General features: G+C 59.1%; 58 protein-coding genes and 1 pseudogene (1 of these 59 cut by a window edge). 25 read left to right on the top strand and 34 right to left on the bottom strand.

All coding sequences use genetic code 11. The features are described 5' to 3' along the window. On the bottom strand, positions 1-358 hold the 5' portion of the coding sequence (locus IC37_RS08790) for a reprolysin-like metallopeptidase (RefSeq protein WP_030132477.1). It extends 233 nt beyond the left edge of the window; 358 of the gene's 591 nt are visible here — the first part of the coding sequence; its start codon is at positions 356-358; its stop codon lies beyond the left edge, outside the window. A 379-nt stretch (positions 359-737) separates the two neighbouring features. On the opposite strand from IC37_RS08790, the gene purE reads away from it, so the two are divergent. The 4 genes from purE (at position 738) to IC37_RS08770 (ending at position 3,460) form a co-directional block, all read left to right on the top strand. Next, a complete protein-coding gene (gene purE / locus IC37_RS08785) occupies positions 738-1,229 on the top strand; it encodes a 5-(carboxyamino)imidazole ribonucleotide mutase (RefSeq protein WP_003196369.1) in 492 nt (163 codons plus the stop codon). A gap of 11 nt (positions 1,230-1,240) precedes the next feature. Beyond that, complete coding sequence (locus IC37_RS08780) at positions 1,241-2,323, top strand: 5-(carboxyamino)imidazole ribonucleotide synthase (protein ID WP_008007760.1); 1,083 nt, start codon at positions 1,241-1,243, stop codon at positions 2,321-2,323. Between the two features lie 264 nt (positions 2,324-2,587). Further along, a complete protein-coding gene (locus IC37_RS08775) occupies positions 2,588-2,839 on the top strand; it encodes a GlsB/YeaQ/YmgE family stress response membrane protein (RefSeq protein WP_030132476.1) in 252 nt (83 codons plus the stop codon). A gap of 84 nt (positions 2,840-2,923) precedes the next feature. Continuing rightward, positions 2,924-3,460 (top strand): DUF3299 domain-containing protein, encoded by a 537-nt coding sequence (locus tag IC37_RS08770; RefSeq protein ID WP_030132475.1) that lies wholly within the window; start codon positions 2,924-2,926, stop codon positions 3,458-3,460. Positions 3,461-3,496: 36 nt separating this feature from the next. On the opposite strand, the gene IC37_RS08765 is transcribed toward IC37_RS08770, so the two are convergent. Both IC37_RS08765 and IC37_RS08760 read right to left on the bottom strand, forming a co-directional pair. Further along, complete coding sequence (locus tag IC37_RS08765) at positions 3,497-4,396, bottom strand: D-hexose-6-phosphate mutarotase (protein ID WP_030132474.1); 900 nt, start codon at positions 4,394-4,396, stop codon at positions 3,497-3,499. 86 nt (positions 4,397-4,482) lie between these two features. Then, a complete protein-coding gene (locus IC37_RS08760; RefSeq protein ID WP_007896491.1) occupies positions 4,483-4,887 on the bottom strand; it encodes an acyl-CoA thioesterase in 405 nt (134 codons plus the stop codon). Positions 4,888-5,254: 367 nt separating this feature from the next. On the opposite strand from IC37_RS08760, the gene IC37_RS08755 reads away from it, so the two are divergent. The 8 genes from IC37_RS08755 to IC37_RS08720 all read left to right on the top strand — a co-directional run bounded on the left by IC37_RS08755 (position 5,255) and on the right by IC37_RS08720 (position 16,015). After that, complete coding sequence (locus IC37_RS08755) at positions 5,255-6,553, top strand: MFS transporter (protein WP_030132473.1); 1,299 nt, start codon at positions 5,255-5,257, stop codon at positions 6,551-6,553. A 158-nt stretch (positions 6,554-6,711) separates the two neighbouring features. Next, positions 6,712-7,710, top strand: coding sequence for a phosphate ABC transporter substrate-binding protein PstS (locus tag IC37_RS08750; protein ID WP_030132472.1), 999 nt, complete (start codon positions 6,712-6,714; stop codon positions 7,708-7,710). Between the two features lie 499 nt (positions 7,711-8,209). After that, on the top strand, positions 8,210-10,243 hold the full coding sequence (locus IC37_RS08745; RefSeq protein ID WP_177409385.1) for an ABC transporter permease subunit: 2,034 nt from the start codon (positions 8,210-8,212) through the stop codon (positions 10,241-10,243). 15 nt (positions 10,244-10,258) lie between these two features. After that, on the top strand, positions 10,259-11,929 hold the full coding sequence (gene pstA, locus IC37_RS08740) for a phosphate ABC transporter permease PstA (RefSeq protein WP_030132470.1): 1,671 nt from the start codon (positions 10,259-10,261) through the stop codon (positions 11,927-11,929). A gap of 186 nt (positions 11,930-12,115) precedes the next feature. Beyond that, positions 12,116-12,949 carry a phosphate ABC transporter ATP-binding protein PstB gene (pstB, locus tag IC37_RS08735; RefSeq protein ID WP_007896484.1) on the top strand — a complete coding sequence of 278 codons (834 nt, stop codon included), beginning with the start codon at positions 12,116-12,118 and terminating at the stop codon, positions 12,947-12,949. 72 nt (positions 12,950-13,021) lie between these two features. Continuing rightward, complete coding sequence (gene phoU, locus IC37_RS08730) at positions 13,022-13,783, top strand: phosphate signaling complex protein PhoU (RefSeq protein ID WP_008073516.1); 762 nt, start codon at positions 13,022-13,024, stop codon at positions 13,781-13,783. 175 nt (positions 13,784-13,958) lie between these two features. Next, positions 13,959-14,909: a response regulator gene (locus tag IC37_RS08725; RefSeq protein WP_030132469.1), complete on the top strand. Its 951-nt coding sequence runs from the start codon at positions 13,959-13,961 to the stop codon at positions 14,907-14,909. 209 nt (positions 14,910-15,118) lie between these two features. Then, positions 15,119-16,015: a peptidoglycan DD-metalloendopeptidase family protein gene (locus IC37_RS08720; protein WP_030132468.1), complete on the top strand. Its 897-nt coding sequence runs from the start codon at positions 15,119-15,121 to the stop codon at positions 16,013-16,015. Positions 16,016-16,158: 143 nt separating this feature from the next. Here IC37_RS08720 and IC37_RS08715 read toward each other — a convergent pair whose 3' ends face one another. The 3 genes from IC37_RS08715 to phoB form a co-directional block, all read right to left on the bottom strand. Next, positions 16,159-17,499 carry a hemolysin family protein gene (locus tag IC37_RS08715; protein ID WP_030132467.1) on the bottom strand — a complete coding sequence of 447 codons (1,341 nt, stop codon included), beginning with the start codon at positions 17,497-17,499 and terminating at the stop codon, positions 16,159-16,161. 123 nt (positions 17,500-17,622) lie between these two features. Next, positions 17,623-18,909 (bottom strand): phosphate regulon sensor histidine kinase PhoR, encoded by a 1,287-nt coding sequence (phoR, locus tag IC37_RS08710; protein WP_256580701.1) that lies wholly within the window; start codon positions 18,907-18,909, stop codon positions 17,623-17,625. An 80-nt stretch (positions 18,910-18,989) separates the two neighbouring features. Next, the gene (gene phoB / locus IC37_RS08705; RefSeq protein ID WP_007896474.1) at positions 18,990-19,679 is read right to left on the bottom strand and encodes a phosphate regulon transcriptional regulator PhoB; all 690 of its coding nucleotides are present in this window, start codon (positions 19,677-19,679) and stop codon (positions 18,990-18,992) included. Between the two features lie 152 nt (positions 19,680-19,831). On the opposite strand from phoB, the gene IC37_RS08700 reads away from it, so the two are divergent. Beyond that, positions 19,832-20,224, top strand: a complete 393-nt coding sequence (locus IC37_RS08700) for a hypothetical protein (RefSeq protein ID WP_030132465.1) — start codon at positions 19,832-19,834, stop codon at positions 20,222-20,224. A 65-nt stretch (positions 20,225-20,289) separates the two neighbouring features. On the opposite strand, the gene ubiA is transcribed toward IC37_RS08700, so the two are convergent. Further along, positions 20,290-21,180, bottom strand: coding sequence for a 4-hydroxybenzoate octaprenyltransferase (gene ubiA, locus IC37_RS08695; protein WP_030132464.1), 891 nt, complete (start codon positions 21,178-21,180; stop codon positions 20,290-20,292). Further along, positions 21,180-21,743 carry a chorismate lyase gene (locus tag IC37_RS08690; protein WP_030132463.1) on the bottom strand — a complete coding sequence of 188 codons (564 nt, stop codon included), beginning with the start codon at positions 21,741-21,743 and terminating at the stop codon, positions 21,180-21,182. Before IC37_RS08690 ends, ubiA begins: the two co-directional genes overlap by 1 nt. Before the next feature lie 199 nt (positions 21,744-21,942). Between IC37_RS08690 and IC37_RS08685 the strand changes: the two genes are divergently transcribed. The 3 genes from IC37_RS08685 (at position 21,943) to IC37_RS08675 (ending at position 23,745) form a co-directional block, all read left to right on the top strand. After that, positions 21,943-22,110 (top strand): rubredoxin, encoded by a 168-nt coding sequence (locus IC37_RS08685; protein WP_027926308.1) that lies wholly within the window; start codon positions 21,943-21,945, stop codon positions 22,108-22,110. 18 nt (positions 22,111-22,128) lie between these two features. Continuing rightward, entirely contained in the window at positions 22,129-23,277 is a 1,149-nt protein-coding gene (locus IC37_RS08680) for an NAD(P)/FAD-dependent oxidoreductase (protein ID WP_030132462.1), read from the top strand. Between the two features lie 192 nt (positions 23,278-23,469). Next, the gene (locus tag IC37_RS08675) at positions 23,470-23,745 is read left to right on the top strand and encodes an HU family DNA-binding protein (RefSeq protein ID WP_003213368.1); all 276 of its coding nucleotides are present in this window, start codon (positions 23,470-23,472) and stop codon (positions 23,743-23,745) included. A 206-nt stretch (positions 23,746-23,951) separates the two neighbouring features. Here IC37_RS08675 and IC37_RS30410 read toward each other — a convergent pair whose 3' ends face one another. The 4 genes from IC37_RS30410 to IC37_RS08650 form a co-directional block, all read right to left on the bottom strand. Then, positions 23,952-24,203 (bottom strand): DUF2388 domain-containing protein, encoded by a 252-nt coding sequence (locus IC37_RS30410; protein ID WP_256580687.1) that lies wholly within the window; start codon positions 24,201-24,203, stop codon positions 23,952-23,954. Positions 24,204-24,562: 359 nt separating this feature from the next. Continuing rightward, the gene (locus IC37_RS08665) at positions 24,563-25,234 is read right to left on the bottom strand and encodes a DUF2931 family protein (protein ID WP_371916315.1); all 672 of its coding nucleotides are present in this window, start codon (positions 25,232-25,234) and stop codon (positions 24,563-24,565) included. A 10-nt stretch (positions 25,235-25,244) separates the two neighbouring features. Next, positions 25,245-25,436, bottom strand: coding sequence for a hypothetical protein (locus IC37_RS08660; RefSeq protein ID WP_030132459.1), 192 nt, complete (start codon positions 25,434-25,436; stop codon positions 25,245-25,247). Positions 25,437-26,458: 1,022 nt separating this feature from the next. Then, the gene (locus IC37_RS08650; protein WP_030132458.1) at positions 26,459-26,839 is read right to left on the bottom strand and encodes a DUF6124 family protein; all 381 of its coding nucleotides are present in this window, start codon (positions 26,837-26,839) and stop codon (positions 26,459-26,461) included. Positions 26,840-27,325: 486 nt separating this feature from the next. Here IC37_RS08650 and IC37_RS08645 point away from each other — a divergent pair, with 486 nt between their 5' ends. Beyond that, complete coding sequence (locus tag IC37_RS08645; protein WP_030132457.1) at positions 27,326-27,709, top strand: hypothetical protein; 384 nt, start codon at positions 27,326-27,328, stop codon at positions 27,707-27,709. A 97-nt stretch (positions 27,710-27,806) separates the two neighbouring features. On the opposite strand, the gene IC37_RS08640 is transcribed toward IC37_RS08645, so the two are convergent. The 6 genes from IC37_RS08640 to exbB form a co-directional block, all read right to left on the bottom strand. Then, the gene (locus IC37_RS08640) at positions 27,807-29,207 is read right to left on the bottom strand and encodes an aminoacyl-tRNA deacylase and HDOD domain-containing protein (protein ID WP_030132456.1); all 1,401 of its coding nucleotides are present in this window, start codon (positions 29,205-29,207) and stop codon (positions 27,807-27,809) included. Positions 29,208-29,285: 78 nt separating this feature from the next. After that, positions 29,286-31,361, bottom strand: a complete 2,076-nt coding sequence (recG, locus tag IC37_RS08635) for an ATP-dependent DNA helicase RecG (RefSeq protein ID WP_030132455.1) — start codon at positions 31,359-31,361, stop codon at positions 29,286-29,288. 9 nt (positions 31,362-31,370) lie between these two features. After that, the gene (locus IC37_RS08630) at positions 31,371-32,300 is read right to left on the bottom strand and encodes a hydrogen peroxide-inducible genes activator (RefSeq protein WP_008007618.1); all 930 of its coding nucleotides are present in this window, start codon (positions 32,298-32,300) and stop codon (positions 31,371-31,373) included. 272 nt (positions 32,301-32,572) lie between these two features. Beyond that, positions 32,573-33,319 carry an energy transducer TonB gene (locus IC37_RS08625; RefSeq protein WP_030132454.1) on the bottom strand — a complete coding sequence of 249 codons (747 nt, stop codon included), beginning with the start codon at positions 33,317-33,319 and terminating at the stop codon, positions 32,573-32,575. Continuing rightward, a complete protein-coding gene (gene exbD, locus IC37_RS08620) occupies positions 33,316-33,744 on the bottom strand; it encodes a TonB system transport protein ExbD (protein ID WP_030132453.1) in 429 nt (142 codons plus the stop codon). Before exbD ends, IC37_RS08625 begins: the two co-directional genes overlap by 4 nt. 6 nt (positions 33,745-33,750) lie before the next feature. Continuing rightward, entirely contained in the window at positions 33,751-34,704 is a 954-nt protein-coding gene (gene exbB, locus IC37_RS08615) for a tonB-system energizer ExbB (RefSeq protein ID WP_030132452.1), read from the bottom strand. Between the two features lie 190 nt (positions 34,705-34,894). Between exbB and IC37_RS08610 the strand changes: the two genes are divergently transcribed. Beyond that, a complete protein-coding gene (locus tag IC37_RS08610) occupies positions 34,895-35,752 on the top strand; it encodes an SDR family oxidoreductase (protein ID WP_030132451.1) in 858 nt (285 codons plus the stop codon). A 141-nt stretch (positions 35,753-35,893) separates the two neighbouring features. Here IC37_RS08610 and IC37_RS08605 read toward each other — a convergent pair whose 3' ends face one another. The 6 genes from IC37_RS08605 to IC37_RS08580 all read right to left on the bottom strand — a co-directional run bounded on the left by IC37_RS08605 (position 35,894) and on the right by IC37_RS08580 (position 41,202). After that, complete coding sequence (locus IC37_RS08605) at positions 35,894-36,634, bottom strand: hypothetical protein (protein ID WP_030132450.1); 741 nt, start codon at positions 36,632-36,634, stop codon at positions 35,894-35,896. 72 nt (positions 36,635-36,706) lie between these two features. Beyond that, positions 36,707-37,087 (bottom strand): RidA family protein, encoded by a 381-nt coding sequence (locus IC37_RS08600; protein WP_003177257.1) that lies wholly within the window; start codon positions 37,085-37,087, stop codon positions 36,707-36,709. Between the two features lie 24 nt (positions 37,088-37,111). Next, positions 37,112-39,217: a bifunctional GTP diphosphokinase/guanosine-3',5'-bis pyrophosphate 3'-pyrophosphohydrolase gene (gene spoT, locus IC37_RS08595; RefSeq protein WP_030132449.1), complete on the bottom strand. Its 2,106-nt coding sequence runs from the start codon at positions 39,215-39,217 to the stop codon at positions 37,112-37,114. A gap of 57 nt (positions 39,218-39,274) precedes the next feature. Beyond that, a complete protein-coding gene (rpoZ, locus tag IC37_RS08590) occupies positions 39,275-39,538 on the bottom strand; it encodes a DNA-directed RNA polymerase subunit omega (protein ID WP_007894670.1) in 264 nt (87 codons plus the stop codon). Between the two features lie 167 nt (positions 39,539-39,705). Next, positions 39,706-40,326 (bottom strand): guanylate kinase, encoded by a 621-nt coding sequence (gene gmk, locus IC37_RS08585; RefSeq protein ID WP_007894672.1) that lies wholly within the window; start codon positions 40,324-40,326, stop codon positions 39,706-39,708. 12 nt (positions 40,327-40,338) lie between these two features. Next, complete coding sequence (locus tag IC37_RS08580; protein WP_030132448.1) at positions 40,339-41,202, bottom strand: YicC/YloC family endoribonuclease; 864 nt, start codon at positions 41,200-41,202, stop codon at positions 40,339-40,341. A 269-nt stretch (positions 41,203-41,471) separates the two neighbouring features. Between IC37_RS08580 and rph the strand changes: the two genes are divergently transcribed. The 3 genes from rph to gltS all read left to right on the top strand — a co-directional run bounded on the left by rph (position 41,472) and on the right by gltS (position 44,153). Beyond that, positions 41,472-42,194, top strand: coding sequence for a ribonuclease PH (gene rph / locus IC37_RS08575; protein ID WP_030132447.1), 723 nt, complete (start codon positions 41,472-41,474; stop codon positions 42,192-42,194). A 29-nt stretch (positions 42,195-42,223) separates the two neighbouring features. Next, on the top strand, positions 42,224-42,592 hold the full coding sequence (locus IC37_RS08570; protein ID WP_030132446.1) for a DUF4870 domain-containing protein: 369 nt from the start codon (positions 42,224-42,226) through the stop codon (positions 42,590-42,592). Between the two features lie 355 nt (positions 42,593-42,947). Further along, positions 42,948-44,153: a sodium/glutamate symporter gene (gene gltS / locus IC37_RS08560; RefSeq protein ID WP_030132444.1), complete on the top strand. Its 1,206-nt coding sequence runs from the start codon at positions 42,948-42,950 to the stop codon at positions 44,151-44,153. Between the two features lie 83 nt (positions 44,154-44,236). On the opposite strand, the gene IC37_RS08555 is transcribed toward gltS, so the two are convergent. Then, on the bottom strand, positions 44,237-45,016 hold the full coding sequence (locus IC37_RS08555; protein ID WP_008030595.1) for an exodeoxyribonuclease III: 780 nt from the start codon (positions 45,014-45,016) through the stop codon (positions 44,237-44,239). An 82-nt stretch (positions 45,017-45,098) separates the two neighbouring features. On the opposite strand from IC37_RS08555, the gene pyrE reads away from it, so the two are divergent. Beyond that, positions 45,099-45,743 (top strand): orotate phosphoribosyltransferase, encoded by a 645-nt coding sequence (pyrE, locus tag IC37_RS08550; protein WP_007894680.1) that lies wholly within the window; start codon positions 45,099-45,101, stop codon positions 45,741-45,743. Positions 45,744-45,938: 195 nt separating this feature from the next. On the opposite strand, the gene IC37_RS08545 is transcribed toward pyrE, so the two are convergent. The 8 genes and pseudogenes from IC37_RS08545 to coaBC all read right to left on the bottom strand — a co-directional run bounded on the left by IC37_RS08545 (position 45,939) and on the right by coaBC (position 51,620). Further along, positions 45,939-46,322, bottom strand: a complete 384-nt coding sequence (locus IC37_RS08545; RefSeq protein ID WP_030132443.1) for a hypothetical protein — start codon at positions 46,320-46,322, stop codon at positions 45,939-45,941. Next, the gene (locus tag IC37_RS08540; RefSeq protein WP_030132442.1) at positions 46,309-46,881 is read right to left on the bottom strand and encodes a hypothetical protein; all 573 of its coding nucleotides are present in this window, start codon (positions 46,879-46,881) and stop codon (positions 46,309-46,311) included. The genes IC37_RS08545 and IC37_RS08540 overlap by 14 nt, the downstream gene beginning before the upstream one ends. A 17-nt stretch (positions 46,882-46,898) precedes the next feature. Continuing rightward, positions 46,899-47,159, bottom strand: coding sequence for a hypothetical protein (locus IC37_RS08535; RefSeq protein WP_030132441.1), 261 nt, complete (start codon positions 47,157-47,159; stop codon positions 46,899-46,901). Between the two features lie 203 nt (positions 47,160-47,362). Beyond that, positions 47,363-48,268 carry an acetylglutamate kinase gene (gene argB / locus IC37_RS08530; RefSeq protein ID WP_008007602.1) on the bottom strand — a complete coding sequence of 302 codons (906 nt, stop codon included), beginning with the start codon at positions 48,266-48,268 and terminating at the stop codon, positions 47,363-47,365. A gap of 22 nt (positions 48,269-48,290) precedes the next feature. Further along, positions 48,291-49,694 (bottom strand): annotated as a pseudogene (locus tag IC37_RS08525) (phosphomannomutase/phosphoglucomutase); the annotation flags it as partial. Next, a complete protein-coding gene (locus tag IC37_RS08520; RefSeq protein ID WP_030132439.1) occupies positions 49,685-49,885 on the bottom strand; it encodes a hypothetical protein in 201 nt (66 codons plus the stop codon). The gene IC37_RS08520 and the pseudogene IC37_RS08525, both read right to left, overlap by 10 nt. A gap of 65 nt (positions 49,886-49,950) precedes the next feature. Continuing rightward, a complete protein-coding gene (gene dut / locus IC37_RS08515) occupies positions 49,951-50,406 on the bottom strand; it encodes a dUTP diphosphatase (RefSeq protein WP_007894692.1) in 456 nt (151 codons plus the stop codon). Between the two features lie 5 nt (positions 50,407-50,411). After that, a complete protein-coding gene (gene coaBC, locus IC37_RS08510) occupies positions 50,412-51,620 on the bottom strand; it encodes a bifunctional phosphopantothenoylcysteine decarboxylase/phosphopantothenate--cysteine ligase CoaBC (protein ID WP_030132438.1) in 1,209 nt (402 codons plus the stop codon). A 136-nt stretch (positions 51,621-51,756) separates the two neighbouring features. Here coaBC and radC point away from each other — a divergent pair, with 136 nt between their 5' ends. Next, positions 51,757-52,431: a DNA repair protein RadC gene (gene radC / locus IC37_RS08505; protein WP_030132437.1), complete on the top strand. Its 675-nt coding sequence runs from the start codon at positions 51,757-51,759 to the stop codon at positions 52,429-52,431. 243 nt (positions 52,432-52,674) lie between these two features. On the opposite strand, the gene IC37_RS08500 is transcribed toward radC, so the two are convergent. Next, complete coding sequence (locus IC37_RS08500; protein WP_030132436.1) at positions 52,675-54,264, bottom strand: ABC transporter substrate-binding protein; 1,590 nt, start codon at positions 54,262-54,264, stop codon at positions 52,675-52,677. 445 nt (positions 54,265-54,709) lie between these two features. Here IC37_RS08500 and rpmB point away from each other — a divergent pair, with 445 nt between their 5' ends. Both rpmB and rpmG read left to right on the top strand, forming a co-directional pair. Continuing rightward, positions 54,710-54,943, top strand: a complete 234-nt coding sequence (gene rpmB, locus IC37_RS08495; protein WP_007894701.1) for a 50S ribosomal protein L28 — start codon at positions 54,710-54,712, stop codon at positions 54,941-54,943. An 11-nt stretch (positions 54,944-54,954) separates the two neighbouring features. Continuing rightward, positions 54,955-55,110, top strand: a complete 156-nt coding sequence (rpmG, locus tag IC37_RS08490) for a 50S ribosomal protein L33 (protein ID WP_007894709.1) — start codon at positions 54,955-54,957, stop codon at positions 55,108-55,110. Positions 55,111-55,306: the final 196 nt, after the last annotated feature.

Genomic DNA, 55,306 nt, shown 5'->3' with positions numbered 1-55,306 from the left:
CTACACCGGCTTGAAGTCCAAGTACACCGCCTGCTTTTTCATGCATGTTGTTTCGGGTTAACAAGATGAATTTGATGAGATTCCGGTCAAAATTTTGATTCTTTGACATTTCGGTGTACGCGTCGTGAAGCCTGTCTCTCCAACCCAGCAGCGCGGCCATTTCATCTTCGTTCTTATAGTTATATCCGGACAGGTCAGGAGCGTCGCCCGGTTCGGACATATTGATCAAGACTTCGCGTTGCGAAACAAATTCAAGTTCGGTTTTTAGCCAGGCAAAATGATCAGCGTACAGCTTGTCTTTATGATGCTTCTTAAGGTCGTCGTGAATAATGACCATAATTACAATTGGTTTTTTCATGCTATTTGAACTTCCGTGTTCGGGTGACTTGATTGAACTTGGACGATATATAGCTTGCGAAGTTATGGCAATTGATCGGTTGTGTTATTTTATGTTCTTGGTTTTACAAGTTGTGGCTGGAAAACACTTGCAGCGGTTTATGCCTATTGAATGTAATATTCGCAGCATGGGCAATAAGCTAACTCGCAGGTCAACAACTCAATTCCTGGTTTCCATGACGGATGGTCGTCACAGGGGCTGTTTATCTGCCTCATTGAGGTATACTGCGCGGCCTTCGGCCGGTTCGTCCGGCCATTTTTCGTACAATCAAGCCACGCATTCTGCGTGGCTTGTTGTTTTTTGACGCGCCTGCGGGCGCCCAGAGAGAAGAGGCACGACGATGAGTGCACTGGTTGGCGTGATCATGGGCTCCAAGTCCGATTGGTCCACCCTTAGCCACACCGCCGATATGCTGGAAAAGCTCGGCATCCCTTACGAGGTGAAAGTGGTCTCTGCCCACCGCACCCCGGACCTGCTGTTCCAGTATGCCGAAGAGGCCGAGGCCCGTGGCATCGAGGTGATCATCGCCGGTGCTGGCGGCGCGGCCCACCTGCCAGGCATGTGTGCGGCCAAGACCCACCTGCCGGTGCTGGGCGTGCCGGTGCAGTCGTCGATGCTCTCGGGCGTCGATTCGCTGCTGTCTATCGTGCAAATGCCTGCAGGCATTCCGGTTGCCACCCTGGCCATCGGCAAGGCCGGCGCGATCAACGCAGCGCTGCTCTCGGCGAGCATCCTGGGCGCCAAGCATCCGCAATTTCATACTGTGTTGAAGAAATTCCGCGCTGAGCAGACAGACAGCGTCCTGGACAATCCAGACCCACGCATCGCCTGAGGTTGTTGACGATGAAAATCGGTGTAATCGGTGGCGGCCAGTTGGGTCGCATGTTGGCGCTGGCGGGCACTCCGCTGGGCATGAACTTCGCTTTCCTGGACCCGGCGCCGGATGCTTGCGCAGCTGCGTTGGGCGAACATCTGCGGGCCGATTATGGCGATCAGGATCACCTGCGTCAGTTGGCCGATGAAGTCGATCTGGTGACCTTCGAGTTCGAAAGCGTCCCGGCCGAAACCGTGGCATTCCTGTCGCAATTCGTCCCGGTGTACCCGAGCGCCGAAGCGCTGCGCATCGCTCGCGATCGCTGGTTCGAGAAGAGCATGTTCAAGGACCTGGGGATTCCAACTCCCGCGTTCGCCGACATCCAGTCGCAAGCCGATCTGGACGCAGCCGTGGCTTCCATCGGTCTGCCGGCCGTGCTGAAAACCCGCACCCTGGGTTACGACGGCAAGGGCCAGAAAGTCCTGCGCAAGCCTGAAGACGTGGTCGGCACTTTCGCCGAGCTGGGCAGCGTTGCCTGCCTGCTGGAAGGTTTCGTGCCGTTCACTGGCGAAGTCTCGCTGATTGCCGTGCGTGCTCGCGATGGCGAAACCAGGTTCTATCCGCTGGTTCACAACACCCACGACAGCGGCATTCTCAAGCTGTCCGTGGCCAGCACCGACCACCCGTTGCAAGCGTTGGCTGAAGATTACTCCAGCCGGGTGCTCAAGCAGCTGGAGTACGTCGGCGTGATGGCGTTCGAGTTCTTCGAAGTCGACGGCGGCCTCAAGGCCAACGAAATCGCCCCGCGCGTACACAACTCCGGGCATTGGACCACTGAAGGCGCCGAGTGCAGCCAGTTCGAAAACCACCTGCGGGCCGTCGCCGGTTTGCCGCTGGGTTCGACGGCCAAGGTCGGCGAGAGCGCGATGCTCAACTTCATCGGTGTCGTGCCGCCAGTAGAAAAAGTGATCGCGATCGACGACTGCCATCTGCATCACTACGGCAAGGCCTTCAAGGTCGGCCGCAAGGTCGGTCACGCCAATCTGCGCTGTGCAGACCGTGAGACGTTGGCTGCGCAGATCCTCAAGGTCGAAGCGCTCATCGCCGAATAGTTTCATGTGGCGGCGGCGGAACCTTCAGGGGCCGCCGTTCTCTGATGGCAGGATGCCAAAGTCTGTCTAGGCTTCGGCTAGGTGTCCTGTCTCACCAATACTGTTCCTTTTTGACAGCGTCTGTTGCCGTCATGCTGCGTTGCCGCTCCTCGCCATAGCGCGCTATGACTCGTCGCGGCGCCTTGCCTGACGACAACAGCCACTCGTCAAAAGAGGAACGTATTGGTGAGACAGGACACACCAAATCATTCAGAGGGAAATGCCATGGGAATTATCGGAACCATCTTTATCGGTTTGATCGTCGGCCTGCTGGCTCGGTTTTTGAAACCGGGCGATGACAGCATGGGCTGGATCATGACCATCCTGCTCGGTATCGGCGGTTCGCTGGCGGCCACTTACGGCGGCCAGGCCCTGGGCATTTACCGCGCTGGCGAAGGCGCAGGTTTCATCGGTGCGCTGTTGGGCGCGGTGGTATTGCTGGTGATCTACGGCCTGATCAAAAAAAGAACTAATTGAAGCGACAAAGCCCTCTCTGCGCCATCGCCGGAGAGGGCTAGAATGCTCGGCGTTGCATCGTCCTTTCTTTTGCCGAGCACTTTCATGCGCCGTCTTCTGTTGACTCTTCTCTTCCTGGGCAGTGGTTTGGCCCATGCCGGCGAACTGCCGGAAACCGACTGGCTCGAACTGATGCCCAAGTCGGACCAGAAAGCCCTCGAGGCCATGCCCGAAATCGATCACAACTCCCCGGAAGCCAATGGCACCTTTACCCAAAAGGGTGGCATGAAGCAGAGCAAGGGCTTGCCGGCGGTGATGTACTCGACCAAAACCGTGCCGTCGATGAACGACAAACACATCCGCATTGGCGGTTATCCGGTACCGCTAGAATCCGACGCCAAAGGCCGCAGCACGTTGTTCTTCCTTGTGCCGTATCCGGGCGCTTGCATCCACGTGCCGCCACCGCCACCTAACCAGTTGGTGCTGGTGCGTTATCCAAAAGGCTTGAAGCTGAATGACATCTACACACCGCTGTGGGTGACTGGCACGTTGAAGATCGAGACGGTCAACAACGACCTGGCGGATGCGGCTTATGCGCTGGATGCAGCGCAGGTGCGGGTGGTCAAAGAGTCGGATTTGTAACGCGCCAGTCAGCCTGGCACAGATCAAAATGTGGTGTTAAAGGGATTTGCTGGCGATGCTCACGCCCAGGGTATGACTCGCCCCCGGTGCCAGCGTCACCACATCGTCCATCACATTCGCCGTTTCAATGCACAGCATGCGCTGCCAGCCATCGTCGGCCATGTCGCTAAACGCCGCCGCACGGTCAATCCAAGGGTTCCAGATCACTGCCGAACGCGAACCACTGCTGGTCAGTTCGATGCGTCGCTCCCAGTGCGGGTCAACGATGCTCAGCTTCGGCGGGGTATTGAGATAGATGCGGTCGGTCTCCCCGGCAAAACGCAAATCACCGGTCTGGGTGACGGTTTTCCAGTCGTCCAGGGTTTCGATATAGCTCAAGCCCTTCAGCCCTTCAACGTGTACGTTGCGCACATCGCTGACCGCGAAATAGCTATGCAGTGCCTGGCTGATCGTGACGTGTTTGGCACCCTTGTTTTCGCTCGTCAGGTTGATATGCAACTGCTCATCCAGACGAATGCTCAGTTTCAAGTCCACCTGATGCGGCCATCCCGGCAGACCGTTTTCGGGGTAGGGCAGGACGAATTCCACCTTCAGGCTTTCGCCCTCAGCTTCGATGCCACCCAGTTCCCAGTCCATCGCCCGCACCAGACCATGGGCGCTCGGCGGTTCCTGGCTGTCGCACATGGCCTGGACACTCTGCGGGTTGCGCGACAGGTTGCCGAACCATGGCCAGCACACCGGCACGCCGGCACGGATGCTTTTGCCGGCCTTGAACACCGCCTCGTCGTTGAGCCAGATCAGCGGCGGTTCGCCGGCCAGTTGATAACTGAGGATGTGTGCGCCTTGCTGGGCCACCAGCAATTCGGCCTGACCGTGGCGGATGCGCCAGCAGTTCAGTTCATCCAGTTTCACGGCTTCAACGTTGGGCGTGCTCATGGGGCAACTCTCAATCAGGAACAATGACTGCAATGGACCGCAAAACGGTCGCCGGGTTTAACGCGCCGTTTTTTACCAGCTCCGGTTTAACGAGCTCTAGGCGGAACCGAGCGGGTGCGGCCGCTGCCGTCGATGGCGACGAACACGAAGACGGCTTCGGTGACTTTACGCCATTCGCTGGACAGTGGATCGTCGCTCCAGACTTCGACCATCATCTGAATCGAGCTGCGGCCGATTTCCAGGGCCTGGGTATAGAAGGAGAGCTGAGCGCCCACCGCTACCGGCACCAGGAACGCCATGCGATCGATCGCCACGGTGGCCACGCGACCACCGGCCACCTTGCTGGCCATTGCGGTGCCAGCCAAATCCATCTGCGCCACCAGCCAGCCGCCGAAAATATCGCCAAAGCCATTGGTTTCGCGCGGAAGCGCGGTGATTTGCAGGGCCAGGTCGCCTTGCGGGATTGGATCTTCTTGTTCGAGCTCTATCATGCCGGGGGTGCCTCTGACCCGTGACTCTTCATTGGTACTTCAGGTTGAATAGCCGTCTCCAGGAAAAACGATTCAGCCCCGAACATACTACGTTCGTCACGTTTTTCGTAAGGCGCCTAAAGGGAAACTCTGCGAAATCGGCTGGCGGATACCAACGACGGTTTCGCACAGCAACCCCTTACAAGCCGTTGCAATGTTGCGAGTATATCGATCGGTAGACTCCGAGACGACCGTCCGGTTCTCATTTTGACCGTCAAATACGCACCTCTATGTGCTTTTTCGAACAATTTGCTATCGTGCCGAACCTGCCCAAGCCTCTGCCAGCGTTGTTGAGGTTGCAGATCCGACTATAAGAGAAGCCCTTGCCATGACCACAGCGCCCTCGAGCATCGCGCAGCCCACCCAATCCGCACGTCCGCTGACCCGCAACGACTATAAGACGCTATCGCTGTCTGCCTTGGGCGGCGCGCTGGAGTTTTACGACTTCATCATTTTCGTATTCTTCGCCACGGTGGTCGGCAAACTGTTCTTCCCCGCCGACATGCCCGAGTGGCTGCGCCTGATGCAGACGTTCGGCATCTTCGCCGCCGGCTACCTGGCGCGGCCGTTGGGCGGTATCGTCATGGCGCACTTCGGTGACCTGCTGGGACGCAAGAAGATGTTCACCTTGAGCATTTTCATGATGGCGGTGCCGACCCTGATCATGGGCTTGCTGCCGACTTATGCGCAGATCGGTATGTGGGCGCCGATCCTGTTGCTGCTGATGCGGGTGATTCAGGGCGCGGCGATTGGCGGTGAAGTGCCGGGGGCCTGGGTATTCGTTTCCGAACACGTGCCGCAGCGGCACATCGGTTATGCCTGTGGCACGCTGACCAGCGGTCTGACCGCCGGTATTCTTTTGGGCTCGCTGGTCGCCACCGCCATTAACAGTATTTACACGCCGGTTGAAGTCTCGGATTACGCCTGGCGGATCCCGTTCCTGCTGGGCGGTGTGTTTGGCCTGTTTTCGGTTTATCTGCGCCGCTGGCTGCACGAAACCCCGGTGTTCGCCGAACTGCAATTGCGCAAAGCGCTGGCCGAAGAAGTGCCGCTGCGCGCGGTGTTGCGTGACCATCGCGGTGCGATTCTGATTTCCATGCTGCTGACTTGGCTGCTGTCCGCCGGCATTATCGTGGTCATTCTCATGACCCCGACCGTGCTGCAGACCGTTTACCACTTCGCGCCGACTACCGCGTTGCAGGCCAATAGCCTGGCCATCGTGTTCCTCAGCCTGGGCTGCGTGGCCTCCGGGGCATTGGCTGACCGCTTCGGCGCGGGCCGGGTGTTCGTGTTCGGTAGCGGCTTGCTGCTGCTGACGTCGTGGACCTTCTATCACAGCCTGTTCAACCACCCCGACTGGCTGTTCCCGATGTATGCGCTGACCGGTTTGCTGGTCGGTACTATCGGTGCGGTGCCGTACGTGATGGTCAAGGCCTTCCCGGCGGTGGTGCGCTTCAGCGGGTTGTCGTTTTCCTACAACCTGGCTTACGCCGTCTTTGGCGGCCTGACCCCGATGGTTGTTACTCTGCTGCTGAAGGAAAGCCCGATGGGGCCGGCTTATTACGTGGCGATTATTTGTGGTGTCGGGATTGTGGTGGGTGGGTATCTCTGGAAGAAGGGTCGCTAAGCCGACGCTTTCATCGACTGCACCGGCGCCATCGCGAGCAGGCTTGTAAAACCAAATACTGGCCTTTCATCCAATTGTCATATTTCAGCCATAGAGTGTTCACACGGCCTGCTGATACTTGGCCCCGACTTAACACACCTATCTGCTAGGAGTAAGGCATGAAACTGAAGCGTTTGATGGCGGCAATGACTTTTGTCGCTGCTGGCGTTGCGACTGCGAACGCGGTTGCCGCTGTTGACCCGTCGATCCCGAGCTACACCAAGACCACTGGTGTGTCGGGCAACCTGTCCAGCGTCGGCTCCGATACCCTGGCTAACCTCATGACCCTGTGGGCTGAGAACTACAAGAAAGAATACCCGAACGTAAACATCCAGATTCAGGCTGCCGGTTCTTCTACCGCGCCACCTGCGCTGACTGAAGGCACCGCTAACCTGGGCCCGATGAGCCGCAAGATGAAGGACAACGAGCTGCAAGCCTTCGAAACCAAGTACGGCTACAAGCCAACCGCTATCCCGGTTGCTGTGGATGCCTTGGCGGTGTTCGTACACAAAGACAACCCGATCCAGCACCTGACCATGGAACAGGTCGATGCGATCTTCTCCTCGACACGTCTGTGCGGCGCTAAAACCGATGTGAAAACCTGGGGCGATCTGGGTGTGACCGGCGACCTGGCCAACAAGCCGGTGCAACTGTTCGGTCGTAACTCGGTATCCGGCACTTACGGCTACTTCAAAGAAGAAGCCCTGTGCAAAGGCGACTTCAAGCCAAACGTCAACGAACAACCAGGTTCGGCTTCGGTCGTGCAATCGATCAGCTCCTCGCTGAACGGCGTCGGTTACTCGGGCATCGGCTACAAGACTGCCAGTGTGAAAACCGTGGCCCTGGCCAAGAAAGGCAGCACCGAGTTCGTTGAAGACACCGAAGAAAACGCCCTGAACGGCAAGTATCCGCTGTCGCGTTTCCTCTACGTTTACGTCAACAAGGCCCCGAACAAGCCTCTGGCCCCGCTGGAAGCCGAGTTCGTGAAACTGATTCTGTCCAAACAGGGTCAGGAAGTGGTTGTGAAAGACGGCTACATCCCGCTGCCAGCCAAGGTTGCTGCAAAAGCACTGGCTGACCTGGGTCTGCAAGAAGGCGGTAACGTCGCAAAAAAGTAAAACCGTAGGTCCGGGCTAAACCCGGACCTGTAGGAGCGAGGCTTGCCCGCGAAGGGATCGCCTCGTTTTCAAGGGAGAACCGAGGCGATGCCTTCGCGAGCAAGCTTCGCTCCTACAAAGGCTCAGGGTTGCCACGCTGGCAACCCGGCCCTCCCAAATTTTCGATCCACTGCCAGTTCCCACAGGCGGCGGATTTGTTGCGTCACTGCATTGTCATCTTTCTGTCATACAGGATCGCTAGGGTGTGCGAATGAATGATCTGGCCAACTCCACCATGACTACAAATCCCCCCAAGCGAATTGACTTCAATACGCCTGAGCTGCAACGCAAGCGCCGTATTCGTGCGCTGAAAGATCGCCTGACCCGCTGGTACGTCCTCGTCGGCGGCCTCGCCGTTCTGGGCGCAATCACCCTGATCTTTTTCTTCCTCGGTTACGTCGTTGCGCCGCTGTTCCAGGGTGCTGACCTGACCGCCAAAGACGCCATCACGCCCGCCTGGATGCAAGACGCCGGCAAGCCGCTGATGATCTCCCTCGAAGAGCAGAACCAGGTCGCCATGCGGGTTTCCGACAAGGGCCAGGCATTGTTCTTTGATATCGACACTGGCGCCGAGCTGCGCCGCGTCGACCTGCCGATTCCAGCCGGCACCAGCGTGACCTCCATCGGTGAAGATCAACCTGGCCAGCCATTGGTGGCGGTGGGTTTGTCCAACGGTCAGGCACTGGTGTTCCGTCACACGTATAAAGTCAGCTATCCGGACGGCAAGAAAACCATCTCGCCGGCCATCGAATACCCGTACGGCGAAACGCCAATCGTGCTGAACGAGGCGGGCGGCGCTCTGGAGCACGTCAGCCTCAACGCTGCCGATTCGACCCTGCTGCTGGCCGGCTCCACAGCCGCGCAGTTGCATGTCCTGTCGCTGACCAGCGAAGAAAACATGATGACCGGCGAAGTCACCAACGAGCAGAAGCGCGTTGAGCTGCCGCAAATGACCGAGCCGGTGAAGAACATCTTCATCGACCCGCGTCAGCAGTGGTTGTATGTGGTCAATGGTCGCGCTCAGGCCGATGTTTTCAGTCTGCGCGACAAGAGCCTTAACGGGCGCTACAAGTTGCTTGAAGACGGTAATGCCGAAGTAACCGCTATTACACAACTGTTGGGCGGCATCTCACTGATCGTCGGTGACTCCAAGGGCGGTCTCGCCCAATGGTTCATGGCTCGCGACCCGGATGGCGAGCAGCGTCTGAAGCAGATTCGTACCTTCCAGATGGGCTCTGAGCCGATCGTTGAAATCACCGCCGAAGAACGTCGTAAAGGCTTCGTTGCCCTCGATGCGTCCGGCAAACTCGGCGTGTTCCACAGCACCGCTCACCGCACTTTGCTGGTAGACCAGGTGGTCGACGGCCAAGGCCTTTTCGGCATGTCGCCACGGGCCAACCGCGTGATCGTGGAGCAGGGCGGCAAGCTGCAACCGTTGCTGCTCGACAACCCGCACCCGGAAGTCTCGTGGAGCGCGTTGTGGAGCAAGGTCTGGTACGAGAACTACGACGAGCCTAAATACGTCTGGCAGTCGACCGCGGCCAACACCGACTTCGAACCCAAACTGAGCCTCTCGCCGCTGACCTTCGGTACCCTGAAAGCTGCGTTCTACGCGATGCTGCTGGCCGCGCCACTGGCCGTGGCCGCCGCGATCTACACCGCGTACTTCATGGCTCCGGGCATGCGTCGCAAGGTCAAGCCGGTGATCGAGCTGATGGAAGCGATGCCGACGGTGATCCTCGGCTTCTTCGCCGGCCTGTTCCTCGCACCTTATGTCGAAGGGCATTTGCCCGGCATCTTCAGTCTGCTGATGCTCCTGCCGATCGGCATTCTGGTGGCGGGTTTCGTCTTCAGTCGCCTGCCTGAGTCCATCCGCCTGAAAGTGCCGGACGGCTGGGAAAGCGCGATCCTGATCCCGGTGATTCTGTTTGTGGGCTGGTTGTCGCTGTACATGAGCCCGTACATGGAAACCTGGTTCTTCGGCGGCGACATGCGCATGTGGATCTCCCACGATCTGGGCATTACCTACGACCAGCGCAACGCTCTGGTGGTTGGTCTGGCCATGGGTTTCGCGGTGATTCCCAACATCTACTCGATCGCCGAAGACGCCGTGTTCAGCGTGCCTCGTGGCCTGACCCTGGGCTCCCTGGCCCTCGGTGCCACGCCGTGGCAGACCATGACTCGCGTGGTGATCCTCACCGCCAGCCCGGGCATCTTCTCGGCACTGATGATCGGCATGGGCCGTGCGGTCGGTGAAACCATGATCGTGCTGATGGCCACCGGTAACACCCCGGTCATGGAAATGAACCTGTTCGAAGGCCTGCGCACCCTGGCGGCCAACGTCGCAGTGGAAATGCCCGAATCGGAAGTTGGCGGCAGCCACTACCGCGTGCTGTTCCTCTCGGCGCTGGTGCTGCTGTTGTTCACCTTCGTCATGAACACCCTCGCGGAACTGATTCGTCAGCGTCTGCGCAAGAAATACTCGTCGCTTTAAGAAAGGTAGAAGTCTGTGAAACAGAACTCCCTGAATGGATGGTTCAAGAGCGGCGCCCCCGGCGTCTGGATCAGCGGTGGCGCGGTGTCCATTGCGGTCATCATGACCATTGGCCTGCTGGCGGTGATTGCCGTGCGCGGTCTGGGTCACTTCTGGCCGGCGGACCTGGTCCACGCCAGTTACGACGTGCCGGGCCAAGCCAACCACCTCGTCATCGGCGAAGTGGTGCAGAAGGAAGAAGTGCCACGCGAGCGCCTGAAAAGCGCTGGCCTGCCGGTGCCCGATCAGGGCCCGGAGTTCATGACCCGCGAGCTGATCAAGGTCGGCAACCGTGATCTGAACGGCACCGATTTCACCTGGATTGTCGGCGAGTGGCTGACCAACCAGAAAACTCCGCCTGAGCTGATGGCCATTGAGCGTCGTGAGTGGGGCAACTTCTACGGCTACCTGGTCAACGTCAAACAGGATGGCAAGGTCATCGCTGAAGGCGAGGCCGCATGGCCTGAGTTGCAGGCGCGTGTCGATCGCGTCAACCAGCTCGCCGCACAGCTCAAGAGCCTGGAAAAAACCGACATCGGCGCGATCAACGCCGGTCTCGAACGTGTGCGTCTGCACGGTCGCAAACTGGAGCTGGCCGGCCGTCTCGACGCTGCCGCACAAGCGGACCTGGAGTCCGAGCGCGCCGAGCTGAATGCCCGCTATCAGGAAATCGAAGCGCGTCTGAATGATCTCCACGCTCAGTTCAACCGCGACAGCCTGACCGCTCGCGACGCGAACGGCAAAGAAGTCGAAATCGGCATCGGTAAAGTGGTTCACGCCTACCAGCCGAACGCCATGGGCACCTTCACCAAGATCGGCTTCTACTTCAGCAAGGTCTGGGAATTCCTCAGTGATGACCCGCGTGAAGCCAACACCGAAGGCGGGATTTTCCCGGCGATTTTCGGCACCGTGATGATGACGTTGATCATGGCGATGATCGTGACGCCGTTCGGCGTGCTGGCGGCGGTCTACCTGCGTGAATATGCACGGCAAGGACCGATGACGCGGCTGATCCGCATCGCGGTGAACAACCTGGCGGGTGTTCCGGCCATTGTTTACGGCGTGTTTGGTTTGGGCTTCTTCGTCTACGTGCTCGGCGGTTCGGTCGACCGGTTGTTCTTCCCTGAAGCACTGCCGGCACCGACCTTTGGTACGCCGGGCCTGCTCTGGGCCTCGCTGACCCTGGCGCTGCTGGCGGTGCCGGTGGTTATCGTGGCCACTGAAGAAGGCCTGGCGCGGATTCCTCGCACTGTGCGCGAAGGCTCGTTGGCCCTCGGCGCAACCAAGGCAGAAACCTTGTGGAAAATTGTGCTGCCGATGGCCAGCCCGGCGATGATGACCGGCATGATCCTCGCCGTGGCCCGTGCCGCCGGGGAAGTGGCGCCGCTGATGCTGGTAGGTGTGGTGAAACTGGCGCCGTCTCTGCCGCTGGATGGCAACTACCCGTACTTGCACCTGGACCAGAAGATCATGCACTTGGGCTTCCACATTTATGACGTCGGCTTCCAGAGCCCGAACGTCGAAGCCGCGCGGCCGCTGGTGTACGCCACGGCGCTGCTGCTGGTGCTGGTGATCGCGACATTGAACCTGTCGGCCGTTTATATCCGTAACCATCTGCGCGAAAAATACAAAGCTTTAGATAGTTAACAGGTCGGCGCGGACCTTGTGGGAGCGGGCTTGCTCGCGAAAGCGGTGGGTCAGGCAACATTGATGTCGAATGTGATGGCCTCTTCGCGAGCAAGCCCGCTCCCACATTGATTTGCGTCTGCCGGAATATTGATTGGAACCGCCATAAGCGTTCCGAACCGAATTTGTTAGCACAGGGAGCCTCCCATGCAGCACGAAGCACACACTCACGGCATCAACATGTCGGCCCTGGGCCGCGACAAACAGAGCCTGAGCCTCGAGCAGGAAACCGTGGCCATCGAAGTACCGGGCCTGAGCCTGTTCTACGGCGACAAACAAGCGCTGTTCGACGTCAGCATGAACATCCCGAAACAGCGCGTGACCGCCTTCATCGGCCCGTCCGGCTGCGGCAAATCCACGCTGCTGCGCACCTTCAACCGCATGAACGACCTGGTGGACGGCTGCCGTGTCGAAGGCGCGATCAACCTCTACGGCAACAACATCTACCGCAAGGGCGAAGACGTGGCCGAGCTGCGTCGCCGGGTCGGCATGGTGTTCCAGAAGCCGAACCCGTTCCCGAAAACCATCTACGAGAACGTGGTTTACGGTCTGCGCATCCAGGGCATCAACAAGAAACGCATCCTCGACGAAGCCGTCGAGTGGGCGTTGAAAGGCGCGGCGCTGTGGGATGAGGTCAAAGACCGTCTGCACGAGTCGGCACTCGGCCTGTCTGGTGGTCAGCAGCAACGTCTGGTGATTGCCCGCACCATCGCCGTGGAGCCGGAAGTGCTGCTGCTCGACGAACCGTGCTCGGCACTCGACCCGATCTCCACGCTGAAAGTCGAAGAGCTGATCTACGAACTGAAATCCAAGTTCACCATTGTTATCGTGACCCACAACATGCAACAGGCCGCGCGGGTTTCCGACTACACGGCGTTCATGTACATGGGCAAACTGGTGGAATTCGGCGACACCGATACCCTGTTCACCAATCCGGCGAAGAAGCAGACCGAAGACTACATCACCGGTCGCTACGGCTAGCAAGCGGTTGGTTGTTCACTGAACTGACGCTGCGGCCCACCGCACCTTACCGGACGCTCCAAGGACGCCAACATGATTAGTAAAGAAGGCCTTACCCATCACATCTCCCAGCAGTTCAATGCTGAGCTCGAGGAAGTGCGCAGCCACCTCCTGGCCATGGGCGGGCTGGTCGAGAAGCAGGTCAACGACGCGGTCACCGCGCTGATCGAGGCCGACTCCGGCCTGGCCCAGCAAGTGCGCGAGATCGACGATCAGATCAACCAGATGGAACGCAACATCGACGAAGAATGCCTGCGCATTCTGGCCCGTCGTCAGCCGGCGGCGTCGGACTTGCGTTTGATCATCAGCATCTCCAAATCGGTGATCGACCTGGAGCGCATCGGCGATGAAGCCACCAAGATCGCTCGTCGCGCCATCCAGTTGTGCGAAGAAGGCGAAGCCCCGCGCGGTTACGTCGAGGTTCGCCACATTGGCGACCAGGTGCGCAACATGGTTCGCGATGCCCTTGATGCGTTTGCCCGCTTCGACGCCGACCTGGCGTTATCGGTGGCGCAATACGACAAGATCATCGACCGCGAATACAAGACCGCACTGCGTGAACTCGCCACCTACATGATGGAAGACCCGCGCTCTATCTCGCGGGTCTTGAGCATTATCTGGGTGCTGCGTTCCCTGGAGCGGATCGGAGACCATGCGCGCAACATCTCGGAACTGGTGATTTACCTGGTGCGCGGCACCGACGTGCGTCACCTGGGCCTCAAGCGCATGAAGGAAGAAGTTGAAGGCACAAGTGCCGAAACCGCTAATGTTCCGGGCAAAGCTGACGATAAGTAAGATTGCCCAAGAAAAGCGCCCGGCCTTTTGGCCGGGCGTTTTTGTTTGCAGCCGAATTGAAAAACCGAATAGAAAAGCAGCACCCGCGAACGAAAAGTCCCGGCGTGACTGAAGAGTTTTGGCAAAGTGCCATCAGCCAGCGTTATGCTTGCCGGGATTTTAAAAGGGGTGTTGGATGAGCAAGATCAGTGTGTTGGTCGTGGACGATGCGTCGTTCATTCGTGACCTGGTGAAGAAGTGCCTGCGCAACTACTTCCCGGGGATCCGGACCGAAGATGCAGTCAACGGCAAAAAGGCCCAGGCCATGCTGGCCAAAGAAGCGTTCGACCTGGTTCTGTGCGACTGGGAAATGCCGGAAATGTCTGGTCTGGAACTGCTGACCTGGTGCCGCGAGCAGGACAATCTCAAGACCATGCCGTTCGTGATGGTGACCAGCCGTGGCGATAAAGAGAACGTCGTCCAGGCAATTCAGGCCGGGGTTTCCGGCTACGTCAGCAAGCCGTTCACCAACGAGCAACTGCTGACCAAGGTCAAGCAGGCACTGAACAAGGTCGGCAAGCTCGACACCTTGATGAACAGCGCGCCGACCAAAATGAATTCGGCGTTCGGCAACGATTCCCTCAGCGCACTCACTGGCGGCAAGGCAGCGCTGAACGCGCCATCGGCGGCACCGGTCAACCCGTTCGCCAAACCTGCCGCCGCCGCACCAGCCCCGGCTACCGCACCGTCTCGCGGCCTGCTTAACAGCCCGCCGGTCAAGGCGCCTGCTGCCTCCGCAGCGCCTGCTGGTGGTCGTGGTCAGGGCCAACTGCGCCTGCCCAGCGGCACTCAGCAATGCGTGATCAAGGCCTTGAGCATCAAGGAAGCGCTGCTGGTGGTGAAGCGCACCGACACGCTGCCGCAAGTTCTCGACAGCGCCGTGCTCGACCTGGAGCAGGGCGACAACGCTGAAATTGCCCGTCTCAACGGCTACCTGCACGCCATCGTCGCCCACGAGCCGAAGCCCGACAGCGACTGGCTGCAACTGACCTTCCGCTTTGTCGACCAGGATGCGCAGAAGCTCGACTACATCTCCCGCCTGATCGCCCGTGGCACGGCGCAGAAGCATTTCGTACCGGGTGCGTAAGCCCGGCGTCGCCTGTTAGTCCGCCTTCGCGAGCAAGCCCGCTCCCACATTGGAGTGCATTCCAATGTGGGAGCGGGCTTGCTCGCGAAGGGGCCATCACATTCACCACACATCTCCCTGAACCGCCCATCTTGAAACATCTGCCGACTACGCTGGTCCATTTCAGCTGCTAGGCTCCTCCCCAGGCCTTACTCGACAGAATTTTGCCCATGCTCGCGCGCCTGCTGTTTTTCTGTGGTCTGTTCATAGCCTCCACCTCTGCAGTGGCCATGACGATTTACCGCTCCACCGACGCCAGTGGCGTGGTCTCTTACAGCGACCGCCCCACCAAAGGCGCGAAGGTGTTCGTTTTTCGGGACCGGATGGTCGAGCGTCTTGAGCGGCAGGTGTACCTCGATATCAAGAAGCAGAGGGGCATGGACAGTGTGTTCGTGCGCAACGATCTGTATGCGCCGGTCGAGATCGAACTGAGTTTTGCCGGGCTGAGTAACGTCAGCGGCGCGCCGAGCCGACCGATCCGGCGGGTTCTGCCGGCGCGCAGTAACATTCGTCTGGCGCTGCTCAAGGCGACGAAGGCCGGAAGGCCGCTGATGTATACCCCAAGGTTCGAATATTCCCTGGGCGATCCCGCAGGGGCCGCCATGGCCTATCGATATCCGTTGCCCTGGCGCGGTGGGCCGTTTCGGCTGAGTCAGGGCGCCAATGGCCAATACAGCCACTATGGGCCGAAGAACCGTTATGCGATGGACATCGCCATGCCCGAAGGCACGCCGATCATCGCGGCGCGCGGCGGGATGGTGGTGAAAACCGAGAATGGCCAGACCGGGCGCGGCAATGATCCGTCGGGCAACTTCGTGCGGGTATTGCACGATGACGGGACCATGGGCGTGTACCTGCACCTCAAGAAAGGTTCGGTCAGCGTACGGGAAGGTCAGCGAGTGACGGTGGGCAGTGCGCTGGCGCTGTCGGGCAACACCGGCAACAGCAGCGGCCCGCACCTGCACTTCGTGGTGCAGCGCAATACCGGGTTGGGGCTGGTGTCGATTCCGTACCAGTTCAATCAAGCGGTAGGCGCGTTGCCCAACTTTGCGTTGGGCAAGCAGTGATGGGTTGTCTGGTCTGACGCATTCGCGAGCAAGCCCGCTCCCACACTTGTTATGCGTCGATCACATAAATAGGGTTCGACACCGATCAAAAGTGGGAGCGGGCTTGCTCGCGAAGGGATCAACACGGATCCGGTCGGGATCGCTTAGTCCAGCATCAACACCTTGGCCAAAACAATCTTCGGCCCTTTCATCTTCTTGATGATGATCCGCAAGCCTTCGACCTCCAGCACTTCTTCCTCTTCCGGCACCCGTTTCAGGGTTTCGTAGACCAGCCCGGCGAGGGTTTCGGCTTCGATGTGGTCCAGGTCGATGCCCAGCAGGCGTTCCACCTTGAACAGCGGCGTATCGCCGCGCACCAACAGTTTGCCTGGCTGATACGCGAGGATCCCGCGTTCAGCCTTGCGGTGTTCATCCTGAATGTCGCCCACCAGCACTTCCAGCACGTCTTCCATGGTCAGGTAGCCGATGATGTTGCCGTCGGCTTCCTCGACCACAGCGAAATGCGAACCGCCCTTGCGGAACTGTTCCAGCAACTGTGACAGCGGCATGTGGCGAGACACGCGCTCCAGCGGCCGGGTCAGTTCGGCGAGGTTGAACGACTCGGGAATGTGATCCAGAGCCGCGAGTTCCAGTAGCAAATCCTTGATGTGCAGCAGGCCGACGAACTCCTGGCGCTCGCTGTCATACACCGGGTAGCGGCTGAACTTGTGGCGACGAAACATCGCCAGAATTTCCTTGAGCGGCGCGTTGAACTCCAGCGTCACCAGGTCTTCCCGGGAGTTGGCCCAGTCGACCACTTCCAGCTCGCCCATTTCCACCGCCGAGGCCAGTACGCGCATGCCTTGGTCGCTCGGGTCCTGGCCACGGCTGGAGTGCAGGATCAGTTTCAGTTCTTCACGGCTGTAATGGTGCTCGTGATGCGGGCCGGGTTCACCCTGGCCGGCGATCCGCAGGATCTGGTTGGCGCTGGCGTTGAGCAGGTAAATGGCCGGGTACATGGTCCAGTAGAACAGGTACAGCGGCACAGCCGTCCAAAGCGACAGGAGCTCGGGTTTGCGGATGGCCCAGGATTTCGGGGCCAGTTCGCCGACCACGATGTGCAGGTAGGAAATGATAAAGAACGCCGTGAAGAACGACACGCCCTTGACCACTTCAGCGGACTGTACGCCGACCGCTTCGAGCACCGGCTCGAGAATGTGTGCGAATGCCGGCTCACCGACCCAACCAAGGCCCAGGGAGGCGAGGGTGATACCCAATTGGCACGCCGACAGGTAAGCATCGAGCTGACTGTGCACGGTGCGCAGGATGTGCCCGCGCCAGCCGTGCTGTTCTGCGATGGCTTCGACCCGGGTCGAGCGCAATTTGACCATGGCAAATTCCGCCGCAACGAAAAAGCCGTTGAGCAAAACCAGGATCAGAGCAAAAAGAATCATGCCGAAATCGGCGAAGAGTGTCGCGAGGGTCAAGCCAGGGGAAGGGTCCATGATGGAGTTTTGCGGGTTCCGTGTATTCGAAAGGAAAGAAAAAAGTGCGCCTGAAGGGCAGGCACAAGTCAGCCAATGTAGCGGCTGACTCTTGGCTTGCCTAGTGGCGAGTGCTGGCCGGTATCAATCGGTGGCGCTGATAACCCGGGATCTGGTCACCTGGGCTGGCGAAAAATGGCAAGTAAACGTGCTGCCGTGGCCCGGTACGCTGCTGATTTCCATACGTGCCCGATGGCGCAGCAACACATGTTTGACGATGGCCAGCCCCAGCCCGGTGCCGCCGGTGTTGGAGTTGCGGCTGGAGTCGACGCGGTAGAAGCGTTCAGTCAGGCGCGGCAAGTGTTTGCTGTCGATGCCGATCCCCGAATCCTGCACGCTCAGGTGTGCGCCTTGATCGTCACCCCACCAGCGAATGCGGATATTGCCCTCGGCCGGGGTGTATTTCACGGCGTTGAACACCAGGTTGGAGAACGCGCTACGCAATTCGGTTTCGCTGCCCTTGAGCAGAATCGTCGGATCGGCGTCCAGGGTGATGTGCTGGTTTTTTTGGCCGGACAGCTGCTGAGCGTCGCCCTTGATCGATTGCAGCAGGCCATCGATGGACACCGGTTGATTGTCCGACGGGTAATCGGTGGCTTCCAGTTTGGCCAGCAGCAGCAAATCGTTAAGCAAGGTCTGCATGCGCCCGCCTTGCTGCTGCATCTGCTGCAGGGCACGGGTCCAGCGCGGGTTCACTTCCTCGACGTTGTCGAGCAGGGTTTCCAGGTAGCCGCAAATCACCGTCAGCGGTGTGCGCAGTTCGTGGGACACGTTGGCGATGAAGTCTTTGCGCATCTGTTCCAGCTGATGGATACGCGTCACGTCGCGCACCAGCATCAAGTGTTCGTTATTGCCGTAGCGAGTGATGTACAGCTGAATGCGCAGGCGATCATTGATCGGCGAAGGAATTTCCAGCGGTTCGGCGTAGCTGTCCTGCTCGAAGTATTCCTTGAAGCGCGGATGGCGCACCAGGTTGGTCACGGGCTGGCCACTGTCCTGAGGAGTCTTGAGACCCAGCAGGGTTTCGGCGGCGCGGTTCCACCATTCCAGATTGCCGTCGCTGTCGAGCATGATTACCGCGTCTTTCAGCGCAGCGGTGGATTCCTGGACCCGGTCGATCACCGCTTGCAAGCGCCCGCGCACCCGTTGGTCGCGGCGTTGCAGGTGGTAGATGCTGTCGAACACTTCACCCCACAGGCCGTAGCCGTCGGGCGGTGCTTCATCGGGTTTGTGCAGGCGCAACCATTCGTGCAGGCGCAGCAGTTGCTTGAGGGTCCAGGCCAGATAAAGGCCCAGGCCCACAGCAAGGCTCCAGCCGTAGTAGCCGGAAATCAGGCCGATCACCAAGCAGGCGGTGACCAGCAACAGCATGTGGCGAATCAGGGTGCCATGCCAGTTTTGGTTCACGGAAAAATACGTCCTTGTCAGTGTCAGCGAGTCTGGCGGTCGGCTCAGGCCTTGGTGGAAAACCGGTAGCCGGTGCCGCGCACGGTTTGTACCAGATTTTCATAGGCATCGCCGAGGGCTTTGCGCAGGCGACGGATGTGCACATCGACCGTGCGCTCTTCGACATAGACATTGCCGCCCCAGACCTGATCCAGCAACTGGCCACGGGTGTAGGCACGTTCCTGGTGGGTCATGAAAAATTGCAGCAAACGGTATTCGGTCGGGCCCATCTCGGCGGGTTTGCCGTCGATGGTCACGCGGTGGCTGATCGGGTCCAGCAGCAGGCCGCCGACCTCGATCGGCGCTTCGCCATCGGTCGGGCCGGCACGGCGCAGCACGGCTTTCAGGCGCGCCACCAGCTCGCGTGGGGAAAACGGTTTGGTGATGTAGTCGTCAGCGCCGACTTCCAGGCCCTGGATCTTGTTGTCCTCTTCGCCCTTGGCTGTGAGCATGATGATCGGGATATCCCCGGTCAGTTCATCGCGCTTGAGGCGGCGGGCCAGCTCGATGCCGGAGGTGCCGGGCAGCATCCAGTCGAGCAGGATGAGGTCCGGTTTGCGGTCGACGATAATGGCATGGGCCTGTTGCGAGTTCTCTGCCTCCAGGCAGTCATAGCCGGCCATTTCCAACGCAACGGCGATCATTTCGCGAATGGGCGCTTCGTCGTCGACGATCAGAATGCTCCTGCCAACCATGCGTTAATCCTCTTGTCATTTAACTGTCTTGCGCCGCATTAGATAACGGAATTATTGCAGTCGTGTGACAGTATTTTAGCCGTCCTGCGATTGTCGTGATCCTGAACTAAGCTTTAAGTCCGAATCCTGACAACCACAAGAGGAAGGTTTCCATGACATCGCACACTTTTTCCTTCAAAACCCTGATGTTGGCCGCTGCCTTGATTTTGCCGACGATGGCTTTCGCCGCCGAACCGGCGATGATGAAAGGCGACATGATGGTCGACCACAAGGGTATGACCGTTTACACGTTCGACAAGGACACCGGCGGCAAGTCGATGTGTAACGATGATTGTGCCAAGAACTGGCCACCGATGATGGCCCCGGCGGGCGCCAAGGCCGAAGGCAAATGGACGACCATCAAACGTGACGATGGCACGATGCAATGGGCTTATGACGGTAAGCCGCTATATACGTTTATGAAGGACGAAAAACCTGGAGAAATGAAGGGTGACGGCATGAAAGATGTCTGGCACGTCATCACCAACACCGGACCTAAGAAGTAGCGAGTTCAGGAACCACAGCCTCGTTCCTGTAGGAGCGAGGCTTGCCCGCGAAGGCGTCAGTCGCTTCAGCGCAGCGCGTAATCCAGCACAATCCCGACAAAAATCGCCAACCCCGCCCAGTGATTGTGCAAAAACGCCTGGAAGCAGCGCATCCGGTCCTTGCTGCGGGTGTACCAGAACTCCCACGCAAAACAGCCCGCCGCCGCCAGCAGCCCGAGGTGGAACCAGCCGCCAAGCTGGAATTTCGAACCCGCCAGCAGCAGGCACCCCAATGCCAACCCTTGCAGGGTCAGAATGATCACCCTGTCGGCGTCGCCAAACAGAATCGCTGTGGATTTCACCCCGATCTTCAGGTCGTCATCGCGGTCGGTCATGGCGTAATAGGTGTCGTAGCCCACGGTCCACAACAGGTTGGCGATCCACAGCAACCAGGCCGCCGCCGGCAGTTCACCGGTTTCGGCGGTGAACGCCATCGGCATGCCCCAGGAGAACGCTGCGCCCAGTACCACCTGCGGGTAATAGGTGTAGCGCTTCATGAACGGGTAACTGAAGGCCAGGGCCAAGCCGCCCAGCGACAGCCACACCGTCGTCGCGTTAGTACACAGCACCAGCAGGAAACTCACGCCCATCAGCACCGCGAAGAACACCAGAGCTTCTTTCGAGCTGATCTTGCCGCTCACCAGTGGCCGTTGTTGGGTGCGTTTGACGTGGCCATCGACCTTGCGGTCCGCCCAATCGTTGATCACACAACCGCCGGCACGGGTCAGTACCACGCCGAGCACGAAAATCACGATATTGGCCAATGAAGGCGAACCTTCACCGGCAATCCAGAGAGCCCACAACGTTGGCCACAGCAGCAAATAAATGCCGATCGGCTTGTCCATGCGGGTCAGCTGAATGAAATCCCAGGCCCGAGGATTCACGCGGTTCAGGGACTTGAGCAGGCTCTGGTACATCAGCAATTCTCCGGATGGGCACGGGTGGCGTTCCACAAGGTCGGCAGGAAAACCTCGGCCACCAGCACGCTCAAGGCGCCACGGTCGAAACGCGAGCGCCGACCCCATAGTTCAGGCGCCCGAGCATCCACCGGCAACCACGCTTGAGGATAGTGACAAACCTCGATAGCCCGGCGCTGGAATGCCTGATCACAAAACAGCAATTCGCCCAGCGAGCGACTGCCCAATTCATCCATATGCAATCCATCACCCTGCAACGCGCTACGCGCCGCCACGCTGCGGGCAAACACCCAGGCTTCACTGTGGCCGCGCAAATAGACCTCGCGCACCCAGCCTTCACTGCCTTCGGCCAACTCCAGCGCCGCACATTCGTCGGCGCGCAGCGATTGCCAGCCTTCGAACAGCGGCGTGACGCTGAAACCGTCATTCGACAGGCGGATCAGGCGCCGGGTCAGCGACCCTTCATCGAACAACCAATCAAGCGTAGACGTGTCGGGGAGGGGCGTCAGTTGACTTCGGGGAAGCCAGACCGGTGTCGCGGAGGGGGATTTTGAGTGCGGCACAGTGAGTCATTATTGGCAGCAAATGAGGCGGCGAGCTTACCATGTCAGGCTCCGATTTTGATTGGCCGGCCTGCTGTTGCGCCGAACAGGCTTGCATCTGCCCGGCACGATCAGTACAAAACGCCCTGAGCCGGACGGCAACGCTTCACCCATCGACCGTTCGCGCCGGCAAAAGCCTGAATCCTGAGGAAGTACCTGAATGAAAAAGTGGCAATGTGTGGTCTGCGGCCTGATCTATAACGAAGCCGACGGCTGGCCGGACGACGGTATTGCGGCGGGCACGCCGTGGCAGGACGTCCCGGAAGACTGGCTCTGCCCTGACTGCGGCGTAGGCAAAATGGATTTCGAAATGATTGAAATCAACTAGGAATTAAAGGAGTAAGGAATGAACGCACCTGTCGTGATCGTCGGCACCGGGCTGGCTGGCTACAACCTGGCCCGGGAGTTTCGCAAACTCGATGGCGAAACCCCGCTGCTGCTGATTACCGCAGATGACGGACGCTCCTACTCCAAGCCGATGCTCTCCACCGGCTTCGGCAAGAATAAAGACGCCGATGGCTTGAGCATGGCCGAACCGGGCGCCATGGCCGAGCAATTGAAAGCCGAAGTGCGTACCCACACGCGCATCAGCGGTATCGATCCGGGCCATAAACGCCTGTGGATCGGCGAAGAGGCGGTGATCTACCGTGACCTGATCCTGGCCTGGGGCGCGGAAACAGTGCGGGTGCCGATCGAAGGCGACGCGGCGGATGCCGTTTTCCCGATCAATGATCTTGAAGACTACGCTCGCTTTCGCGCGGCTGCGGCCGGCAAGCGTCGCGTGTTGCTGCTGGGCGCCGGTCTGATCGGCTGCGAATTCGCCAACGACCTCATCCTCGGTGGTTACGAGGTGCAACTGGTTGCACCGTGCGAACAGGTCATGCCGACCTTGCTGCACCCGGCTGCGGCCGCTGCGGTTCAGGCCGGCCTGGAAAGCGTGGGTGCGCGCTTCCATCTCGGGCCGGTACTCAATCGCCTGCAACGAGTGGCTGACGGGCTGGAAGCACATTTGTCCGATGGTCAGGTCATCCCGTGCGATGTGGTGGTGTCGGCCATCGGTCTGCGTCCGCGCATCGACTTGGCGGCCGCTGCCGGGTTGCAGGTCAACCGTGGCGTGGTGGTCGACCGTCACCTGAAAACTTCTCACGCCAACATCTACGCTTTAGGCGACTGCGCCGAGGTCGATGGGCTGAATCTGTTGTACGTCATGCCCCTCATGAGCTGTGCGAGAGCGCTGGCCCAGACCCTCGCCGGAAACCCTACAACGGTGAATTACGGACCGATGCCGATCACCGTGAAAACCCCGGTCTGCCCGTTGGTGGTTTCGCCGCCGCCACGGGGCGCGGAGGGCGTCTGGACGGTCGAAGGGCAGGGTGCGGACATCAAAGTGCTATGCCGCGACGATGCCGGCAAATTGCTGGGCTATGCCCTGACAGGCACCGCGGTAATGGAAAAACTCGCCCTGAACAAAGAGCTTCCGGCCTTGCTGGCGTAAATAGCGGTCGTTCTGTCGGAATCACCGCGCTTTTGCCCCCACAAAGGTCGCGGGGAGACTGGCGTCGCTCTAAAGCGCGTGCCATCCTCACTCCCGTCTGCCGTAGAGTAGAGCACCTGCGGCGCTTTGGGCGTTGTTCCAACGAGAACAACACGGACATAACAACAAAAAACCGTCAAAGGGGCTTCACTAATGCGTAAACCAGAACTCGCTGCTGCCATTGCGGAAAAAGCAGACCTCACCAAAGAACAGGCCAACCGCGTTCTCAACGCCGTTCTCGAAGAAATCACCGGCGCCCTGCACCGCAAAGACAGCGTTACGCTGGTGGGCTTCGGCACCTTCCTGCAACGCCATCGCGGTGCACGTACCGGCAAAAACCCGCAGACCGGTGAGCCAGTCAAAATCAAGGCCAGCAATACTGTTGCGTTCAAGCCGGGCAAGTCGTTGAAAGACAGCGTTAATCCGTAACACACACGGACTGCCGCCTAGCGGGTGAGCGGGATAAAAAATGGGCACGCCAATGAAGTTGGGTGCCCATTTTTTATGCGTGACGAAAGCAACCCCAATCACTCAACCCTGTGGCAGCTGGCGAAGCCTGCGTTGGGCTGCTACAGGGCTACATAGTCGGCAACGTCGGCAACGTCGGCGCGATAGGGCTGATGGAGCTTGGTTGTTCATCCATAGGTAGCCAGGACCATGTGGGCGAACGCTTTCTTGCTTGGCTGAAGATCAGCCTGCTGTTCCAGGTACATACGCCATGCAGATTCCAGCATCGGCCCATGGATATCGCCGTCGGTAGCAAGATACGCGGCGGCGTCGTCTTTCACCGCCTGGGTGTAGTGTTTCGATGGGCCATCTTTTGTGGCGTCCGAGGTCGAAATAAACGGCCCGACAGTTGTGTAGATCAACCCGATCCCAGTCAGCATCGAGAACTCAAGTGGGCCACCGTTTAATAGGCAGCCAACACCATGGCAACCTTCCGCTCGAACAGAGACGCTAGCTACAAGTGTGAACATGGCAACCCAGTACCGCCCTAAAGCCACCGCCGATTTTTTACTGTGTCGATTAGTCATAATGCTGAGTGCTCTATTGGTTGAGCCGCACCGACTCAACATTGAATTGAAAAAATCTGAGACTCCATGCTGCATAAGGCAAAGATTTGCGATGGTCCTTGGCGCATCCGCTCAAGAAGAGCGCTAGCCCCATTGCACCGCCTGCTTTAATTAGAAATGAGGTCTTCAACTGAAAGTCCTTCTGGTCGTGGTTTCTGCTGATAGTTCATGGGTTACCAGGAGCCATAGGGAATACCGAATTTGTCGATGTAGGCTTTGGATTCTTCTGAAAGGGGTCGATGCTTTCCGTTGGACGTACCCCCGTAGGGGCCTTCGGGATTGATCGTGCCTTGGACGCGAGTGACTTCGGTCGATTTTAGGCAGGGCCCGCCTAACCACACCTTGGCGATTCCTCCTGGCGCCAGGCCGACAGTCAACAGCTTTCGGTAATCGATTTTCCATTTCCCTACCGCACCGCAAAAAGCTTCTTCACTATGGAGCATGGTGTATCGCGCCGATTCTGGGATCTCTATATACGCTTCATAAGTCTGCGGCTCGGCCATGGATTGCCAGCGTACATAGACCAAGCGCGGTAGAGCAGCATCAGTTACGCGTCGGCCACTGCCTCCGGGATATTCGGGCCATCCTTTTGCATCGCCCCTAAAAAGAGTTGGTATGCTTTTACTTAGCGCGCGGGGATAACCCATGGTCGGTATTCCGCTGCCCGCGCCGCGGAACACACGCTCATTGATATCCACGACATCTGCCGTTTCAATCCAGACCTCCATGTAGTCGGGGGCAAAAAAATCGAGGCTCCAAGCGTCATAAGGTAATGATCTGTGCTCACCCAAGACACATCCTCCCAACAGCAACGCGAGTAACAGCGTAAAGCCGGTCTTGAGCATGAATGAGCGCTTACACATTGGGATGCACCTTACGAACATAGTGTTCGGCGGGTCGATCGATGAACACGATGTTCAGATCACTGTTGTTCCAGCCTTTGGCAGCATTCCAGTTGGCAGACAGATGGATGTAGCGTTGAGAGAGCAACTCCTCCTCGAACACGTTCAAGCCCGCGCGACGGGTCTCGCCCAGCGCATAAGCCATCAGTTTTTCGGCAATCGGTTTCAGCTCCAGCGGTAACGCGTACTTTTGATCCTAAATCGTTGCGAACCGTGGGAAGTTCAAGCGTGAACTGGGCAGCGTTGGCCGGGGCGAACATGCGCTTATCCTTTTGCTTTTCATCTGCTCGTCCTTAAGCTGAAAGTGAAAGCGAGGCGCAAAACCCTATCGGGCTTGAACCTGCGTCAATGGCCGAACACGCTAACAAGGCATTAAAAGGATTGATGTAGGAAGGGGGCTGAAGCGCGGTCCGAAATTTCCGTATTGCATAATGTTGCGTTAGCGATGCGTAGTGGAACGCCTCGTTAGATGAGCCAGGAGCGGTCGATGTGCCTGGATAAGCTCGCGCCTTCCCGGACTACAAACAAGCATCACATTTCCTTCTCATCCCTCGGATGCGTCTTAATATTCCCTCGTAAAGTTTCCCGCAAGCTCTATCTCCTTTGAGAAGTGGCAGGAGTCAGGTGGATCGGCTTTGCTTTGAAGGTCGCTACCCGGTCGGTGTCTGGACCCAAAAAAACCAACCCCGTAGCGCAAAAAAATCGAGCCCCTCCATTGACCCATTGCTTTGCAACAGGAGCGTCACCTATGAGTCGTTACATGCCCCTCACCGACGTGGACCACCCCATTCCTACAATACTGATAGACACTCATGCGCCACTGGATGCGTTGCATGCAACTGCCGATTACCGAATCAGAATCGTGACCCAGCTATTGGAAACCCTCACTTCAAAACAGCGAACGTGTAACGACCCGACGCTGATAAATGATCTTATGGGGGGATGGTCATTCTGTTACGCGACGGCTGCGATGTGCTGGACGTTATGGGGCGACGCTTACGAGCGCAGCGGTCGTTGTGAATACGTGAAGATGGCGAGCCTTACAGGACTTCAGGATGGGCGATGTGCCGTCGGGTTTGACGCGGCTGGCGAGTAACCCTCAAGAAGTGCGGTGCCGGATCTCAAGAAAGGGGACGCGAAGTCCCCCTTTTTCTACTCGTGGTTTCGTTACGCCTTAGCCCGATGCTCCGCCGGATTCGGCGAATCAATATGATCCAGCGCGCGCTCCACCAACAACTGAACCCCATCGGCCATTCTGCTGAGCGCCAAGGCTACTGATCTTCGAGTGCCGTCGATGTCGTCAGCCAGGTCGGCGGCGATGGCGCTGATGGACTTCAGGTCTTCGGAGGCGTTGGCCAGAAGGGCTTCGGTGTCGATGTCAGGGGAGACGGTGAAGAGTTTGCCTTTGCGCTTGGGTTTGTCGTTGGGTGGTGGGGCGAAATGGTGGTCGAGGGCGCGTTCGGCGGCTTCGTGGAGTTTTTTGGAATCGAAGGATTCGTAGGGGGATGTAGATGCGTTTTCAGGAGGATTCGGTGTTGGCTTGAACATTAAGTGTTACTCCATTATTTAAGGAGCCGACACCGTTTCGCGTGCACTTCGAAAGAGGTGGCAGCTGTGCATAGGTGTGCAAGACCGGTGGAGTCACCCGGCAGATCCGAAGATCTCCCATACACAGCCGCCATAACGATTCGCGAGCATAGGAAAACGCTCGATGAATTGCCATAACCGAATGTGTACTCCACCGGACTTGCACGTCCGTGTCACCGATTTTGCGGTGACGAACAGAGGTTAGCGGTGAAGCGGAGAGCTGCCTAGTTCATGAACAGCGCCGCGTGTTGAAGGAAATGTCCGATGGAGTCGAGGGTAGAAAGACCAATAGCTCTCGGCTTTTAAACAGCGGTGTTTCGTCAATGACTTTGTAGTCATCAGCGTCAAAAAGTGCAACATCGTCTTCTAACACTGCGCAATGGTGGCGTTCTCGCTTGAAGCCGCTACACTGCGCCGGCCGTTCACTTTTCTCTTGAGGCTGTGCGCATGAAATTTCGTTTTCTTCTGTGGATGATGGGTTTGTTGATGGGTAAGGCCAGTCGGACTAATCCTGCGTTTCAGCAGCAGTTGGGTGACAAGGCATTGGTGTTTCAGCTACAGACCCTGGACGGGAAAGTGGCGCGGCATTTCTTTGTGAAGGACCAGCGCATTACCAGCAAGTCGGGCGTGTATGCGGAACCGGCATTTGCGATTGCGTTTAAAGACGCGGCGTATGGCTTTGCCACGATGCAGGCGAAGAACAAGCAATTGGCGTTTATGACGGGGATTCAGGACAAGTCGATTCAGATCAAGGGCAACCCGGCGCTGGTGATCTGGTTTCAGGGGTTGACCAAGTATTTGAAGCCTAGGAATGTTAAGCCTAAGGCTTGAGGTCTCTCAGTTAGACCGAGTTGGATTCTTCGCGGGCAAGCCCGCCCCCACAAGGATTACCTAAATCCTGTGGGAGCGGTTTTGCCCGCGAAGCTTTTCAGGCTTGATTGAACTGCGAAGCCAGTTCGCGCAGCAGCACTTCAGCCTCAAGCACTTTGCTGACCACATCGTTGGCCTTGTCGCGGGTCAGGCCTACGCGTTCCAGCAAAGCATCCGGGATATCTTCATCCGGGCCGGAACCGATACCACGACTGCGCAGCAGGCGCACGGCCAGGCAGACGAGGTTCGGGTATTCGGCGTAGTCGCCGTCGTAGCTGGGGTCGTGTTGGAAGCGCAGGGCGGTGGCCAGTTCGTCGGGCATGTCCCAGAAGCGCATCAGCCATGCGCCGATCTGTTCGCGGCTGATGCCCAGCAGGTGTTGTTCCACGTAGCTGTGACACAGGTGCGGGTTGACCTCCAAGTGGCGGCAGATCAGCGAGAAGTGCGGCGGGAATACGTGGGCCAGCAGCAAGTAGCCGAAGTTGTGCAGCAGACCGGCGAGGTAGGTCAGGCCGGCTTCCGGGCGCTGGGCGCGGGGCATGGCGCGGGTCAGGCCTTCGATGACGGCGGCGGTGTAGATCGACTGTTGCCAGTACGGCGTGGTGTGTTGCGGGTGGTCTTTGGGCAGGCTCAGAGTTTTGCCCAGGGCCAGGCCAAGTGCCAGGTTGATCACCAAGTCGAAACCCAGCACCCGGACGATGGCGTCTTCCACTGAACGAATCTTGCCCGGCGAGGCGTAGTACGGCGACGCTGCCCAGCTGACGACTTGTGCGGCCAGGGCCGGGTCGGTTTCCACCACGCCGGTGATGTCGTCGATGGTGGCGTTGGGGTCGACGCGCAGTTTGATGATTTTCTGCGCGGTTTCGGCCAGGGGTGGAATCTCGATGGTCGCTTCCAGACGCTGCTGGATGCGCCGCGCGGTGAACGCTTGCACAGCCTGGGTGATTTCCTTGCGGTCATCGTCGGGGCGGTCGAGGTTCGGGCGGATACTTTGCACGGCTTCGCCGAAATTGCCGGCGCTGGCCTTGGTGAGCATGGTTTTGAAATCGTCGCTGGTGATTTCCAGCAGCACGCCCGGTTCGCCCGAGTTGATCAGCAACGTCGGTTCGCGCAGCAGGCTTTCTTCATACAGGCACGGCGAGCTGGTGAGTGCCGGCAGGCCGGGCAACAGGCTCAGGCTGTGTTTGCCGAGCATTTTTACCAGGCGTTCGGTGGAGACGGCAGTCAACCGGCGGCCGGTGAGTTCGGCAAGGCGATTGAGGTCGAGCAATTGGCTCTGGGGGTACAGCACCATGAGCGCGCCGACGGCATCGTCCAGCAAAACCGCCTGCACTTTACGCGCGGGGTTCAGGCCGTGATGGTCGAGGGCTTCTTCGTAGGCGATGCCAAGCTTGCCAAGCAGCAGTCGAATAACAGACGGAGCGTGCGGGGTTTCGGGGGCGAGGGCAGCTTCTGTCATGGTCTGTATCCGTTTGCAAACAATTGCAGGAGTATAACCAGCTTGTTTAAAGGCAGGGTCCAGAAACTGCGACAGTGCTCACACTTGGCCGTATTGCTGCCCATGACGTAGCCAGCGGTCGAGCAACGGGCTGACGTGATCCGGCCAGCGCTCGAGCAAGGCCTGCGCGGCGTCGCGTACGGCGGGCAATAAATCGGCGTCACGCATCAGGTCTGCAACCTTGAATTGCAGCAGACCGGTCTGGCGCGTGCCGAGCATTTCGCCGGGGCCGCGCAGTTCGAGGTCTTTTTCGGCGATGACAAAACCGTCGTTGGTTTCACGCATGATACCCAGTCGCTGACGACCGATCTGCGACAGCGGCGGATGGTAAAGCAGCACGCAATGACTGACGGCGCTACCCCGACCGACACGGCCACGCAGCTGGTGCAGCTGCGCGAGCCCGAGGCGCTCGGGGTTTTCGATGATCATCAGGCTGGCGTTGGGCACGTCCACGCCGACTTCGATTACGGTGGTGGCGACCAGCAATTGCAGGTTGCCGGCCTTGAATTCGGCCATCACCGCAGCTTTCTCGGCGGGCTTCATGCGGCCGTGGATCAAGCCGACTTTCAACTCGCCGAGGGCGGCGGTGAGGTCTTCAAAAGTGGTTTCGGCGGCCTGGCAGGTCAGCTCTTCAGACTCTTCGATCAGCGTGCATACCCAATAGGCTTGTCGCCCTTCGGCGCAGGCACCGCGCACCCGTTCGATCACTTCGACGCGCCGGGTGTCGGTGACCAATACCGTGTTTACGGGCGTACGGCCCGGCGGCAGTTCGTCGAGGATCGAGGTGTCGAGGTCGGCGTAGGCGCTCATGGCCAGCGTCCGGGGGATTGGCGTGGCGGTCATGATCAGCTGATGCGGACACATCCGCCCGCCGACGCCTTTCTGTCGCAATGCCAGACGCTGCTGCACGCCGAAGCGGTGTTGCTCGTCGATGATCGCCAGCGCCAGGTTCTTGAACTGCACCTCTTCCTGAAACAGCGCGTGGGTGCCGACCACCATTGGCGTACCGTTGGCGATTTGCTCCAGCGCAGCTACGCGGTTTTTGCCCTTGAGCTTGCCGGCCAGCCACGCGACTTCAATGCCCAGCGGCTCGAGCCAGCGCTTGAAGGTGATGAAGTGCTGCTCGGCGAGAATCTCTGTGGGCGCCATCAGTGCGACCTGATAACCGGCCTCCAGCGCTTGCAGTGCGGCGAGGGCAGCGACCACGGTTTTGCCGGCGCCGACGTCGCCCTGAATCAGCCGCAGCATTGGTTCGTGCTGACTGAGGTCGTAAGCGATTTCGTTGCCGACCCGTTGCTGGGCGCCGGTCGGCGTGAAGCCAAGGTTGGCCAAATACTGAGCGGGCAGCTTCGTGGCTTTTGGCATCGCCGGGGCACGCAGGGCACGCATGCTTTCGCGCAGGCGCTGCTGGGACAGTTGATGGGTCAGCAGTTCTTCGAAGGCCAACCGATGCTGCGCCCAGTGATGACCGAGGGCGAGCTCGTCGACATCGGCATCGGCGGGCGGGTGATGCAGGTAGCGGATCGCATCGGCCAACGGCGCCAGTTGATAGTCCCGGGCCAGTTCGGTCGGCAGCCAGTCGGGCAGGCTGCTGGGGCCGAGCAAGGTCAGGGTTTGCATGCACAGTTGGCGCAAACGCTGCTGGGTCAGGCCTTCGGTGAGCGGGTAGACCGGGGTCAGGGTTTCATCCACCGGCGGCGGCTCGTCGCCGGTGATGGCGCGGTATTCCGGGTGGTAGATCTCCAGCCCCGATGCACCGGGCCGCGCTTCGCCGTAGCAGCGAATGCGCGTGCCGCGTTTGAGGCCTTCTTTCTGGGCGTTGCTGAAATGGTAGAAGCGCAGGCTGAGCCCGCCGGTGCCATCCTGCAAACGGACAACCAGGCTGCGGCGTCGGCCCATGACCACGTCGGCGCCGCTGACGGTGCCTTCGATCACGGCGTCTTGCCCGGGTCGCAAATGGCCGATCGGGACCACGCGGGTGCGGTCCTGATAACGCAGCGGCAGGTGGAACAGCACGTCCTGGAGATTCTCCAGGCCGACCTTGGCCAGTTTCTCGGCCATGGCTTCGCCGACACCCTTGAGTGCCGTCACCGACACTTGCGACAACTCGGTCATGGCAGCGACTTAACCGGCCACCACCGGCGCTGGCGGCTTGGCCACCGAGCACAGGCGAATGGAGTCGGCGAGGATTTCAATCGCCTTCGGCCGCGGGAAGCTCGCGCGCCAGGCGATGGCCACGGTGCGGAACGGCACGGGGGCGCTCAGTGGGCGCACTTCGATCACGCCGGGAGCGTAGTGGTGGCTGTCGACCGCCGACAGCGGCAGGATCGAAATACCCAGGCCGGACGCGACCATATGGCGAATGGTTTCCAGCGAGCTGGATTCCACTGTGGTGTGCTTGGCGCCGTCGTTGCCTTTGGCCAGGGTCGGGCAGGCTTCCAGCACTTGATCGCGGAAGCAGTGGCCTTCGCCGAGCAGCAGCAGGCTCTTGTCGTTGAGCAGGGCGGCGTCGATGGATTCTTTTTGGGTCCACGGGTGCTGGGCCGGCATCAAGACGTAGAACGGCTCGTCGTAGAGCTGCAAGGTCAGCACGTCGGCTTCGTTGAACGGCAGGGCGATGATGATCGCGTCGAGCTCGCCGTTGCGCAGTTTGTCGCGCAGCACGTGGGTGAAGTTTTCTTCGATGTACAACGGCATCTGCGGGGCGACCCGGTGCAGTTGTGGAATCAGGTGCGGAAACAGGTATGGACCGACGGTGTAGATCGCGCCGACTTTCAGCGGGGCGGTCAGCTGGTTCTTGCCGGCCTGGGCCAGTTCGCGGATGCCTTGGGCCTGTTCCAGGACTTTCTGTGCCTGGGCGACAATGCCTTCGCCGACGGGGGTCAGGCGCACGGCGCTCTTGCTGCGCTCGAAAATCAGCACACCGAGTTCGTCTTCAAGCTTTTTCACACCCACCGACAAGGTCGGCTGGCTGACGTGGCAACGCTCGGCCGCATGGCCGAAGTGCTGCTCTTGGGCGAGGGTAACGATGTAGCGTAATTCTGTGAGAGTCATAGCAAGCGTCCATGAAGTTGCGGGCCAAGCATACCGGCTGCAATCGATAGACGCACGTTATCAGACTGAGTGTGCTGAGTGACACAGGGCAATGCGGGTTTGGCGTTTCCAGATAGGCAAAAAGGCACCTTTCGGTGCCTTTTCATAGGTTTTGTAGCCGCCGAAGAACCTGTGGGAGCGGGCTTGCTCGCGAAAGCGGTGTGACAGTCAACATAGATGTTGAATGTTATGGCCTCATCGCGAGCAGGCTCGCACATTGGTTCGGCGGTGACTTAACGGCGGCGTTCCAGCGAGTAAACAAACGGTGCAGTAATTTCGATGGTGCCGTTGTTCAGCATGTCGGCCGGTGGTTTGGGCAGCGGTTGGGCGCGGCGGATCATTTCCAGGGTGGCCCGGTCCAGATCGGCGTTGCCGGAGCGGCCCACCAGTTCGAACGACAACACATTGCCTTCAGCATCCACCACGAAACGCAGACGGTTCAAGCCTTCCTTGCCTCGCGCCTGTGCACTGGCCGGGTACTTTTTGTACTTGGCCAGGTGAGCGAGCAGGGTGCCTTGCCAGCTGGCCTTGGCAGCTTGCTGCGCCGGTGATGGACCCGGTGCGGGTTGAGCGGATTTCTCCGTCGGTGCCTGGGTCGGTTGCGCGTCGCTCGGTTTTTCCTCGGAAGGCTTTTCCTTTGGCGGTTCCGGTTTTTTCTCCACAGGCTTGGGCGGTTGAGGCTTGGGCTTGGGTTTGACCGGTTTCGGCACGGCAATCTCGGCCTTCGGCGCTTCAGCCAGCTTCGGGATCGGCAGTTCTTCCACCGGGGCCGGTGGCTGCGGTGGCGTGATCACCTTCGGCGGTGCGGGCGGTGGCGGGGCCGGAACCGGCGCCAGTTCGACCATCATCGCCTGCGGCGGCAGCTCGATCGGCGGGCGCGACGTCCAGTTCAGCGCCAGCGCAATGGCCAGTGCATGGACGCCCAGCACCACGGCCAGGCTCCCGCTGTAACGCGTCAGCTTTTGGCGCGTGTTGATCATTTCTTGGCTGCCGTCTCGAGTCCGACCAGGCCGACCTTCAGGTAACCGGCGGCGCGCAGGGCGTCCATCACGCTCATCAGGTCGCCGTAGTCCACGCCTTTATCGGCCTGGAAGAAGATCGTTGTGTCTTTCTTGCCCTTGGTTTTGGCGTCGAGTGTGGCGCCGAGGGCTTCGGCCTTCACTTCGTCTTCACCGAGGAACAGGCGCTGATCAGCCTTCACGCTGAGGAACACCGGTTTCTCTGGCCGAGGCGCTGGTTTGGCGGTGGAAGCAGGCAGGTCGACCTTGATGTCCACGGTGGCCAGCGGAGCCGCCACCATGAAGATGATCAACAGCACCAGCATCACGTCGATGAACGGCGTGACGTTGATTTCGTGGTTCTCGGCCAGATCGTCGTCTGCGCCTTCTTTCAAATGCAGGCCCATGGCCGATTACCCCACTTTCACCATGTGCGGTTGCGAGCTGCGCTCGGTCGGCAGGTGGTCGAGGTCACGGCTGACCAGCAGCAGAACTTCTGCCGAGGCATCGGACACTTGTGCCTTGTAACCGGCGATGGAGCGGGCGAAGACGTTGTAGATGACCACCGCAGGAATCGCCGCAACCAGGCCCAGCGCGGTCGCCAGCAGGGCTTCGGCGATGCCGGGAGCTACGACGGCGAGGTTGGTGGTCTGGGTTTTGGCGATGCCGATGAAGCTGTTCATGATGCCCCACACGGTGCCGAACAGACCGACGAACGGCGCGGTGGAACCGATGGTGGCGAGTACGCCGGTGCCGCTGCTCATGTTGCGACCGCACGCAGCGACGAGGCGCTCGAGGCGAAAGCTCACGCGCTCCTTGATGCCTTCTTTCTCGCGGCTGTTGGCCGACAGACGCATTTCTTCCAGCGCATCGTGGACCAGCAGGTTGGCGAGGGTGCCTTCCTTGGCTGCCGTTGCGCTGGCTTCTTTAAGGGTGGCGGCTTTTTTCAGGTGAGCGATTTCAGTGCGCAGACGACGCTTGGCGCCCATCAGCTCAAAGCCCTTGGCGATCCAGATGGTCCAGGTGATGATCGAAGCAATGGCCAGACCGATCATCACAATCTTCACGATGATGTCGGCGTTCTGGTACATGCCCCACGGCGACAGGTCATGGGCCATGCCCAGCGTGTTGTCGGCTTCGAGGACTTGCGCCACATCAGTGGCGTCTACGGCCTGGACCGGATCGGTCGCGGCAGGTGTCACGGCAGGCGCGGCGGGTGTTTGAGCGGCAGCAGGCTGTGTGGCCGGTGCTTGTGCATCGGCGAAGGCGGCAGTCGGCGCCAGCATCAGGCTGAGCAGCAGGGCGGCCACCGCGCTCCAGGCGCGAGGTCGTTTGGTTGGCGAAGCGGGGAATTGATTGGGTGTCATGCTGGCCGGACCTGAAAGGAAAAAGACGGTAAATGTTCTTCCAGGCCTCGTGAGGCCGAGAACAAAAGTGGCGGGCATTATTGCAAGTAATTCTTGTTAACAAAAGTAATAGAGTATCTTTTTTTCCTTCATTGCTAGCCGCGTGTCCTTTGCCGGCGCTAGTCTGTAGCTTTCCAATAGGAGTTTTCTGATGTCCGCGCCTACTGTTTTGATCGCCGGCTGTGGTGATGTCGGTAGTCGTCTGGCCACGCAATTGCTGGTTTCGGGGTGGGAGGTTCACGGCTTGCGGCGTGACGTCTCACGTCTGCCCGAGGGTGTGATTGGCGTTGCCGGCGACCTGTTCAATAAAGACTGTCCGGCGACCTGGCCAATCGGTGCGGTGGATTACCTGGTGTATTGCGCGGCCGCTACCGATCACGATGAGGCCGGATACCGCGCCGCGTACATTCAGGGTTTGCAGCACGTGCTGGAATGGCTGGGCGACTACGGCCAAGTGCCCAATCGGCTGCTATTCGTTTCCAGCAGCAGCGTTTACGGCCAGCAAGAGGGCGAGTGGGTCGACGAGAACTCGCCGACCGTGGCGGCTGGCTATTCAGGGCGTGTGATGCTGGAAGCCGAGCAAGTGGTGCTTGAGAGCGGCATCCCGTCGAGCATCGTGCGCTTGACCGGGATCTACGGTCCGGGCCGAGAGTTTCTGCTGACTCAAGTTCGTCGGGGTTATCGCGTGGCGATTGATCCACCGTTGTACGCCAACCGCATTCACGTCGACGATGCGGCGGGGTTGCTGGCGCATCTGCTGGAGGCGGATCAACGGGGGGCTGTGCTGGATGACTTCTATATAGGTGTCGACGACGCGCCTGCACCGCTGGCGGAAGTGGTGGGCTGGTTGCGTGAGTACTTGGGCGTGACTGAGTGGGCCGAAGACGCCAGTGTGCGTCGCGCCGGCAGCAAGCGCTGCAGCAATGCACGGGCGAAGGCGTTGGGTTGGGTGCCGAAGTATCCGAGTTTCCGCGAAGGTTATGCCGCGATCCTCGAAGGCCGCTGCTGATTTCCAGTCATCACAAACCAAATGTGGGAGCGGGCTTGCTCGCGAAGGGGTCATAACATTCAACATCATCGTTGACTGTTATACCGCTTTCGCGAGCAAGCCCGCTCCCACATGGATTCTGCGTTGGCCTTAGGGCCCGGGTTACTGCTTTTCCAGCAACCACTTGCGATTACCCGACGTGAACGAAGGCATTTCGTCCGCCAGCGCGGTGTTCACGGTCTGGAAAATCTCCAGCTCATTGCCCTTGCGCGCAAAGATCCAGGTATTGCCCTGGCCGTTCACCTGCAACCAGATGTTATCGTTGCCGCCGCTCATCGACGCGCAATCTCCTGCCAGGCAAAGGGCATAACGATCCGCACCGGGCAGGCCGGCAACCTGGCCATCGGCCTGGAATTGCACGGTGTTGCCTTCGCCCGGGCCGCTGAGAATTTTCCAGCTGCCGCCCATATAAGCCGAATACAACGCCCGCTCAAAACTGGCGCCAATCGGCGCGCCGTCCGGAACCTGGACCGGTGCACGGTCGAAGACTTGCTCCGGTTCGTTGTCATTGGCGGCCTGGCTCAGTTGCTTGCCATCCCGCTTCAACTCGCTGGCGGAACTGCCATAAAAGTCGACTTTCCAGGCGCCGGACTCTTCGCCCAGCAGCTTGCCTTCGACATTTTCAAAACCATTGGTGTAGCGGGCCTGACCGGCTCGGGTGTTGACGTCCCATTCCAGATTCGGGCCATAGGCCTGAAGCGCTTCCCGCAGGGGACCGCCTTTGGATGCAGCATCGATTGCCGACTGATTGATCCAGGTGCCGCTGATATCACGGTCGGCAGGGTCGCTGGCACAACCGCCCAGGAGTAGGGCGACCAGCGAGAGAGCTAGCGCTTGGCGCATGGTGGAATCCTTTCAAAACGCTTTTTATACATACGGCAGCGGCGCAGCCTTTAGCAGGCTGCGCCGGACACATTACTCGATGACCAGAATGGCATCCATTTCAACCTGCGAACCCTTTGGCAGGGCTGCTACGCCGATGGCGGCGCGGGCTGGGTAGGGTTGGTCGAAGTACTTGCCCATGATCTCGTTGACCTTGGCGAAGTGGCTCAAGTCAGTGAGGAAGATGTTCAGTTTGACGATGTCCTTGAACGAACCACCAGCCGCTTCAGCCACGGCTTTGAGGTTCTCGAACACCTGGACGGTCTGGGCTTCGAAACCTTCAACCAGTTCCATGGTTTTTGGGTCCAGAGGAATCTGACCCGACATGTAAACGGTGTTGCCAGCCTTGATCGCCTGGGAATAAGTACCGATGGCGGCCGGGGCCTTGTCGCTGTTGATAACGGTCTTGGTCATGTATGACTCCTTGTGAAGGGTGGGCTACGCGCGCATGCGGGTGATGCGGATGACCCCGGTCAGGGCGCGCAGTTTCTTGATCACACGGGCCAGGTGTACGCGGTCGTGCACGCTGACCACCAGTTGGACCACGCTGATACGACCGTCGCGTTCGTCCATGCTGATTTTTTCGATATTGCCGTCAGCCGCATTGACGCTGCTGGCCAGCAGGGCGATCAGGCCGCGCTGGTGTTCCAGTTCGACGCGCAGCTCGACGTTGAATTCGCCGGTGACATCCTTGGCCCACGAGAGCTGGATGCATTTTTCCGGGTTGTGGCGGATTTCGCTGATGTTGCGGCAGTTGTCCAGGTGCACGACCATCCCTTTGCCCGCGGACAGATGCCCGACAATCGGGTCGCCCGGGATCGGCGTGCAGCACTTGGCGTAACTGAGCACCAAGCCTTCGGTGCCGCGAATCGCCAGAGGACCTTCAGGGCTTGGCAGTTGTTCGCCTTCGCCGAGCAGGCGACGGGCGACCACGTAAGCCATGCGATTGCCCAGGCCGATGTCTTCGAGCAAGTCTTCGATGAGTTCGAGGCGATATTCGTGGAGCATCACCTGCACGCGCTCGGCCGGGATTTTTTCCAGGGAGCTATCGAAACCGTTGAGTACCTTGTTCAGCAGGCGTTCACCGAGGCTGATGGACTCGGAACGGCGTTGCAGTTTCAGCGCATGACGGATGTGGGTGCGCGCTTTGCCGGTGACCACGAAGTTGAGCCAAGCCGGGTTTGGTCGCGCGCCCGGGGCGCTGACGATCTCGACCGTGGAGCCGCTTTGCAGCGGTTCGGACAGCGGCGCGAGACGACGATTGATCCGACAGGCGATGCAGCTGTTGCCCACATCGGTGTGCACCGCGTAAGCGAAGTCGACCGCCGTGGAGCCTTTGGGCAACTCCATGATCCGGCCTTTGGGCGTGAACACGTAGACCTCGTCCGGGAACAGGTCGATCTTCACGCTTTCGATGAATTCCAGCGAGTTGCCGGCCCGCTGCTGCATCTCCAGCACGCCTTTGACCCACTGGCGGGCGCGAGCGTGAGTGCCCTTGGGCTGCTCGTCGCCGCTGGATTTGTACAGCCAATGGGCGGCGATGCCGTTGTTGGCCATCTCTTCCATTTCACGGGTGCGGATCTGAATCTCGATCGGTACACCGTGCATGCCGAACAGCGTGGTGTGCAGCGATTGGTAGCCGTTGGCTTTCGGGATCGCGATGTAATCCTTGAAGCGACCCGGCAACGGTTTGTACAAATTATGTACAGCGCCCAGCACGCGATAGCAGGTATCGACCTTGTCGACGATGATCCGGAACGCATACACGTCCATGATCTCGTTGAAGGCCCGACGCTTGCCGCGCATTTTCTTGTAGATGCCGTAGAGGTGTTTCTGACGACCGCTGACCTCGCCCTGAATGCCGTCGATGGCCAGGCAGTGGCTGAGGGACTCTTCGATCTTGTTGACGATTTCCTTGCGGTTGCCCCGGGCGCGTTTGACCGCCTGGTTGATCCGCGCGGAGCGCATCGGGTGCATGGCTTTGAAGCCGAGATCTTCGAACTCTATGCGAATGGCGTGCATGCCCAGGCGGTTGGCGATGGGCGCATAGATTTCCAGGGTTTCCTTGGCAATCCGCCGGCGTTTTTCGCCGGACAGCACTTCCAGGGTACGCATGTTGTGCAGGCGGTCGGCCAGCTTGACCAGGATCACGCGAATGTCGCGCGCCATGGCCATGGCCATTTTCTGGAAGTTTTCGGCCTGGGCTTCGGCTTTGGTCTCGAAGTTCATCTGGGTCAGTTTGCTGACCCCGTCGACCAGTTCGGCCACGGTTTCGCCGAACTGCGCTTGCAGCGCTTCCTTGGCAATACCGGTGTCTTCGATCACGTCATGCAGCATGGCCGCCATCAGGCTCTGATGGTCCATATGCATTTCGGCAAGAATATTCGCAACCGCGAGTGGGTGCGTGACGTACGCCTCACCGCTGCGGCGGCGTTGGCCATCGTGGGCTTGTTCGGCGTAGAAGTACGCTCGGCGGACCAGATTGACCTGGTCCTTGCCGAGGTAGGTCGATAAGCGATCGGCGAGGGCGTCTATGCTCGGCATGATAATTCCTGCCGTTCGTTGTGACCCCGCGCCGTGCTACGTCGACCAGGCATGGACTTATACTGCCTCGTTGGACTCGTCCTCGAACGCTGCGAACAGCGGTTCGTCTTCGACGATTTCTGCGTTGGCGATGAACTCGTAGCTCATCAGGCCTTCAGCGATTTCACGCAGCGCTACAACAGTAGGCTTGTCGTTTTCCCACTGAACCAGGGGCTCTTTGCCGCCGGTGGCCAGTTGACGGGCACGCTTGGTGGACAGCATGACCAGTTCAAAACGGTTTTCCACGTGGTTCAGGCAGTCTTCAACGGTTACGCGGGCCATGGTATTCCTCGGAGCGAATGCAATATGCGCGCTGCCCGGGTGGGCGAGCGGACTCAACAGTTTAAAAAATCACCAGCGATTAGGGAAGCGCTGATTTTTTGACCAGACTCTTCAACGCGCTATAAGTGCCAATGTAAAGCCCTTGCAGCGGTTTTGGGAAGTGCTGTTTAGCCGAGCAATTCAGCCAAAAGTTTTCCGTTACGCTGCTGCTGACGCTTCTGATGCAGCTGATTGGCACGGAAAATCGCCTGCAAATCGCGCAGCGCGTGGGCGAAATCGTCGTTGATGATCAGGTAGTCGTAGTCGACGTAGTGGCTCATTTCGCTGACGGCTTCACGCATCCGGCCTTCGATGACCTCGTTGCTGTCCTGGCCGCGATTGTTCAGGCGCTGACGCAAGGCCTCCAGGGACGGCGGCAGGATGAAGATCGAACGCGCCTGGGGCATCAACTTGCGCACCTGCTCGGCACCCTGCCAGTCGATTTCCAGAATCAGGTCGTGGCCTTCGTCCAGGGTCTGCTGCAGGTGGCTTTGCGAGGTGCCATAGAGATTGCCGAACACTTCGGCGCGCTCAAGGAAATCCCCGTGCTCGATCATCTTCACGAACTCGCTGCGTTCGACGAAGTGATAGTTCACGCCGTTCACTTCACCGGGGCGCATGGCGCGGGTGGTGTGGGAGACCGAGACACGGATCTCCTGATCAGCGTCGGTCAAGGCCTTGACCAGGCTGCTCTTGCCCGCGCCCGAAGGGGCGGAAATGATGTACAGGGTGCCGGTGCTGTGGGTCATGTCGGGTTTGCCTTACTCAATATTCTGCACTTGTTCGCGCATCTGCTCGATCAACACTTTGAGGTTGACCGCCGCTTGGGTGCTGCGCGGGTCGAAGGCTTTGGAGCCCAGTGTGTTGGCTTCGCGGTTGAGTTCCTGCATCAGGAAGTCCAGGCGCCGACCGGCAGCGCCGCCGGACTTGAGTACCCGGCGAACTTCGATGATGTGAGTGCTCAGGCGATCCAGTTCTTCGGCGACGTCGCTCTTTTGCGCGAGCATGACCATTTCCTGTTCCAGCCGCTGCGGGTCGAGGTCGGCCTTCATGTCGGTGAAGCGGTCGAGGACTTTCTGGCGTTGGGTGGCGAGCATCTGCGGGACCAGCTCACGCAGGATCACCACATCCCCTTCAATAGAAGTCAGGCGCTCGTTGATCAATCGCGCCAGCTCAGTGCCTTCGCGCTCGCGACCAGCCTTGAGCTCTTTCAGGCCTTGATGGAACAGCGCCAGGGCTTCGGCATTCAGCGCTTGCGGGTCGGCGGCATCGGCGACTAGCACGCCGGGCCAGGCCAGGACTTCCAGCGGGTTCAGCGCGGCGGGGTTCTTGATCAGGCCGGCGACCGTCTCGGCGGCAGCGACCAGTTGCGCGGCGCGCTCGCGGTCCACTTGCAGCGGTTTGCCGGTGCTTTCTTCGGTGAAGCGCAGGGTGCATTCGAGCTTGCCCCGGGACAGTTCCTGGCGCAGGGCTTCGCGGACCGCGCCTTCGAGGTCGCGGAAAGACTCCGGCAGACGCAGGTGGGGTTCCAGGTAGCGGCTGTTGACCGAGCGCAATTCCCAGCTCAGGGTGCCCTGGACGCCGGCTTTCTCGACGCGGGCGAAGGCGGTCATGCTGTGCACCATGGAGGTACCTCGCAATGCAGGTCGGCGCTTAACCCATGGTTTCGCGGACCCGCTATCTGTGAATTAAAGCCGACAGGCAGCAAAGGCGCAGGATTGTAGCGCAGTGGGGCGGATGCGCCCAAACACACGCTGTGACAAAGAGCTGCAGGCCGTCGGCTAAGCTCTATTCAGGGGCTTCAATCGTCGGGCGATTTTTTTAGAAGTGCCCACTCGCGGCCCACGGCTCTATAATGCTCGGCAGTTTTCCGTCCTCCGTACAGGTAATCCCTATGAAACGTCCAAGTGGTCGCGCTGCCGATCAGCTCCGCTCGATCCGCATTACCCGCAACTACACCAAACACGCCGAGGGTTCTGTGCTGGTCGAGTTCGGTGATACCAAAGTCATCTGCACCGTCAGCGTCGAGAACGGCGTGCCGCGTTTCCTGAAAGGTCAGGGCCAGGGTTGGTTGACCGCCGAATACGGCATGCTGCCGCGCGCCACTGGCGAACGTAACCAGCGTGAAGCGAGCCGCGGCAAGCAAGGTGGCCGCACTCTGGAAATCCAGCGTTTGATCGGCCGTTCCCTGCGCGCTGCGCTGGACATGTCCAAGCTGGGCGACGTCACCCTGTACGTCGACTGCGACGTGATCCAGGCTGACGGCGGCACCCGCACCGCGTCCATCACCGGTGCCATGGTTGCACTGATCGACGCCTTGAAAGTGATTAAGAAGCGTGGCGGCCTCAAAGGTGGCGACCCGCTCAAGCAAATGATCGCTGCCGTTTCGGTGGGTATGTACCAGGGCGAGCCTGTGCTTGACCTCGACTACCTGGAAGATTCGGCTGCCGAGACTGACCTCAACGTGGTAATGACCAGCACTGGCGGCTTCATCGAAGTTCAGGGCACTGCCGAAGGCGCGCCGTTCCAGCCGGAAGAGCTGAACGCGATGCTGGCACTGGCGAAGAAAGGCATGAACGAGATTTTCGAACTGCAGAAGGCTGCACTGGCCGACTGATCGGACCCGCTCCACGCAAGGAGGACGCCATGAGTGACGAGCAGCTGCCGCTACCCACACCGAGCCGCGAGGTTCGTCAATGGGCGATGTTTTGTCACCTGTCCGCCTTGCTGGGGATCTGGCTGCCGTTCGGCACGCTGATCGGGCCGCTCATTCTCTGGCAGATGAAGCGCGAATCAGATCCTTTCATCGACGCGCAAGGCAAGGAGGCGCTGAACTTTCAGATCACCGTCGCCATTGCTTCGGCTATCTGCTTTCTGCTGATGGTGGTGATCATCGGGTTCTTCCTGTTTGGTCTGGTCGCGATCGGTGCACTGGTGTTGACGATCATTGCCGGCGTGAAAGCCAATGAAGGGTTCCCTTACCGGTATCCGTTCACCTGGCGCTTGATCAAATAATGATTCGCCACGCTTTTAAGCAAATGCCCTGACTTGTCGGGGCATTTGCTTTTTTGAAACTGCTTCCCAAGCGTTGCCATTAGCAATATCCCGCTGCCGCAGGTATTACTGCGCACCATCGCTCTTACACTTCTAGTCACAACTGCTTCGCCGCAGCACCGCCTATGTGCTTGGCAATGAGACTTCGCAGTTGATAAAGTTGCCCCAAGTAATATTCCTTCAGAAATATTTCGATATATTCAGACCATTGAAGGTCCTTGAATTTAAAGCAAATCAGTGTTGAGAGATCAACCTGTTCAAGAGGCGTGTCCAGGTAAAAAGTTCGCCCCTGAATATATATCAAAGAATAATCCCAATGGTTCAACTCGATTTTTATGGAACACTTGTGGCCGCCTCATTAGTACTGTTACTGGGGCGCGGACTGGTCACGCGAATCGGTTTTTTACGCAGTTACAATATCCCTGAGCCTGTAGCAGGCGGCCTGGTGGTTGCTCTGCTTCTCTTGGCTTTGCGGGGATTTGATATTGACGTCCGATTTGACACCTCACTGCAAACTCCCTTGATGTTGGCTTTTTTTGCCACCATCGGCTTGAGTGCAGACTTCGCCAGCCTGAAGAAAGGCGGGCGCGTAGTGGGGATCTTCCTGCTGGCGGTGATCGGGCTTCTGGTGGTCCAGAATGCCATGGGCATCGGTCTCGCAAAGGTCTTGGGGCTCGATCCGTTGATGGGCTTGTTGACGGGCTCGATTACGTTGTCTGGCGGTCACGGTACAGGCGCTGCGTGGGGAGCGACGTTCAGCGAGAAGTTTGGCCTGGCTTCCGCCTCTGAACTTGCGATGGCCTCTGCTACATTTGGCTTGGTGCTGGGTGGTTTGATTGGTGGTCCGGTCGCTCGCCTGCTCATCAAGCGTGTCCAGACACCCGGCCTCGAGCAAGGCAAGCCGCGTCTGCCGAAGGGCTTTGAGCAGCCAAACAAAGAGCGCTCGATTACACCATTTTCGTTTATCGAGACGCTCGCCCTGATCGCCGTCAGTCTGATGGCCGGCTCCCTCTTGAATGGCCTGCTCCACGGAACTGCATTTGAGTTGCCGACGTTCGTATGTGTCTTGTTCGTGGGTGTGGTTTTACGCAACGGCCTTTCCGCACTTGGCTTGTATCAGGTGTTTGAGCGTGAAGTTTCCGTGTTGGGGAATGTCAGCCTATCGCTGTTTCTGGCGATCGCTCTGATGTCGCTCAAACTGTGGGATCTGGCAGCATTGGCTTTGCCGATCTTTATCATCCTGGCTGCGCAAGCGTTGGTCATGGCACTGTTTGCGATTTTCGTGACATTCAGAATGATGGGCAGCAACTACGATGCGGCAGTTCTGGCGGCAGGGCATTGCGGTTTCGGACTGGGAGCAACGCCAACTGCCATCGCTAACATGCAAGCGGTGACACAACGTTACGGACCTTCGCAAATAGCGTTTCTAGTGGTGCCAATGGTGGGTGCTTTCTTCATCGACATCATTAATGTCATCGTGATCAAGTTGTACCTGGCGCTGCCGTTTTTCGGCGCTGCTTGAAGGTATAACGCATAAGAAAAATGCCCGTATCTTGCGATACGGGCATTTTCGTCAGCTGGTCAGCAGGTTTTCGTGTCAGTGACCTAGATAGTCAGCGTCCAGTCGTAGTCCACGATCAGCGGCGCATGCTGCGAGAACCGCGGCTGACGCGGCAGACGCGCGCTGCGCACGAAGCGCCGCAGGCCCGGGGTCAGTATCTGGTAGTCGAAACGCCAGCCCAGGTTGAGCATCTCGGCCTGTTCGTTGTCCGGCCACCAGCTGTACTGGTCGCCTTCACGGCTGACTTCACGCAGGGCATCGACATACCCCATGTTGCCGACAATCTCGTCCATCCAGGCACGCTCAGGTGCCAGGAAGCCCGGGGATTGCTGGCTGTCGCGCCAATTCTTGATATCCAGCTTCTGTTGCGCCACGTATAGCGAGCCACAATAAATGTACTCGCGACGTTTGCGCCGCTGTTTATCCAGATAACGGGCGAAGTCGTCCATTAGCTTGAACTTCTGGTTCAAGTCTTCATCGCCGTTCTGCCCCGAAGGGAGCAGCAAGGTCGCGATGCTGACCTTGTCGAAATCGGCTTGCAGGTAGCGCCCGTAGCGGTCGGCCGTCTCGAAGCCGAGACCGCTGATGACTGCCTTCGGTTGCAACCGCGAGTACAAAGCCACGCCACCTTGGGCGGGAACTTCGGCTTCGCAGGCATAAAGGAAGTAGCCATCCAGTTGGAAGGCTGGATCGTCCAGTTCAAAGGCGGAGGCGCGGGTGTCCTGCAGGCAGATGACGTCGGCATTCTGTGCTTGCAGCCAACTGAGCAAACCACGCTCGACTGCAGCCTGAATACCATTGACGTTCACACTGATGATCCGCATAAGTGGCCCCAAAAATCGCGTGCGGGTATGATACACGGCGTCTACCTAATTAGCTAAATCCGTGGTATTTGGGGTTTTTTTCATGCAAGCGTATCAGCGCGACTTCATTCGTTTTGCCATCGATCGTGGCGTTTTGCGCTTCGGTGAGTTCACCCTGAAGTCCGGGCGCACCAGTCCTTACTTCTTCAATGCCGGCCTGTTCAACTCGGGCTCTGCCCTGGCGCAGCTGGGCCGTTTCTACGCGGCAGCCATCGTCGAGAGTGGTATTTCGTTCGACGTGCTGTTCGGCCCGGCCTACAAAGGCATCCCGTTGGCGGCGACTACTGCCGTGGCGCTGGCCGAACATCACGGCCGTGATCTGCCATGGTGCTTCAACCGCAAGGAGGCCAAGGCCCACGGCGAAGGCGGTAGCCTGGTCGGCGCGCCATTGACCGGCGACGTGCTGATCATCGACGACGTGATCACCGCAGGCACCGCCATCCGCGAGGTGATGCAGATCATCGCTTCCCAGGACGGCGCCAAAGCAGCGGGCGTATTGATCGCCCTGAACCGTCAGGAGCGTGGCAACGGCGAATTGTCGGCCATCCAGGAAGTGGAGCGTGACTTCGGCATCCCGGTGATCAGCATCGTTTCGCTGAACCAGGTTCTCGAGTTCCTGGCGGATGACCCGCAGCTCAAGCAGCATTTGCCAGCCGTTGAAGCCTATCGCGCCCAATTCGGCGTGTAACCGCATCCCCTGTGGGCGCGGGCTTGTGTGGCGAGGGAGCTTGCTCCCGTTGGGCTGCGTAGCAGACCCAAGGATTTTGTGAGTGCAGCGCACTCAAGCGGGAGCAAGCTCCCTCGCCACAAAAGGTGGATTGCCACAGGGAACGCAGGCAAAAAAAGACCCCGCTCAGCCAGTCTGAGCGGGGTCTTTTTTTTGTCAGCGCAGTCTTCGCCATTTTCCTATCAGCTTTAGCGCCATCCCCAGGTTGAACAGGGCAAACGCCAACAGTGCCAGGACAACTAACACGTAAAGCGTGCGATCCACGTCGAAATCCCACAGATCCAGCGTGCTGCTGCGCATGATCCGCACGGCAGCCGGCAGGTTGACGTAAAACAGCGCCACGAAAGTGCAGGTCAGCGGTAATGCACAGCTGAAGAAAACACTTATCACCTGTTCCCGGCTGCGTTTTCTCGCCTGCGGACCTGATTGTTTTTCATCCAGTTCCAACGCTTCATGCAGCCTGGGCCACGCCAGATTGAACATGAAAGTGGTCAGGGTCAGCAGCAAACCGCTGACCGCGACGATGTCACTGAACGGCATTCAGACCAAGCGTCCGGCACAGCAAGGCGTGAGAGTCTTCGCTGATTTCGAACAGCCCGGCGCTGCCTTTGCGTTTGGTGATGGGTTTGAAGGTCGGCTCGTTCTGGGTGATCAGCATGTTCAGTTCATCACGAATGACGTCGGAGCTGATGACCACCAGGTAAACCGTCTGTGCATGGTCTGCGGTTTCGATCACGGCCCGCATGCTGTTCTGCAGGATTTCGTCGAGTTGGTTGCGAAACCGCGAGACGGTGTTCTTCAGGAGCGTTTTGCTTTGGCTCTGGGTCAGTTGGAAGATCGTTGATATCTGCGATTCGGTCGGCAGCGTTTGCCCGAAGTAGCTTTGAATCAGATACAGCAGACGATCCTGCTTCGCCTCATCGGCCCTGCTGGGCATGCCGCCTTCGACCAGCATTTTCAGGTATTCGGTCAGACTTGCCTTGGCTATTCGCTGTAGGGCGTGAGCGATTTCGTGGTCGGAAATCCTCAGGGTCTTTTTGACCGGTTCCTTTTGTTCCAGGTCGAAGGCCTGGGCGTCGATCGTGAACGAGATCTGCATGGCTCAGTCCTCCAGGATTATTCTTTGCTGATGCTGCTGAGCGTCACGGCCTTTTTGATCCCGACGGCTTTATTGGTTTTCTCTGGGTACGGATCAATAGCGGCATCGCCCTGACCGGTAAGAATTTTCCAGCCATGACGGGTGTGTGGGGTTTTCCGCAGTTGCGGGCACGGCGGCATCGAGGTTTTGGCCTGGTTCGAATACTCATGACCGCAATCGATGCAGGCATAGGTGCCAGGTGAAACATCGCTGCCGTATGGGACATAGTCTTTTTGCATGAGGTAGATCTCCTGTGAGTTCAGGGGAAATCCTATGCAGATTGCTTCCTTCGCGATGTCAGACGTTTCGCTTAGTCAGGTCAGGCATTTCCTGCGCGCATAAAAAAGATCGCAGACTTCGTCAGCTCCTACAGGGTTTTCGTACATCCGAAAATCCGCTGTCGTAGGAGCTGCCGAAGGCTGCGATCTTTTTAAGGTTTGAATCAGTGACGCTTACGATTGCTGATCAAGGTGCCCACGCCGGTGTCGGTGAAGATTTCCAGCAGAATCGCGTTCGGTACCCGACCGTCGATGATCAACGAGCTGCCCACACCGCCTTGTACCGCTTCCAGCGCGCAACGAATCTTCGGCAGCATGCCGCCGTAGATAGTGCCGTCGGCGATCAGGTCGTCGACCTGTTGAGTTGTCAGGCCGGTCAAAACCGTGCCCGACTTGTCCATCAGGCCGGCGATGTTGGTCAGCAGCATCAGCTTTTCAGCCTTCAGCGCTTCGGCCACTTTGCCGGCCACCAGATCGGCGTTGATGTTGTACGACTCACCGTTGGCGCCGACGCCGATTGGCGCGATTACCGGGATGAAGTCACCTTTGACCAGCAGGTTCAGCAGGTCGGTGTTGATGCCGACCACTTCGCCCACTTGGCCAATATCGATGATTTCCGGTTGGGTCATTTCCGGCGTCTGACGGGTGACGGTGAGCTTTTTCGCGCGAATCAGCTCGGCGTCTTTACCAGTCAGGCCGATGGCGCTGCCGCCATGACGGTTGATCAGGTTGACGATGTCCTTGTTGACCTGCCCGCCGAGGACCATTTCCACCACGTCCATGGTCTGCGCGTCAGTCACGCGCATGCCATCGATGAAGTGGCTCTCGATCGACAGGCGCTTGAGCAGGTCGCCGATTTGCGGGCCGCCGCCGTGAACCACCACCGGGTTGATGCCGACGGCTTTCATCAGCACGATGTCGCGGGCGAAGCCGGTTTTCAGCTCCTCGCTTTCCATCGCGTTGCCGCCGTATTTGATCACCAGCGTCTTGCCGACATAGCGGCGAATGTAAGGCAGCGCTTCGGACAGGACCTTGGCGGTGTTGGCGGCGGCTTCGCGTTCGAGGGTCATTCAGGGCTCCGGGTGTTTCAAATCAAAACGGTAATTGGAGATCAGGTGCAACGCGTTTCAGCTGGACGTGGAACACATCCTTGATGCGCTGCAATTCAGCCTCGTCATCGGCCTCGAAGCGCAGCACCAGCACCGGTGTGGTGTTGGAGGCGCGAACCAGGCCCCAGCCTTTGGCATAGTCGACTCGCACGCCGTCAATGGTGGTCAGGTCGGCGCCTTCACCCCATTGCGCATCGTGCAGTGCATCAATGATGCTGAATTTGCTCTCTTCGGTCACATGGATATTGATCTCTGGCGTAGAAATATCGTTCGGGAAGGTTGCGAACAGCTCTTCCGCGGTGGATTTTTCCTTGCTGAGGATCTCCAGCAGCCGCGCGGCGCTGTAAATGCCGTCGTCGAAACCGAACCAGCGTTCCTTGAAGAAGATATGCCCGCTCATCTCGCCGGCCAACAGGGCGCCGGATTGTTTCATTTTCTTTTTGATCAGCGAGTGACCGGTCTTCCACATCAGCGGCCGACCGCCATATTCCTTGATCAGCGGGATCAGGCGGCGGGTGCATTTGACGTCGAAGATGATTTCCGCGTCCGGGTTGCGCGCCACGACGTCGCGGGCGAACAGCATCAGCAGACGATCAGGGAAGACGATGCTGCCGGTGTTGGTGACGACGCCTACACGGTCGCCGTCGCCGTCGAAGGCCAGGCCCAGGTCGGCGTTGGTTTCCTTGACCTTGGCGATCAGGTCCACGAGGTTCTCAGGCTTGCCCGGATCCGGGTGGTGATTCGGGAAGTTGCCATCGACTTCGCAGAACAGCGGGATGACTTCGCAGTTCAGGGCTTCGATCAGCTGCGGGGCGATCACGCCGGCCGCGCCGTTGCCGCAATCGACCACCACTTTCAGGCGGCGGGCGAGTTTGATGTCCTGGACGATTTCAGTGTTGTAGCGGTCGAGGATCTCGACTTTGGTGATGCTGCCCTTGCCGCTGCTCAGGTTATTGGTCTTGAGGCGTTCGTGCAGGGCCTGGATCTGTTCGTTGGCCAGCGTGTCGCCAGCAATGACGATCTTGAAGCCGTTGTAGTTCGACGGGTTGTGGCTGCCGGTGAGCATCACGCCGGATTTGCCGGCCAGTACGTTGGCGGCGTAGTACAGCGCAGGGGTTGGCACCAGGCCGACGTCGCTGACGTGGCAACCGCTGTCGGCCAGGCCTTTGATCAGTTGCTCGACCAGTTCCGGGCCGGACAGGCGACCGTCGCGGCCGACGGACACGTTGGGTTCGTTCTGGGCCAGGCTCTGGGAGCCGATGGCGCGACCAAGCCAATAAGCTGTTTCAGCGTTCAAGAATTCCGGGACGGTGCCGCGAATGTCGTAGGCGCGGAAGATGCTGTCGGGGAACTTGGGTGCGACTTGGGCTGGGGTGCTCATTTCTGGAAATGCTCCATCTCTAAAGTGGCTGGACCTGCCGGCGAGAAACTCGTCGGCAGGCTCAAACTGAAGGGTATGACGGTGTTTTCCACCGAGAGTTCGTGGTGTGAAAAGGCCATGCCATCAACATCGGCGAGCAATTGGCCGTTCAATGCCTTGATTTTCAGTGGTAAACCTTCCAGATGACGTCTTTGCAATTTTCATCCTTAAAATGCAGAGGGCAGGTCAGGTCGGGCAGGGCTCCCAGCCTGAATGCCAATGATCAGTGGCTACCCGAATGGCCAAACCCGCCGGTGCCGCGCTGGGTTTCGACGAACTCTTCGACCATTTCGAAATGCGCTTGAACCACCGGTACCAGCACCAACTGGGCCAGGCGTTCGCCTACCACCATGTTGAAATCGGTCTGGCCACGGTTCCAGCACGACACCATCAGCGGGCCTTGGTAATCGGAGTCGATCAAGCCGACCAGATTGCCCAGCACGATGCCGTGCTTATGACCCAGGCCTGAGCGCGGCAGAATCAAGGCCGCCAGGCCCGGATCGCCGATGTACACCGACAGGCCGGTAGGGATCAGCAGGGTTTCGCCCGGCTTGATGACGGTGTCTTTTTCCAGCATGGCGCGCAGGTCGAGGCCGGCGGAGCCTGGCGTGGCGTACTGCGGCAGCGGGAATTCGGTACCGATGCGTGGGTCGAGGATTTTGGCTTGCAAAGCGTGCATGTAAATTAAACCTGGTTCAGACGTTCGGCGATAAAAGTGATCAGCTGGCGAGCAATCTTGCCCTTGCTGGTCTGGGCGAAAAGTGTGGCGTGCAGCTCACGGTCGATCACACTGCAGGCGTTTTCTTCGCTGTTGAAGCCAATGCTCGGGTTGGCGACGTCGTTGGCGACGATCAGATCGAGGTTCTTGTCTTTCAACTTGCGGGCAGCGTAATCGAGCAGGTGTTCCGTTTCGGCAGCGAAGCCGACACTGAACGGACGGTCAGGACGGGTGGCGATCGTGGCCAGGATGTCTGGGTTGCGCACCATCTGTAGCAATAAGCCGTCGCCGTTTGTAGGGTCTTTCTTGAGTTTCTGTGGGGCGACGACTTCCGGACGGTAGTCCGCGACCGCAGCAGAGGCGATGAACAGATCGCAAGGGATCGCCGCTTCGCAGGCAGCGAGCATGTCGCGGGCACTCACCACGTCGATACGCGTGACGCGATCCGGGGTCGGCAGGTGCACGGGGCCTGTGATCAGGGTCACGCGGGCGCCGGCTTCTACCGCGGCTTCGGCCAGGGCGAAGCCCATTTTCCCGGAGCTGTGGTTGGTGATGTAGCGCACCGGGTCGATGTTTTCCTGGGTCGGGCCGGCGGTGATCAGCACGTGTTTGCCGGTCAGTGCCTGGCGCTGGAAGCAGTCTGCCGCGCACTGGGCGAGGTCGGTCGCTTCGAGCATTCGGCCCATGCCGACGTCGCCGCAGGCTTGGCTGCCGGAGGCCGGGCCGAAGACTTTAAGGTCGCGACTTTCGAGGGTTTGCAGGTTCGCCTGGGTCGCCGGGTCACGCCACATGGCCTGGTTCATTGCCGGGGCAACCGCGACCACGGCGTCGGTGGCCAGCACCAAAGTGGTCAGCAGGTCGTCGGCAATGCCCTGGGCCAGGCGCGCGATCAGGTCCGCCGTGGCGGGAGCGATCAGCACCAGGTCAGCCCATTTGGCCAGCTCGATGTGGCCCATGGCGGCTTCGGCCGCCGGGTCCAGCAAATCGAGGTGGACCGGATGCCCGGACAAGGCTTGCATGGTCAGCGGGGTAATGAATTCGCTGCCGCCACGGGTCATGACCACGCGCACTTCGGCGCCCTGATCGATCAGACGGCGAACCAGCTCGGCGCTCTTGTAGGCAGCGATGCCGCCACCGACACCCAGAACGATGCGTTTCCGATACAGCCGCTGCATAGGTCTGCCTTTCATTTCGTTGATGACTGCGGTGCGATACCCCCTCCCCAGGAGTGAAATCGCTCGCAAAAAAGATGGGCTACGATATCACAGCGACCGCTATGGAACAGCGGCGCCCACATTCCAGGGAGGTGCTATGAGTATTCGTGATTGGCCGGCGGCGGAGCGGCCACGGGAGAGGTTGCTTGAATTGGGCTCGGGGAGTCTTTCGGACGCCGAACTGCTGGCGATTTTTTTACGAACCGGCGTGTCGGGTAAAAGTGCAGTTGATCTGGCGCGACACCTGTTGAATCAATTTGGCAGCCTGCGCTCACTGCTAGAGGCCGATCAGGCTACGTTCAGCAGGCAATTAGGGCTTGGGCCAGCGAAATTCGCTCAGTTGCAAGCGGTACAGGAAATGGGCAGAAGGCATTTGGCCGAACGTGCGCGCCAAAAATCGGCACTGGAAAATCCGCAGGCGGTTCGTGACTACCTGAAATCGATGCTGCGCCACGAGCCTCACGAGGTGTTCGGGTGTCTGTTTTTGGATTCCAAGCATCAAGTGCTGGCGTTTGAGGCATTGTTTCGCGGCTCTATCGACAACACGAGCGTCCATCCCAGGCAGGTGGTCAAGCGTGCTTTGGCCCATAACGCCGCAGCGCTGATCCTGTGCCACAACCATCCGTCAGGTAACACCGACCCCAGTCAGGCCGATCGAATGCTGACCAAGCGCCTGCAAGAGGCGCTGGACCTGATCGATGTGCGGGTGCTCGACCATTTCATCGTCGGTGACGGCGATCCGCTGTCCATGGCCGAGTATGGGTGGATGTGAGCGAGGGATTCGAAGCTAAGTAAGTCCCTGTGGGAGCGGGCTTGCCCGCGATGACGTCGGCAAATTCAACATAGTTGTCGCCTGAAAGTCCGCTATCGCGGGCAAACCCTAATGCCAGTCAGTTAAGCGCAATTCAATGTGGGAGCGGGCTTGCTCGCGAAAGCGGTGTGTCAGGCGACATCAATGTTGACTATGCCGCCGTCTTCGCGAGCAAGCCCGCTCCCACAGGTTTTGTGTTGGTGCTTATGGCTTGAGGGCTACCTTCGAATAGTCCTGGCGACCGAACGGGCTGACCGAGTAACCCTCGACACCTTTGCGTGTCAGCGCAAAGGCCGTCGGGTGCGCCAGCGGCAGCCACAATGCTTGCTGCTGGATCTGCGCCTGAGCCTGTTCGTAGAGCTTGGTGCGAACACCTTGCTCGCCGGTGGTCTTGCCGGCGCTGATCAACTTGTCCAGGTCCTGGTTGCAATAGCGGGCGAAATTGGTGCCGGATTTGACCCCCGAGCAGGAAAACTGCGGCGTGAGGAAGTTGTCCGGGTCACCGTTGTCGCCGGCCCAGCCCATGAACAACAGGTCGTGCTCGCCGGCCTTGGCGCGGCGAATCAGTTCGCCCCATTCGATCACACGAATCTCGGCCTGAATGCCGATTTCCGCCAGGTCGGACTGAAGAAGCTGCGCCCCGAGGCTTGGATTGGGGTTCAGCAGGCTGCCGGAAGGGCGGGTCCAGATGGTGGTCTGGAAACCATTCTTGAGTCCAGCCTTGGCCATCAATGCGCGAGCTTTCTCGACATCATGGGGATAGCCCGAGAGATTTTTGGCGTAGCTCCAGGTGTTGGGTGGGTAGGGGCCGTTGGCGGGTTCGGCGGTGTCTTCGAACACGGCTTTGACGTAGTTGGCCTTGTCGAACGCCAAGTTGATTGCCTGACGCACTTCAGGTTTGTCCAGCGGCGGATGCTGGCTGTTGATGCCGACGAATGCGGTCATGAAGGCGTCAGTCTTTTCCACCTTCAGGGTCGGTTCCTGCTTTGCAGCCTGTACGTCCAGCGGTTTGGGCGACAGGGCAATCTGGCATTCGTTGCGGCGCAACTTCTGCAAGCGCACGTTGGCATCGGGGGTGATGGCGAAGATCAGCGGGTCTATCGACGGCTTGCCGCGGAAGTAATCCGGGTTGGCCTTGTAGCGAATCGAGGCGTCTTTCTGGAAGCGCGTGAAAATGAACGGGCCGCTGCCGATCGGCTGGCTGTTGAGCTTTTCCGGAGTGCCGGCCTTCATCAGTTGGTCGGCGTACTCGGCCGAATAGATCGAGGCGAAACCCATGCTCAGGGTTGGCAGGAAAGTCGAGTCCGGGTGATCGAGAGTAAAGCGGATGGTGAGCGGATCCAGTGCGTCGATCTTCTTGATCAGCGCTGGTAATTGCATCGACTGGGCATGCGGGAAGCCGCTTTGGGCGACCTTGTGCCACGGGTGCGCCGGGTCGAGCATGCGGTCGAAGCTGAATTTCACGTCTTCGGCGGTCAGGTCGCGCGTCGGGCTGAAGTACTCGGTGCGGTGGAACTTCACCTGTGGGTGCAATTTGAAGACGTAGGTCAGGCCGTCGGGTGTGACTTCCCAGCTGTCCGCCAGGCTGGGGATCACTTTGCCGCTGGCCGTATCGAAGTCCACCAGACTGTTCATCAGCACGTCGGCCGAGGCGTTGGTGGTGGTCAGCGAGTTGTATTGCACCACATCGAACCCTTCCGGGCTGGCCTCGGTGCAGACGCTCAGGGCGGCGGCATGGGCCAAGGGGCTCAGTAGAAGCGGTGCGAGCAGCAGCGGTAGGGCAGCGAGGCGCATGGTCGGATTCCTTTACAGATCGAAGGCCCATCTGCAAGTGCAGTCTGGAAAAGGCTTACCCTAGTGGGCTCTTTTACAAATGACTATCCCCTTTTTCATTTTGAGGGGACTATGTGCGCTTGTTTTCGGTGATGCGGGCCGAGAAAAACCTGGAATCGGTCGGTTAGCCGATTCTCTGCGACGAGCGGTCTTAATCGGCGACAGCCTTTATCCAAGGCGCCCGGCGCCAGGAAAAGGGGGAATTTCTCAAGTTCGCGCACACGGAATGTTGTTGCTCTCCAGTCTTTCTGGTATAAAGCAGCGCTCTTTTCTAGGGGCCCGGTTCCTTCACTGTAGGTGTAGCCGGTAAGACCTCTAAAGAAACGCGGCGCCTGGCGCCAAATGACTGAGAGATTAAGCGGCCAACCCATGCCGGGTTGGGCATGTGGTTTTAGAGGGCTGAGGCATGTCGAGAGTATGTCAAGTTACCGGTAAGGGTCCGGTGACTGGGAATAACATTTCCCACGCAAACAACAAAACCCGTCGTCGTTTCCTGCCGAACCTGCAGCATCACCGCTTCTGGGTTGAAGAAGAGAAACGTTTCGTGCGTCTGCGCGTATCTGCCAAAGGCATGCGTATCATCGACAAGCGTGGCATCACTGTCGTGCTGGCCGAAATCCGCAAAGCCGGCAAGATCTAAGGGAGCTAATCATGCGTGAATTGATTCGTTTGATTTCGAGCGCCGGTACTGGTCACTTCTACACTACCGACAAGAACAAGCGCACTACTCCGGACAAAATCGAGATCAAGAAATTTGATCCGGTTGTTCGTAAGCACGTGATCTACAAAGAAGGCAAAATCAAGTAATTGATTTTTCTCTCTTACGAAAAAGGCCCGTATCGCGAGATACGGGCCTTTTTTGTTGCCTGTCTATTTTGTATTGCCTGGACCGGCCTCTTCGCGAGCAAGCCCGCTCCCGCATTGGATTTGTGAACGACGCAGATCAAATAATGAAATGGCTACCCCCGCCGCCCCCTGCGATCGCCCACTAAGCTTTCGCAGG

The organism is Pseudomonas sp. QTF5 (assembly GCF_000512695.2).
GTDB lineage: Bacteria > Pseudomonadota > Gammaproteobacteria > Pseudomonadales > Pseudomonadaceae > Aquipseudomonas.
Note: the sequence above shows the minus strand (reverse complement) of the source record. Positions and strands in the feature narration are given on the sequence as shown.

Bases quoted from the DNA above. Each gene is read 5' to 3' on its own strand.
- recG (WP_030132455.1), bottom strand. From the start codon at position 31,361: ATGACCGAGTTGTCGCAAGTGTCGGTGACGGCACTCAAGGGTGTCGGC.
- IC37_RS08640 (WP_030132456.1), bottom strand. From the start codon at position 29,207: ATGACAGAAGCTGCCCTCGCCCCCGAAACCCCGCACGCTCCGTCTGTT.
- IC37_RS08540 (WP_030132442.1), bottom strand. From the start codon at position 46,881: ATGCAGATCTCGTTCACGATCGACGCCCAGGCCTTCGACCTGGAACAA.
- gmk (WP_007894672.1), bottom strand. From the start codon at position 40,326: ATGACCCACAGCACCGGCACCCTGTACATCATTTCCGCCCCTTCGGGC.
- argB (WP_008007602.1), bottom strand. From the start codon at position 48,268: ATGACCCTCGAACGCGAAGCCGCCGCCAACACCGCCAAGGTCCTGTCC.
- IC37_RS08685 (WP_027926308.1), top strand. From the start codon at position 21,943: ATGAAAAAGTGGCAATGTGTGGTCTGCGGCCTGATCTATAACGAAGCC.
- IC37_RS08725 (WP_030132469.1), top strand. From the start codon at position 13,959: ATGAGCAAGATCAGTGTGTTGGTCGTGGACGATGCGTCGTTCATTCGT.
- IC37_RS08600 (WP_003177257.1), bottom strand. From the start codon at position 37,087: ATGACCAAGACCGTTATCAACAGCGACAAGGCCCCGGCCGCCATCGGT.
- IC37_RS08775 (WP_030132476.1), top strand. From the start codon at position 2,588: ATGGGAATTATCGGAACCATCTTTATCGGTTTGATCGTCGGCCTGCTG.
- exbD (WP_030132453.1), bottom strand. From the start codon at position 33,744: ATGGGCCTGCATTTGAAAGAAGGCGCAGACGACGATCTGGCCGAGAAC.
- IC37_RS08535 (WP_030132441.1), bottom strand. From the start codon at position 47,159: ATGCAAAAAGACTATGTCCCATACGGCAGCGATGTTTCACCTGGCACC.
- IC37_RS08545 (WP_030132443.1), bottom strand. From the start codon at position 46,322: ATGCCGTTCAGTGACATCGTCGCGGTCAGCGGTTTGCTGCTGACCCTG.
- IC37_RS08650 (WP_030132458.1), bottom strand. From the start codon at position 26,839: ATGTTCAAGCCAACACCGAATCCTCCTGAAAACGCATCTACATCCCCC.
- IC37_RS08755 (WP_030132473.1), top strand. From the start codon at position 5,255: ATGACCACAGCGCCCTCGAGCATCGCGCAGCCCACCCAATCCGCACGT.
- IC37_RS08680 (WP_030132462.1), top strand. From the start codon at position 22,129: ATGAACGCACCTGTCGTGATCGTCGGCACCGGGCTGGCTGGCTACAAC.
- IC37_RS08770 (WP_030132475.1), top strand. From the start codon at position 2,924: ATGCGCCGTCTTCTGTTGACTCTTCTCTTCCTGGGCAGTGGTTTGGCC.
- IC37_RS30410 (WP_256580687.1), bottom strand. From the start codon at position 24,203: ATGCTGACTGGGATCGGGTTGATCTACACAACTGTCGGGCCGTTTATT.
- IC37_RS08580 (WP_030132448.1), bottom strand. From the start codon at position 41,202: ATGGTGCACAGCATGACCGCCTTCGCCCGCGTCGAGAAAGCCGGCGTC.
- phoB (WP_007896474.1), bottom strand. From the start codon at position 19,679: ATGGTTGGCAGGAGCATTCTGATCGTCGACGACGAAGCGCCCATTCGC.
- rph (WP_030132447.1), top strand. From the start codon at position 41,472: ATGAAACGTCCAAGTGGTCGCGCTGCCGATCAGCTCCGCTCGATCCGC.
- gltS (WP_030132444.1), top strand. From the start codon at position 42,948: ATGGTTCAACTCGATTTTTATGGAACACTTGTGGCCGCCTCATTAGTA.
- ubiA (WP_030132464.1), bottom strand. From the start codon at position 21,180: ATGTACCAGAGCCTGCTCAAGTCCCTGAACCGCGTGAATCCTCGGGCC.
- IC37_RS08665 (WP_371916315.1), bottom strand. From the start codon at position 25,234: ATGCTCAAGACCGGCTTTACGCTGTTACTCGCGTTGCTGTTGGGAGGA.
- phoU (WP_008073516.1), top strand. From the start codon at position 13,022: ATGATTAGTAAAGAAGGCCTTACCCATCACATCTCCCAGCAGTTCAAT.
- IC37_RS08660 (WP_030132459.1), bottom strand. From the start codon at position 25,436: ATGGCTTATGCGCTGGGCGAGACCCGTCGCGCGGGCTTGAACGTGTTC.
- IC37_RS08765 (WP_030132474.1), bottom strand. From the start codon at position 4,396: ATGAGCACGCCCAACGTTGAAGCCGTGAAACTGGATGAACTGAACTGC.
- IC37_RS08780 (WP_008007760.1), top strand. From the start codon at position 1,241: ATGAAAATCGGTGTAATCGGTGGCGGCCAGTTGGGTCGCATGTTGGCG.
- rpmB (WP_007894701.1), top strand. From the start codon at position 54,710: ATGTCGAGAGTATGTCAAGTTACCGGTAAGGGTCCGGTGACTGGGAAT.
- IC37_RS08610 (WP_030132451.1), top strand. From the start codon at position 34,895: ATGTCCGCGCCTACTGTTTTGATCGCCGGCTGTGGTGATGTCGGTAGT.
- IC37_RS08745 (WP_177409385.1), top strand. From the start codon at position 8,210: ATGCAAGACGCCGGCAAGCCGCTGATGATCTCCCTCGAAGAGCAGAAC.
- IC37_RS08750 (WP_030132472.1), top strand. From the start codon at position 6,712: ATGAAACTGAAGCGTTTGATGGCGGCAATGACTTTTGTCGCTGCTGGC.
- IC37_RS08720 (WP_030132468.1), top strand. From the start codon at position 15,119: ATGCTCGCGCGCCTGCTGTTTTTCTGTGGTCTGTTCATAGCCTCCACC.
- radC (WP_030132437.1), top strand. From the start codon at position 51,757: ATGAGTATTCGTGATTGGCCGGCGGCGGAGCGGCCACGGGAGAGGTTG.
- IC37_RS08625 (WP_030132454.1), bottom strand. From the start codon at position 33,319: ATGATCAACACGCGCCAAAAGCTGACGCGTTACAGCGGGAGCCTGGCC.
- IC37_RS08500 (WP_030132436.1), bottom strand. From the start codon at position 54,264: ATGCGCCTCGCTGCCCTACCGCTGCTGCTCGCACCGCTTCTACTGAGC.
- rpoZ (WP_007894670.1), bottom strand. From the start codon at position 39,538: ATGGCCCGCGTAACCGTTGAAGACTGCCTGAACCACGTGGAAAACCGT.
- IC37_RS08555 (WP_008030595.1), bottom strand. From the start codon at position 45,016: ATGCGGATCATCAGTGTGAACGTCAATGGTATTCAGGCTGCAGTCGAG.
- IC37_RS08645 (WP_030132457.1), top strand. From the start codon at position 27,326: ATGAAATTTCGTTTTCTTCTGTGGATGATGGGTTTGTTGATGGGTAAG.
- IC37_RS08570 (WP_030132446.1), top strand. From the start codon at position 42,224: ATGAGTGACGAGCAGCTGCCGCTACCCACACCGAGCCGCGAGGTTCGT.
- IC37_RS08700 (WP_030132465.1), top strand. From the start codon at position 19,832: ATGACATCGCACACTTTTTCCTTCAAAACCCTGATGTTGGCCGCTGCC.
- IC37_RS08630 (WP_008007618.1), bottom strand. From the start codon at position 32,300: ATGACTCTCACAGAATTACGCTACATCGTTACCCTCGCCCAAGAGCAG.
- IC37_RS08605 (WP_030132450.1), bottom strand. From the start codon at position 36,634: ATGCGCCAAGCGCTAGCTCTCTCGCTGGTCGCCCTACTCCTGGGCGGT.
- pyrE (WP_007894680.1), top strand. From the start codon at position 45,099: ATGCAAGCGTATCAGCGCGACTTCATTCGTTTTGCCATCGATCGTGGC.
- pstB (WP_007896484.1), top strand. From the start codon at position 12,116: ATGCAGCACGAAGCACACACTCACGGCATCAACATGTCGGCCCTGGGC.
- spoT (WP_030132449.1), bottom strand. From the start codon at position 39,217: ATGCCGAGCATAGACGCCCTCGCCGATCGCTTATCGACCTACCTCGGC.
- rpmG (WP_007894709.1), top strand. From the start codon at position 54,955: ATGCGTGAATTGATTCGTTTGATTTCGAGCGCCGGTACTGGTCACTTC.
- purE (WP_003196369.1), top strand. From the start codon at position 738: ATGAGTGCACTGGTTGGCGTGATCATGGGCTCCAAGTCCGATTGGTCC.
- IC37_RS08760 (WP_007896491.1), bottom strand. From the start codon at position 4,887: ATGATAGAGCTCGAACAAGAAGATCCAATCCCGCAAGGCGACCTGGCC.
- dut (WP_007894692.1), bottom strand. From the start codon at position 50,406: ATGCACGCTTTGCAAGCCAAAATCCTCGACCCACGCATCGGTACCGAA.
- phoR (WP_256580701.1), bottom strand. From the start codon at position 18,909: ATGCTGTTGCTGGTCACCGCCTGCTTGGTGATCGGCCTGATTTCCGGC.
- IC37_RS08715 (WP_030132467.1), bottom strand. From the start codon at position 17,499: ATGGACCCTTCCCCTGGCTTGACCCTCGCGACACTCTTCGCCGATTTC.
- coaBC (WP_030132438.1), bottom strand. From the start codon at position 51,620: ATGCAGCGGCTGTATCGGAAACGCATCGTTCTGGGTGTCGGTGGCGGC.
- IC37_RS08675 (WP_003213368.1), top strand. From the start codon at position 23,470: ATGCGTAAACCAGAACTCGCTGCTGCCATTGCGGAAAAAGCAGACCTC.
- exbB (WP_030132452.1), bottom strand. From the start codon at position 34,704: ATGACACCCAATCAATTCCCCGCTTCGCCAACCAAACGACCTCGCGCC.